Origin of the sequence: Thioclava sp. GXIMD4215 (genome assembly GCF_045291555.1) — a bacterium.
Classification (GTDB): domain Bacteria; phylum Pseudomonadota; class Alphaproteobacteria; order Rhodobacterales; family Rhodobacteraceae; genus Thioclava; species Thioclava litoralis.
Window position 1 is genome coordinate 1,358,138 of the sequence record NZ_CP149515.1, and the last position, 54,377, is coordinate 1,412,514.

The 54,377-nt window shown below is 61.1% G+C and carries 63 protein-coding genes and 1 tRNA gene (2 of these 64 running past the window's edge); 32 read left to right on the forward strand and 32 right to left on the reverse strand.

The window, feature by feature from the left end; all coding sequences use genetic code 11:
• A protein-coding gene (epmA, locus tag WDB86_RS06685; RefSeq protein ID WP_406737027.1) for an EF-P lysine aminoacylase EpmA crosses the window boundary here: on the forward strand, positions 1–162 show its final stretch. Its footprint begins 894 nt before the window's first position; 162 of the gene's 1,056 nt are visible here — the last part of the coding sequence; its start codon lies off the left edge, out of view; the stop codon is at positions 160–162.
• Here the strand turns inward: epmA and WDB86_RS06690 are convergent.
• From WDB86_RS06690 to WDB86_RS06710, 5 genes are all read right to left on the reverse strand, one after another.
• Positions 134–709, reverse strand: coding sequence for a hypothetical protein (locus tag WDB86_RS06690; protein ID WP_406736953.1), 576 nt, complete (start codon positions 707–709; stop codon positions 134–136). The two genes, epmA and WDB86_RS06690, sit on opposite strands and share 29 nt — an antisense overlap.
• Positions 710–729: 20 nt before the next feature.
• Positions 730–1,113, reverse strand: a complete 384-nt coding sequence (locus WDB86_RS06695; RefSeq protein WP_339109223.1) for a DUF2237 domain-containing protein — start codon at positions 1,111–1,113, stop codon at positions 730–732.
• 155 nt (positions 1,114–1,268) lie between these two features.
• Entirely contained in the window at positions 1,269–1,790 is a 522-nt protein-coding gene (locus tag WDB86_RS06700) for a MarR family winged helix-turn-helix transcriptional regulator (protein WP_406720398.1), read from the reverse strand.
• Positions 1,791–1,941: 151 nt separating this feature from the next.
• Positions 1,942–2,226, reverse strand: a complete 285-nt coding sequence (locus WDB86_RS06705) for a succinate dehydrogenase assembly factor 2 (RefSeq protein WP_339109222.1) — start codon at positions 2,224–2,226, stop codon at positions 1,942–1,944.
• Positions 2,223–2,603, reverse strand: a complete 381-nt coding sequence (locus WDB86_RS06710) for a multiprotein-bridging factor 1 family protein (protein WP_406720397.1) — start codon at positions 2,601–2,603, stop codon at positions 2,223–2,225. The genes WDB86_RS06705 and WDB86_RS06710 overlap by 4 nt, the downstream gene beginning before the upstream one ends.
• Before the next feature lie 81 nt (positions 2,604–2,684).
• On the opposite strand from WDB86_RS06710, the gene WDB86_RS06715 reads away from it, so the two are divergent.
• Positions 2,685–3,887 (forward strand): pyridoxal phosphate-dependent aminotransferase, encoded by a 1,203-nt coding sequence (locus WDB86_RS06715; RefSeq protein WP_406736954.1) that lies wholly within the window; start codon positions 2,685–2,687, stop codon positions 3,885–3,887.
• 99 nt (positions 3,888–3,986) lie between these two features.
• On the opposite strand, the gene WDB86_RS06720 is transcribed toward WDB86_RS06715, so the two are convergent.
• Positions 3,987–4,313: a VPLPA-CTERM sorting domain-containing protein gene (locus WDB86_RS06720; protein WP_339109219.1), complete on the reverse strand. Its 327-nt coding sequence runs from the start codon at positions 4,311–4,313 to the stop codon at positions 3,987–3,989.
• A 333-nt stretch (positions 4,314–4,646) separates the two neighbouring features.
• On the opposite strand from WDB86_RS06720, the gene WDB86_RS06725 reads away from it, so the two are divergent.
• A complete protein-coding gene (locus WDB86_RS06725; protein WP_339109218.1) occupies positions 4,647–5,069 on the forward strand; it encodes a hypothetical protein in 423 nt (140 codons plus the stop codon).
• Here the strand turns inward: WDB86_RS06725 and WDB86_RS06730 are convergent.
• The 3 genes from WDB86_RS06730 to WDB86_RS06740 all read right to left on the reverse strand — a co-directional run bounded on the left by WDB86_RS06730 (position 5,066) and on the right by WDB86_RS06740 (position 7,880).
• Positions 5,066–6,418, reverse strand: a complete 1,353-nt coding sequence (locus tag WDB86_RS06730; RefSeq protein ID WP_339109484.1) for an MATE family efflux transporter — start codon at positions 6,416–6,418, stop codon at positions 5,066–5,068. The genes WDB86_RS06725 and WDB86_RS06730 overlap by 4 nt on opposite strands.
• Before the next feature lie 143 nt (positions 6,419–6,561).
• Positions 6,562–7,194, reverse strand: a complete 633-nt coding sequence (locus WDB86_RS06735) for a cytochrome b/b6 domain-containing protein (protein ID WP_339109217.1) — start codon at positions 7,192–7,194, stop codon at positions 6,562–6,564.
• 89 nt (positions 7,195–7,283) lie between these two features.
• Positions 7,284–7,880 carry a class I SAM-dependent methyltransferase gene (locus tag WDB86_RS06740; RefSeq protein ID WP_339109216.1) on the reverse strand — a complete coding sequence of 199 codons (597 nt, stop codon included), beginning with the start codon at positions 7,878–7,880 and terminating at the stop codon, positions 7,284–7,286.
• Positions 7,881–8,166: 286 nt separating this feature from the next.
• On the opposite strand from WDB86_RS06740, the gene parE reads away from it, so the two are divergent.
• From parE to WDB86_RS06755, 3 genes are read left to right on the forward strand one after another with little or no spacing between them, the layout of a single operon-like run.
• The gene (gene parE, locus WDB86_RS06745; protein WP_339109215.1) at positions 8,167–10,125 is read left to right on the forward strand and encodes a DNA topoisomerase IV subunit B; all 1,959 of its coding nucleotides are present in this window, start codon (positions 8,167–8,169) and stop codon (positions 10,123–10,125) included.
• Entirely contained in the window at positions 10,126–10,668 is a 543-nt protein-coding gene (locus WDB86_RS06750; RefSeq protein WP_406736955.1) for a hypothetical protein, read from the forward strand.
• Positions 10,669–10,687: 19 nt separating this feature from the next.
• Complete coding sequence (locus WDB86_RS06755) at positions 10,688–11,539, forward strand: aldose 1-epimerase family protein (RefSeq protein WP_406736956.1); 852 nt, start codon at positions 10,688–10,690, stop codon at positions 11,537–11,539.
• A gap of 1 nt (position 11,540) precedes the next feature.
• Here WDB86_RS06755 and hypE read toward each other — a convergent pair whose 3' ends face one another.
• The 21 genes from hypE to WDB86_RS06860 form a co-directional block, all read right to left on the reverse strand.
• Positions 11,541–12,563 (reverse strand): hydrogenase expression/formation protein HypE, encoded by a 1,023-nt coding sequence (hypE, locus tag WDB86_RS06760; protein ID WP_406736957.1) that lies wholly within the window; start codon positions 12,561–12,563, stop codon positions 11,541–11,543.
• A 96-nt stretch (positions 12,564–12,659) separates the two neighbouring features.
• A complete protein-coding gene (gene hypD / locus WDB86_RS06765) occupies positions 12,660–13,796 on the reverse strand; it encodes a hydrogenase formation protein HypD (protein ID WP_406737028.1) in 1,137 nt (378 codons plus the stop codon).
• Between the two features lie 7 nt (positions 13,797–13,803).
• Positions 13,804–14,094, reverse strand: a complete 291-nt coding sequence (locus WDB86_RS06770; protein WP_339109211.1) for a HypC/HybG/HupF family hydrogenase formation chaperone — start codon at positions 14,092–14,094, stop codon at positions 13,804–13,806.
• Complete coding sequence (locus WDB86_RS06775) at positions 14,094–15,620, reverse strand: sigma-54-dependent transcriptional regulator (protein WP_406720391.1); 1,527 nt, start codon at positions 15,618–15,620, stop codon at positions 14,094–14,096. The genes WDB86_RS06770 and WDB86_RS06775 overlap by 1 nt, the downstream gene beginning before the upstream one ends.
• Positions 15,575–16,462 (reverse strand): hydrogenase nickel incorporation protein HypB, encoded by an 888-nt coding sequence (hypB, locus tag WDB86_RS06780; RefSeq protein ID WP_406720390.1) that lies wholly within the window; start codon positions 16,460–16,462, stop codon positions 15,575–15,577. Before hypB ends, WDB86_RS06775 begins: the two co-directional genes overlap by 46 nt.
• Positions 16,462–16,803, reverse strand: coding sequence for a hydrogenase maturation nickel metallochaperone HypA (hypA, locus tag WDB86_RS06785; RefSeq protein WP_339109210.1), 342 nt, complete (start codon positions 16,801–16,803; stop codon positions 16,462–16,464). The genes hypB and hypA overlap by 1 nt, the downstream gene beginning before the upstream one ends.
• Positions 16,796–17,680, reverse strand: a complete 885-nt coding sequence (locus WDB86_RS06790) for a hypothetical protein (protein ID WP_406736958.1) — start codon at positions 17,678–17,680, stop codon at positions 16,796–16,798. The genes hypA and WDB86_RS06790 overlap by 8 nt, the downstream gene beginning before the upstream one ends.
• Complete coding sequence (hybE, locus tag WDB86_RS06795) at positions 17,677–18,513, reverse strand: [NiFe]-hydrogenase assembly chaperone HybE (protein WP_339109480.1); 837 nt, start codon at positions 18,511–18,513, stop codon at positions 17,677–17,679. Before hybE ends, WDB86_RS06790 begins: the two co-directional genes overlap by 4 nt.
• A gap of 17 nt (positions 18,514–18,530) precedes the next feature.
• Positions 18,531–19,355: a hydrogenase expression/formation protein gene (locus WDB86_RS06800; protein WP_339109208.1), complete on the reverse strand. Its 825-nt coding sequence runs from the start codon at positions 19,353–19,355 to the stop codon at positions 18,531–18,533.
• 4 nt (positions 19,356–19,359) lie between these two features.
• A complete protein-coding gene (locus tag WDB86_RS06805; RefSeq protein WP_339109207.1) occupies positions 19,360–19,776 on the reverse strand; it encodes a hydrogenase accessory protein in 417 nt (138 codons plus the stop codon).
• Between the two features lie 10 nt (positions 19,777–19,786).
• The gene (locus WDB86_RS06810; RefSeq protein WP_339109206.1) at positions 19,787–20,107 is read right to left on the reverse strand and encodes a HypC/HybG/HupF family hydrogenase formation chaperone; all 321 of its coding nucleotides are present in this window, start codon (positions 20,105–20,107) and stop codon (positions 19,787–19,789) included.
• Complete coding sequence (locus WDB86_RS06815; protein ID WP_406720388.1) at positions 20,107–20,748, reverse strand: HyaD/HybD family hydrogenase maturation endopeptidase; 642 nt, start codon at positions 20,746–20,748, stop codon at positions 20,107–20,109. Before WDB86_RS06815 ends, WDB86_RS06810 begins: the two co-directional genes overlap by 1 nt.
• 250 nt (positions 20,749–20,998) lie before the next feature.
• Positions 20,999–22,501: an FAD-dependent oxidoreductase gene (locus WDB86_RS06820; RefSeq protein WP_406736959.1), complete on the reverse strand. Its 1,503-nt coding sequence runs from the start codon at positions 22,499–22,501 to the stop codon at positions 20,999–21,001.
• Positions 22,502–22,636: 135 nt separating this feature from the next.
• A complete protein-coding gene (gene cybH, locus WDB86_RS06825) occupies positions 22,637–23,416 on the reverse strand; it encodes a Ni/Fe-hydrogenase, b-type cytochrome subunit (protein WP_406736960.1) in 780 nt (259 codons plus the stop codon).
• 3 nt (positions 23,417–23,419) lie between these two features.
• Positions 23,420–23,614: a hypothetical protein gene (locus WDB86_RS06830; RefSeq protein ID WP_339109202.1), complete on the reverse strand. Its 195-nt coding sequence runs from the start codon at positions 23,612–23,614 to the stop codon at positions 23,420–23,422.
• 13 nt (positions 23,615–23,627) lie between these two features.
• The gene (locus tag WDB86_RS06835; RefSeq protein WP_339109201.1) at positions 23,628–25,424 is read right to left on the reverse strand and encodes a nickel-dependent hydrogenase large subunit; all 1,797 of its coding nucleotides are present in this window, start codon (positions 25,422–25,424) and stop codon (positions 23,628–23,630) included.
• 2 nt (positions 25,425–25,426) lie between these two features.
• Entirely contained in the window at positions 25,427–26,503 is a 1,077-nt protein-coding gene (locus WDB86_RS06840) for a hydrogenase small subunit (RefSeq protein WP_339109200.1), read from the reverse strand.
• A 210-nt stretch (positions 26,504–26,713) separates the two neighbouring features.
• Positions 26,714–28,975, reverse strand: coding sequence for a carbamoyltransferase HypF (gene hypF / locus WDB86_RS06845; protein ID WP_406736961.1), 2,262 nt, complete (start codon positions 28,973–28,975; stop codon positions 26,714–26,716).
• A 76-nt stretch (positions 28,976–29,051) separates the two neighbouring features.
• A complete protein-coding gene (locus WDB86_RS06850; protein WP_406736962.1) occupies positions 29,052–30,485 on the reverse strand; it encodes a nickel-dependent hydrogenase large subunit in 1,434 nt (477 codons plus the stop codon).
• The gene (locus WDB86_RS06855; protein WP_339109197.1) at positions 30,482–31,501 is read right to left on the reverse strand and encodes a HupU protein; all 1,020 of its coding nucleotides are present in this window, start codon (positions 31,499–31,501) and stop codon (positions 30,482–30,484) included. The genes WDB86_RS06850 and WDB86_RS06855 overlap by 4 nt, the downstream gene beginning before the upstream one ends.
• Positions 31,501–32,853: an ATP-binding protein gene (locus WDB86_RS06860; protein ID WP_406737029.1), complete on the reverse strand. Its 1,353-nt coding sequence runs from the start codon at positions 32,851–32,853 to the stop codon at positions 31,501–31,503. The genes WDB86_RS06855 and WDB86_RS06860 overlap by 1 nt, the downstream gene beginning before the upstream one ends.
• Before the next feature lie 334 nt (positions 32,854–33,187).
• On the opposite strand from WDB86_RS06860, the gene hemP reads away from it, so the two are divergent.
• Positions 33,188–33,337, forward strand: coding sequence for a hemin uptake protein HemP (hemP, locus tag WDB86_RS06865; RefSeq protein ID WP_339109196.1), 150 nt, complete (start codon positions 33,188–33,190; stop codon positions 33,335–33,337).
• A gap of 258 nt (positions 33,338–33,595) precedes the next feature.
• Entirely contained in the window at positions 33,596–34,501 is a 906-nt protein-coding gene (rlmF, locus tag WDB86_RS06870; RefSeq protein ID WP_406736963.1) for a 23S rRNA (adenine(1618)-N(6))-methyltransferase RlmF, read from the forward strand.
• Positions 34,502–34,638: 137 nt separating this feature from the next.
• On the opposite strand, the gene WDB86_RS06875 is transcribed toward rlmF, so the two are convergent.
• Positions 34,639–34,712: transfer RNA gene (locus tag WDB86_RS06875), tRNA-Gly, on the reverse strand.
• A gap of 173 nt (positions 34,713–34,885) precedes the next feature.
• On the opposite strand from WDB86_RS06875, the gene WDB86_RS06880 reads away from it, so the two are divergent.
• From WDB86_RS06880 to WDB86_RS06955, 16 genes are all read left to right on the forward strand, one after another.
• Positions 34,886–36,127: an Hsp70 family protein gene (locus tag WDB86_RS06880; RefSeq protein ID WP_339109194.1), complete on the forward strand. Its 1,242-nt coding sequence runs from the start codon at positions 34,886–34,888 to the stop codon at positions 36,125–36,127.
• A gap of 151 nt (positions 36,128–36,278) precedes the next feature.
• A complete protein-coding gene (locus tag WDB86_RS06885; protein ID WP_339109193.1) occupies positions 36,279–36,722 on the forward strand; it encodes a MarR family transcriptional regulator in 444 nt (147 codons plus the stop codon).
• Complete coding sequence (locus WDB86_RS06890) at positions 36,715–38,367, forward strand: MFS transporter (protein WP_339109192.1); 1,653 nt, start codon at positions 36,715–36,717, stop codon at positions 38,365–38,367. The genes WDB86_RS06885 and WDB86_RS06890 overlap by 8 nt, the downstream gene beginning before the upstream one ends.
• Before the next feature lie 7 nt (positions 38,368–38,374).
• The gene (locus WDB86_RS06895; protein ID WP_339109191.1) at positions 38,375–39,406 is read left to right on the forward strand and encodes an HlyD family secretion protein; all 1,032 of its coding nucleotides are present in this window, start codon (positions 38,375–38,377) and stop codon (positions 39,404–39,406) included.
• Between the two features lie 159 nt (positions 39,407–39,565).
• Positions 39,566–41,212, forward strand: a complete 1,647-nt coding sequence (locus WDB86_RS06900) for a BCCT family transporter (protein WP_339109190.1) — start codon at positions 39,566–39,568, stop codon at positions 41,210–41,212.
• A gap of 223 nt (positions 41,213–41,435) precedes the next feature.
• Positions 41,436–42,686 carry an amidase family protein gene (locus WDB86_RS06905; RefSeq protein ID WP_406736964.1) on the forward strand — a complete coding sequence of 417 codons (1,251 nt, stop codon included), beginning with the start codon at positions 41,436–41,438 and terminating at the stop codon, positions 42,684–42,686.
• A gap of 114 nt (positions 42,687–42,800) precedes the next feature.
• Positions 42,801–43,364, forward strand: coding sequence for an alkyl hydroperoxide reductase subunit C (gene ahpC / locus WDB86_RS06910; RefSeq protein WP_339109188.1), 564 nt, complete (start codon positions 42,801–42,803; stop codon positions 43,362–43,364).
• 134 nt (positions 43,365–43,498) lie between these two features.
• Complete coding sequence (ahpF, locus tag WDB86_RS06915; protein WP_406736965.1) at positions 43,499–45,088, forward strand: alkyl hydroperoxide reductase subunit F; 1,590 nt, start codon at positions 43,499–43,501, stop codon at positions 45,086–45,088.
• A gap of 112 nt (positions 45,089–45,200) precedes the next feature.
• Positions 45,201–46,124, forward strand: a complete 924-nt coding sequence (locus WDB86_RS06920; RefSeq protein ID WP_339109186.1) for a LysR substrate-binding domain-containing protein — start codon at positions 45,201–45,203, stop codon at positions 46,122–46,124.
• A 263-nt stretch (positions 46,125–46,387) separates the two neighbouring features.
• Positions 46,388–46,897, forward strand: coding sequence for a hypothetical protein (locus tag WDB86_RS06925; RefSeq protein WP_406736966.1), 510 nt, complete (start codon positions 46,388–46,390; stop codon positions 46,895–46,897).
• Positions 46,894–48,264, forward strand: coding sequence for an AAA family ATPase (locus WDB86_RS06930; protein WP_406736967.1), 1,371 nt, complete (start codon positions 46,894–46,896; stop codon positions 48,262–48,264). The genes WDB86_RS06925 and WDB86_RS06930 overlap by 4 nt, the downstream gene beginning before the upstream one ends.
• The gene (locus tag WDB86_RS06935; protein WP_406736968.1) at positions 48,257–48,490 is read left to right on the forward strand and encodes a hypothetical protein; all 234 of its coding nucleotides are present in this window, start codon (positions 48,257–48,259) and stop codon (positions 48,488–48,490) included. The genes WDB86_RS06930 and WDB86_RS06935 overlap by 8 nt, the downstream gene beginning before the upstream one ends.
• 15 nt (positions 48,491–48,505) lie before the next feature.
• Positions 48,506–48,742: a DNA-binding protein gene (locus WDB86_RS06940; RefSeq protein ID WP_406736969.1), complete on the forward strand. Its 237-nt coding sequence runs from the start codon at positions 48,506–48,508 to the stop codon at positions 48,740–48,742.
• A 99-nt stretch (positions 48,743–48,841) separates the two neighbouring features.
• Entirely contained in the window at positions 48,842–49,183 is a 342-nt protein-coding gene (locus WDB86_RS06945) for a DUF4258 domain-containing protein (protein WP_406736970.1), read from the forward strand.
• Positions 49,180–49,680, forward strand: coding sequence for a helix-turn-helix domain-containing protein (locus WDB86_RS06950; RefSeq protein WP_406736971.1), 501 nt, complete (start codon positions 49,180–49,182; stop codon positions 49,678–49,680). Before WDB86_RS06945 ends, WDB86_RS06950 begins: the two co-directional genes overlap by 4 nt.
• Positions 49,681–49,927: 247 nt before the next feature.
• The gene (locus tag WDB86_RS06955; protein ID WP_406736972.1) at positions 49,928–51,157 is read left to right on the forward strand and encodes a phage portal protein; all 1,230 of its coding nucleotides are present in this window, start codon (positions 49,928–49,930) and stop codon (positions 51,155–51,157) included.
• Between the two features lie 59 nt (positions 51,158–51,216).
• Here the strand turns inward: WDB86_RS06955 and WDB86_RS06960 are convergent, their stop codons facing one another.
• The gene (locus WDB86_RS06960) at positions 51,217–51,411 is read right to left on the reverse strand and encodes a hypothetical protein (protein ID WP_406736973.1); all 195 of its coding nucleotides are present in this window, start codon (positions 51,409–51,411) and stop codon (positions 51,217–51,219) included.
• Positions 51,412–51,660: 249 nt separating this feature from the next.
• On the opposite strand from WDB86_RS06960, the gene WDB86_RS06965 reads away from it, so the two are divergent.
• The 8 genes in view from WDB86_RS06965 to WDB86_RS07000 are tightly spaced (at most 3 nt apart) and all read left to right on the forward strand, a layout consistent with a single transcriptional unit that may run on beyond the window.
• Positions 51,661–51,846: an HNH endonuclease gene (locus WDB86_RS06965; protein WP_406736974.1), complete on the forward strand. Its 186-nt coding sequence runs from the start codon at positions 51,661–51,663 to the stop codon at positions 51,844–51,846.
• 2 nt (positions 51,847–51,848) lie between these two features.
• Positions 51,849–52,328, forward strand: a complete 480-nt coding sequence (locus tag WDB86_RS06970; protein WP_406736975.1) for a hypothetical protein — start codon at positions 51,849–51,851, stop codon at positions 52,326–52,328.
• A 3-nt stretch (positions 52,329–52,331) separates the two neighbouring features.
• A complete protein-coding gene (locus tag WDB86_RS06975; RefSeq protein ID WP_406736976.1) occupies positions 52,332–52,541 on the forward strand; it encodes a hypothetical protein in 210 nt (69 codons plus the stop codon).
• Position 52,542: 1 nt separating this feature from the next.
• A complete protein-coding gene (locus tag WDB86_RS06980; RefSeq protein ID WP_406736977.1) occupies positions 52,543–52,854 on the forward strand; it encodes a head-tail connector protein in 312 nt (103 codons plus the stop codon).
• Positions 52,854–53,288 (forward strand): HK97-gp10 family putative phage morphogenesis protein, encoded by a 435-nt coding sequence (locus tag WDB86_RS06985; protein ID WP_406736978.1) that lies wholly within the window; start codon positions 52,854–52,856, stop codon positions 53,286–53,288. The genes WDB86_RS06980 and WDB86_RS06985 overlap by 1 nt, the downstream gene beginning before the upstream one ends.
• Positions 53,285–53,698 (forward strand): DUF3168 domain-containing protein, encoded by a 414-nt coding sequence (locus WDB86_RS06990; RefSeq protein ID WP_406736979.1) that lies wholly within the window; start codon positions 53,285–53,287, stop codon positions 53,696–53,698. Before WDB86_RS06985 ends, WDB86_RS06990 begins: the two co-directional genes overlap by 4 nt.
• Positions 53,695–54,021, forward strand: coding sequence for a phage head closure protein (locus WDB86_RS06995; protein ID WP_406736980.1), 327 nt, complete (start codon positions 53,695–53,697; stop codon positions 54,019–54,021). Before WDB86_RS06990 ends, WDB86_RS06995 begins: the two co-directional genes overlap by 4 nt.
• Positions 54,008–54,377 carry the 5' portion of a phage terminase small subunit P27 family gene (locus WDB86_RS07000; protein ID WP_406736981.1) on the forward strand. Its footprint extends 29 nt past the window's final position, so 370 of the gene's 399 nt are visible here — the first part of the coding sequence; the start codon lies at positions 54,008–54,010; its stop codon lies off the right edge, out of view. Before WDB86_RS06995 ends, WDB86_RS07000 begins: the two co-directional genes overlap by 14 nt.

Genomic DNA, 54,377 nt, shown 5'->3' on the forward strand with positions numbered 1-54,377 from the left:
CGCTACCCGCTGGACGAAGATTTCCTTGCCGCGCTGGAACTGATGCCGGAGGCCTCCGGCATCGCGCTTGGCTTTGACCGTCTGGTGATGCTGGCCACGGGCGCGCCGCGCATCGACGACATCCTCTGGAGCCCTATCGCACGGCCCAGAAGCCCGCGATAAGATCATCGCAGACCTTGGGGCTGTAGTCGCTGGGCAGCCCCAGCAGATCGGGGGCGCGCTCATCCGTGGTGATGCGCGTTTCCGGCATATCCGGGTCGCGGGACACATCGGCTTGGCCCGTCAGAAGATTGACATCGCAGAGCACCGATTCAGCGCTTAATCTGTCCGATTGCACGATAGTCACCCCCGCCACGATATACCGCCCCTCGCGGAAGGCCACATGCCATTGCAAACTGCTCCCGTTGCGCCCGCAGGTATCGCAGCCCATCGCAATGGTAAAACGGCCCGGCTTTGTTGAGGTAACCAAGTCTAACATAGTGAGGTTCGCCCAAAGAGGGCCAATCACAACTGGCGGCTCGGCTGTATCCTTCGAGATAACAAGCACCCGATCAAGATCGCGCGTGGTAAGCTCGGTGATCAGATCCTCTGTGCCATCGCCATCCGCGTCAAAGTGATACTCCTCAACGACCGGCCCCTCGACGATGGGCTGGGACAGGGCGGCTGAAGCGGCAAGGCAGAAGGATGCGGATAGAAAGAAGAACTTCATCAGAAACAGGGTCGAACCCCCTATTGAAAAGGCGACAAATGCCGATGCAGCCGTAGGACCTCGATCGGGACCACATCAAGCGTGCGCTGATGGGTCGCCTCCAGCACGATCTCGGGCGCGCAGCCCTCGTCATGCGCTTCCAGAAACCGCCCCGCGCACAGGCACCAGCGATCTCCGGGTTTGAGGCCCTCGAATCCGTATTCGGGACGCGGGGTCGAGAGGTCATTGCCGATATAGGCCGACCACGCGAGAAACTCTTTGGTCATGATCGCGCAAACCGTATGGGCGCCATGATCCTCGGCGCAGGTATTACAATGGCCATCGCGAAAGAACCCGGTCAGAGGCACCAGCGAACAAGGCTCCAACGGGCCACCCAAGACATTGACCGGCAGATCCTTATCCATCCTATCCCCCGCATGGCATCCGGATCACGATAATCCGGCAACCGAAGCCTGCCCCCGAACGGGATATCCGTCAAGACAGGCGTGCCCTTAGGCGGACAGGCGGCGGGGCCTTTCCCCAAAAAGGGCAGCGCCCCACGCTGCCCTTTTTCTGAAACTCAGTAGATATACCGGATCTGGTCCATCCAGTAACGTTCCATACGTTTGAGGGTCCGGTTCATTTCGTCCATCTGTTCGAAATCGATCACGCCACGCGTGCCCATCCCGTCAGCATGGCGCTCGAACAGTTCGCGCACCGCATCATGCAGCTTGCGCCCCTTATCCGTCAGCTTGACCCGCACCGAGCGGCGGTCCACATCACAGCGCTGGTGGTGCATATAGCCGTTTTCCACCAGTTTTTTCAGGTTATAGCTGACGTTCGAGCCCTGATAATAGCCACGGCTCTTCAATTCGCCTGCCGTGACCTCGTTATCGCCGACATTGAACAGCAAAAGGGCCTGAACCGGATTGATCTCGATGATCGCCAGACGTTCGAATTCGTCCTTGATCACATCCAGCAGCAATCTGTGCAGCCGTTCCACAAGGGCCAGCGTGTCCAGATACCCGGTCATGAGCCCCTGCTGCATGGCGCGGTCCGCGACCACGCCGCCCATCTGGCCCATAGGGGGTTCTATACTCATCTCATTCTCCGCATCATCTATGCCCCGAAAGACACCATGCGGGAAAATGCCAAAATTTCGGTTAAGCGAATTAAATCTATCGCAAATCTGACAATAATTTTCAGACAACATGGCGGAAGCAAGGCAATTTGCCCCTTCCGCCATAATTGAATCATGCAACCGAATGACGTTTTTTCGCAAAGGCCGCAATCACTTGCAGCAGTTGAAGATACTCCGGCGGGCAGGGTTTCGCCCCCGACACCCACAGATAGAGATCCTGATCATATTCTTCCAGCAGCGCGTCATAGAGGTCCAAGGTGGCCGGATCCATCTTTGCCAGCTCGCTATCGGCAAAGGGGCCAAGCACCATGTCCATCTCTTTCATCCCGCGCCGCCAGCTGCGCATCACCATCCGCTTCAACCGTGCTTCCGGCGTTTCCTGAACCTGTCCGGTCATTGGCTCTCTCCCGCTTTGACCCTGCGCTCCAGCCGTTCCAGCCGCGCATCGAGGTCTTTGATCACCGCACGGGCCTCGCGTATCTCGCGCAAGATCTCCCGCTCTCGTTCTGCCTCATCTACCCCTTGCGGCGGCCCGTCAAGTCCGGCGCCCTCGCCATTGAGCAGCCACATCAGCGAAACATTCAACATACCCGCCACCATCTGCAACTTGTTGGCACGCGGGTCGGCCATATCCTCTTCCCATGACTGCAGCGTCTCCAGCCGCACGCCCAGCTTTGCGGCCAGTTCGGTCTGGCTCAGCCCTGCGGCCTCGCGCGCCCCCTCCAGCCTGTCGCCAAAGGTCGCGGCATCCCCGCCATACCAGTCATCCGCCATGGGGCCTCCTCTTGATCGCCATTTGACCCGAGCGTAAGACATGACCACGCAAGTTACAAACCCATCCGAACGGAGCCCCTCATGGCCTTTCTCTCCGACAGCCTCGCCCGTGTGAAACCCTCGCCCACCGTGGCCATGACTGGCAAGGCGGCAGAGCTGAAGGCCGCAGGGCGCGACATCATCAGCCTTTCGGCGGGCGAGCCCGATTTCGACACGCCGCAGAACATCAAGGAGGCGGGCGCCCGCGCCATTACTGAGGGCCGCACCAAATATACCACCGTTGACGGGATCGCCGAGCTGAAACAGGCGATCTGCGATAAATTCGCCCGCGAGAACGGGCTGAGCTATACGCAAGCGCAGATCAGCGTGTCCTCGGGCGGCAAGCAGGTGCTGTTCAACGCTTTCATGGCCACCCTGAACCCGGGTGACGAGGTGATCATCCCCACGCCCTATTGGGTCAGCTACCCCGATATGGTGCTGATCGGGGGCGGCACGCCGGTCTTCGTGCAGGGCAATCCCGAGATGGGCTACAAGATCACGCCCGAGGCTTTGGAGGCCGCGATCACGCCGCAAACCAAATGGTTCCTCTTCAACTCGCCCTCCAACCCCTCGGGGGCGGGCTATACGCGGGCAGAACTCAAGGCGCTGACCGATGTGCTGATGCGCCACCCCCATGTCTGGGTGATGACCGACGACATGTACGAACACCTCGTCTTTGACGGCTTCGAATTCTGCACCCCCGCCGAGGTGGAACCCGCGCTTTATGACCGCACGCTGACGGTGAACGGCGTGTCCAAAGCCTATGCGATGACCGGCTGGCGGATCGGTTATGCCGGTGGTCCGGTGGAGCTGATCACCGCGATGCGTAAGATGCAGTCGCAATCCACCTCGAACCCCTGCACCATCAGCCAATGGGCCGCTGTCGAGGCGCTGAACGGGCCGCAGGATTATATCCGTGACAGCCGCGAGGCCTTCCACCGCCGCCGCGATCTGGTGGTTGCGGGGCTCAACGCCTGCCCCGGCATCACCTGCCCCACGCCCGAAGGGGCCTTCTATGTCTACCCGTCCATCAAGGACTGCATCGGCAAAACTTCGGCCCAAGGCACCAAGATCACCGATGACGAGACCTTCTGCACGGCGCTTCTGGAAGAAACCGGCGTGGCCACGGTGTTCGGCGCAGCCTTCGGCCTCAGCCCCAACTTCCGCATCAGCTACGCCACCTCGGACACCGTGCTGACGGAGGCTTGCAACCGGATCAAACGCTTCTGCGAAGGCCTCAGGTAAGCCACATCGCGAAGGTCGCGCCACCCTGCGGCCAGCCGATTACGAGACGTCTGGAACAAAAAGAAAAGCCGCTCGGTCGAGCGGCTTTTCCCGTTTAACTCAGGCCGCTTTCACGCCCGATTTACGACGACGCAGCGCTGCAAAGCCACCCAGCGCGCCAAGCAGCAAAATGCCACCCGCCGGAAGCGGCACGGGGCTGACCTGCTCATCGCCACCACCGTGACCGCCGTGGCCACCATGACCACCCTGCCCGTCATGACCGAAATCGGCCGAGCAGCCACAATGCGGTTTGGTCGCCTCGGCATAATCAGGGGTATCCCCCCACTTATGGTCGTCTTGGTCTTTCCAGTCCTTGTCAGACCCGAACCAATCCCCATGCCCCTCGGATTTGAAGTCGCTGGAATAGCCATAATCCTTGCTATCCATGGACTTAGAGTCCGCTTGGTATGTCGATGCGAATACCGAGCTTCCCCACACGCAAATCGTCGCAACAGTTGCGATTTTCTTAATCATAAAAAAACATCCTTATAGGCTGTCAAAAGTGTGCCCCACCCACCACAGGTCGAGTCACGTAAGGTAAACATGTTTCTCCACCCGAGAATTGCAATGAGGATTTTCTTCAATCGGCGGAAGATCGCATAACATGCCGTTATCAAGCCGGAAGAGCCATATTTTATTGACCCCTCGCGCAAGCGGTCAGTTGATCCCCCACCGCAGTTGTCGTTAAGGATGGTGCATCAACAGTCTGGAAGCTGCCCCATGAGCCTCGATCTGCCCGAATATTACTTCCGAATCCGCGAGAATGGCGCGGCCGTATTTCGGGTAGACACCCAGAACCGCCAGCGCCGGATCGAGATGGATCAGATCGCCGTGGTCAATATCCGCAATGGAGACATCAAACCGCAGGGCGGGCGCGAGCTGACCGATGCGGATATGCGCCAGATCACCCAATGGATGGCCGATCGCAGTGCCCTGCTGGCGCAGCGCGACATCGACGACATCCACCGCGCCGTCGATTACCTGAACCTGACCACGCAATGGGTGCAGTCAAAAGCCACCGATGCACAGCTCGAGCATGTCACAGACGCGCTGTTGCTGGCCATGCATGATCTGCGCAGCGTTCTTGTGCGCAAGAAGGCCGAGCGGCTGATGGGACAGCAGGCCGAGACCCGCGACGATTAGGCCATAGGGCGCCGCCCGCCGCCGCGCACGACCCAGAAGCGATACATCAGCAGCGACGAGGCCGTCGCAAGCCCTGCGGCCAGCCCCAGCCAGACCCCGTGCGATTGCAGCCCTACATGGAAGGCCAGCACATAGCCCGTGGGAATCCCGACCAGCCAATAGCTGGCCAGCGCGATCCACATCGGCACGCGCGTATCCTGCAGGCCGCGCAGCAACCCCATTGCCAGCACCTGCATGGCATCGAACAGCTGGAACAGGCCCGCCAGCGCCAGCAGGCCGCTTGCCAGCAGCAGGATCTGCGCGGAATCCCCGCCCGGCTTCAGGAACAGGCTGACAATCTTTTCCGGAATGCCCAGAAATGCGGTCACCGTGACCGCCACGATGACCAGTGACATGCAGATCACCGTGATGGCCCCGCGCCGCAGATGTTCGGGGGCACCGGCCCCATAGGCGCGCCCTGCCCGCACGGTCGCGGCATTGGCCAGCCCCATATGCAGCATGAAGGCCAGAACACTGGTTTCCATGACAATGCCATTGGCCGCCAGCTCGATTGTGCCAAGCCATCCCATCATCAGCGCGGCCATCTGGAACATGGACGCCTCGGCCAGAATGGTCAGCCCGATCGGAATCCCCATCCGCGCCACGGCCCCGAACGCAGACCAGTCAGGGCGCCAGAACCGCTGCCACAGCGCCACATGCGACAGCCCGCGCGCACGATGGGCATAGACCATCAGCACCAGCATCGACACCGTCTGCACCAGCACCGAGGAAAGCGCCGCGCCGCGCACGCCCATTTCGGGAAAGCCCATCTCGCCAAAGATCAGAAGCCAGTTGCAGACGATATTCAGCCCCACCGCAGAAAGCGTGACCCAAAGCACGATCTGTGTCCGCTCGAACGCCGAAAGATAGCTGCGCAGCACCGCCACCACCAGCATGGGCACGATGCCAAGCCCCGCGATGCGCAGATAGTCCTGTGCCAGCCTCGCGGTTTCGGGGGCCTGCCCCAATGCCTGTAGCACCGCAGCGGAATGCCACATACAGGGAATCGAGACCAGCCCCGTCAGCACCGACAGCCACAGCGCCATACGGGTATCGCGCCGTGCCTGCGTTTCGTCATTGGCCCCCAGCGCCATCGAGACGCGCCCGATGATCGCATTGGCAAAGCCCGTGCCGAAGAGAAAGAAGAAGAACAGGTAATTCGTGCCCAGAACCACAGCGGCCAGTTCCGGCACCCCGTACCAGCCCATCATGATCGTATCGGTCACACCAAGCCCTGCTGCCGCAAGGTTCGACCCTACCAGCGGCAAGCCCAGCGTAAGAATGGCGCGCATATGGCCAAACGCCCCCATCGAGGTGTCGAGGGGTTTGTCGGTCTGGGTCATCACGGGGCTGGCCATTTCGCATTCCTGATCGAGTGGTCAATAATCAGCCCGTGCCACGCCCCCATGAACCCGTCAAGCCTTAGTAAGCATCGCTAGGATTGCGCGCGGCGTTACTTTTGCGTCATCGGGGCGCGCCGGGGAAGGCGGGCGCGGCCTGTAATCATCGGCGTCACAAGGTTCTCGCGCTTCCAGAAGCGATACCAGAAAATCGCCAGCACATGTATGATGACCAGCGCCAGCAGCAGATTGGCGAGGGTCTCGTGCAGATCAACCGCCCGCACGGCGTTCTCGTACCCCACCCAATCCGCAAAGGGGCCGACATTGATATAATCATCCGGATCGGACACCAGACCCGTGCCGACCTGCGCCGCCAAGAGCCCCAAGATCAGCACAACCGATAACGCGCCCACAGGATTATGCCCGCGCGTGTAGGACGGCTTGCGCGACACCAGCGTGCGACCATAGCGCGCAATCGCGCCGGGCCCTTTTACAAAGCTGGCAAACCGCGCCGTTTGCGGGCCGAAAAACCCCCAGAAGACGCGGGCCACGACCAGCGCGCCGATGCCGTAGCCCAGCCAGAAATGCAGGCTCATGTCAACGGGCCCCCATTTTCCAAGCCCCCATGCACCACAGACCAGCACCACCAGCGCCCAATGGAACGCGCGCACGAAAGGATCCCAGACCGGCACTGTCTCGAAGCGGCTGTCGGTGTCGGAGGGATCCGATTGAAATCGATGCGTCATGACAAATCCTTTTTCAAAACCCTGCCCGCCGAGTGTCGCGCAAGGTCGCTCTGATGTCATGCAGTAAATCGGTCAGGACGGGGCAGCGGTCAGGATGGACGCTGCATCACGAAATCGATCAGCGCGGCACGGCCCGAATGCCCCTCTCCCTCGCTCAGATCGGCATCGTAATCGGCCTGATGCAGGATTTTCCAGCGCGGAAACGCCTCGCGCAGCAGATCCAGATCATAGAGCTGTTCCACATTGCTCGGCCCGCCTGTGCCATAGCGCGGCTGACGACGGGCAAAGCCGTGGATCATCACCACCCCTCCCGGCGCGACCGCACGCCGCATGCCGTCGAAAATATCCTCGCGGAAGGCCGGATCGGCAAACTGGATGAAACAGGCCAAAAGCGCGTCATATTCGGCCACGGGCCAATCCCAGCCGCGCAGATCCTGCGATAGCATGGTGATCGTCACCCCCCGCGACGCCGCCAGCCGCTGGGCTTTCTCACGCGCCGGAGCCGAAAGCTCGACCCCCGTCACCTCCAGGCCCTGCTCGGCCAGAAACACGGCATTGCGCCCTTCGCCCTCGGCCAGCGACAGCACGCGCATACCCGGTGTCAGCCGCCCTGCCTGACGGCGCACGAACTCTGCCGGAGCGGTTCCGAAAACATAGTCCGAATGGGCATAGCGTTGATCCCACATTCTCCTCCTCCTTTATATCTTTTGACTCAAAATGGCATTCGCACCCTATGTAACAAGATGACGTAGTCTCTTGCCCTCAAAGGGAAAACCCCTCAGGCACAAACCAGCCTGCCAATGGGCCGTTTTCCACCCATGACGCCCGCAAAACAGGCAGGCGGCAAACCGGCGGCCCCGATCCGGCCAACCGGACGTGAAACTTCCTGTGGACGGTTTCGGCAGGGCGCTTGCCGATTTTGCCCCAAATGATGTATGGCTCAAGGCCAACCCCACCAAAGAAAGCGAGCAGATGTCCGACGATCTTCTCTCCACCCAGTCCGAGTCCGAATATGACGCCTCCTCTATCGAGGTGCTGGAAGGGCTGGAACCTGTTCGCAAACGCCCCGGCATGTATATCGGCGGCACCGATGAGCGCGCGCTGCACCATATGCTGGCCGAGATCCTCGACAACTCGATGGACGAAGCCGTGGCAGGCCATGCCAGCCGCATCGAGGTCGAGCTGAACGCGGATTACTCGATCACCGTGCGCGACAATGGCCGCGGCATCCCGATCGACCCGCACCCGAAATTTCCGGGCAAATCGGCGCTGGAGGTGATCCTGTGCACGCTGCATGCGGGCGGCAAATTCTCGGGCGATGCCTATGCAACCTCGGGCGGCCTTCACGGGGTGGGCGCGTCGGTGGTGAATGCGCTGTCGGATCTGATGGTGGTGCAGGTTGCCAAGAACAAGAAGCTCTACGAACAGCGCTTCTCGCGCGGCATCCCGCAGGGGCCGGTGGCGGAAATCGGTGCCGCCCCCAACCGTCGCGGCACTATGGTCACCTTCCATGCCGACGAGCAGATCTTCGGCCATCACCGCTTCAAACCGGCGCGGCTGATCAAGATGGTGCGCTCGAAGGCCTATCTGTTCTCGGGCGTTGAAATCCGCTGGAAATCCGCGATTGACGATGGCGAGACGCCCACCGAGGCCACCTTCCACTTCCCCGGCGGTCTGGCCGACTACCTGATGGAAACGCTGGGCAAGGCGATGACCTATGCCGACCGCCCCTTCTCGGGCAAGGTCGAGTTCCGCGAGAAATTCAACGTCCCCGGTTCGGTCGAATGGGCGATCAACTGGACCCCCTCGCGTGATGGCTACATCCAGTCCTATTGTAACACCGTTCCCACCCCCGAGGGCGGCACCCATGAAGCGGGCTTCTGGTCAGCGATCCTCAAGGGCATCCGCGCCTATGGCGAGCTGATCAACAACAAGAAAGCGTCGAACATCACCCGCGACGACCTGATCACGGGCGGCTGCGCGCTGGTGTCCTGCTTTATCCGCGAGCCGGAATTCGTCGGCCAGACCAAGGACCGTCTGGCCACCGTCGAGGCGCATCGTCTGGTCGAGGGCGCCGTCCGCGACCATTTCGACAACTGGCTGGCCTCGGATACGAAATCCGCCGGCGCGATCCTTGATTTCCTTGTGCTGCGCGCCGAAGAGCGTCTGCGCCGCCGTCAGGAAAAGGAAACCGCCCGTAAATCGGCCACCAAAAAGCTGCGCCTCCCGGGCAAGCTGACCGATTGCACCGCGAAAAACCGCGCCAATACCGAGCTGTTCATCGTCGAGGGCGACTCGGCAGGTGGCTCGGCCAAAGGCGCGCGCAAACGCGAAACGCAGGCTCTGCTGCCGCTGAAGGGTAAAATCCTGAACGTCCTCGGCGCGGCCTCTTCGAAACTGGGCACCAATGCCGAGATCAGCGATATCTGCGAGGCGTTGGGTGTGGGCCTTGGCACCAAGTTCAACGTCGAGGACCTGCGCTATGACAAGATCATCATCATGACCGATGCCGATGTTGACGGTGCGCATATCGCGTCGCTTCTGATGACCTTCTTCTTCACCCAGATGCGCCCGCTGATCGACCAAGGCCACCTTTACCTCGCCTGCCCGCCGCTCTACCGCCTGACCCAAGGCGCCAAGCGCATGTATGTGGCCTCCGACGCCGAGAAAGAGGAATGGCTAGCCAAGGGATTGGGCGGCAAGGGTAAAATCGACGTGCAGCGCTTCAAGGGCTTGGGCGAGATGGATGCCAAGGACCTGAAAGAAACCACGATGGACCCCGCCACCCGCAAACTGATCCGCGTCACCATCGACGATGATCTGGGCGGAGAGACGGCCGATCTGGTGGAGCGCCTGATGGGCAAGAAACCCGAGCTACGCTTCCAGTATATCACCGAGAACGCCCAATTCGTTGAGGAACTGGATGTGTGATTGATGGGGCTCCGAAATTACATACCCGACTTGGATGTCTTAACTGGCTCAAGAATGCTCCTGATAACAGCCAGTATTCTCACTTTTGTTCTATCGGCAATTTCACAGGAAGACCCTATATTAGCGCTTAAGGATATCGCGCTTCTAAATGCTCTGTCGCTTCCTCAAATCGCCCATCTCTGCAAACTCACGACGATAGCAGCCCTAATAGTATTCTGGCTTCAGAGTCTGTTTGTGCTTCCTGTTGAATGGGAAAAAAGAGGCTACAAACAAATATGGAGCATGCTAGAAAGCCAAGAGGATTACGAAAATTGGCTGATCAGACATTTCGAACGTCGTGAAAAATTAGCAAACCAGGGCGTACCGGCTTCGCTAAAAATAGACGAAATCAACGAGTTAACACAAATTCTGCGCACCCAACAAAAGTCTATCCTTTCATCTGAGACAAAAGGGCATTTTGTCGAGAGTGTTATCGTAAAGTATTTGCTTCCATCTGCCATCGCAGTCCTAAGCTTAAAATACCCTAGCTTATTAGCCAACTAACCCGCAGAAGAGTGCCTTCATGACCACCATCACCTCCCCCGACCTCACCGTGACCGTCTCCGAGATGGGCGCAGAGATGCAGTCGCTTGTCTTCCGCGGGCAGGAATTCCTCTGGGACGGCGATGCCGCGTGGTGGACGGGGCGCTCGCCGATCCTGTTTCCCATCGTGGGCCGTGCGCCCGACGATAGGATCGAGATCCGTGGCGAGAGCTTCGATATGCCCCAGCACGGGATCGCCCGCCGCCTGCCCTTTACGGTGGTGGCGCAGGACGAATCCCATGTGACACATGAGCTGACCGCATCAGAGGCGACCGCAAGCTACCCCTACAAGTTCCGCCTGCAGTTGACCCATCGCGTGACCGGCCCGACGCTTGAGGTCGCCGCCACCGTGACCAATGAAGACACCGCCCCGATGCCCTTCGGGCTCGGCTTCCATCCGGCCTTCCGCTGGCCGCTGCCCAATGCCACCGGCGCGCATAAAGTCGAGCTGGCCAATGGCGCCGAGCCCGCGATGAACCGCGTGGTCGATGGGTTGATCTCGCGCGAAACCGAGGCCTCGCCCTTCCATCAGGGCAGCCTGACGCTCAGCCATGAGCTATTCGCCAAGAACGCCGCGATCTTCCCCGAAGGCACGGGCGAGGCGCTCCGGTATCAGGGTGAAACCGGCCCGAGCCTCGATTTCCGCTTTGCCAATCTGCCGAACCTCGCGCTCTGGCAGCCGCCCGGCGCGCCGTTCCTGTGCATCGAGCCGTGGCACGGGATGGCGGCTTGGCATGGGGCGGGGGCAAAAATCGAGGACCGCCCCTATACGCTAAGCCTAGGCGCGGGCGAGACCGCCCGCTTTGCGTGGTTCGTGACGATCCGCGAGTAACCTAACAGATGCGGGGAAGTTGTTCCCCCACCAGCATATCGACGATGCGGGTGCCGCCGAATGCGGTGCGCATCCGCACTTGGCCCGCATGGTCTGCCACGGCCCGCCCGATGATCGCGGCACCTTTGCCTTCGGGCAGGGTTTGCATAGCGGCAAGCGCGGCCTCGGCTTGTTCTTCCGGCACAAAGAGCACCAGACGCCCCTCATTGGCGAGGTAAAGGGGATCGAGGCCCAAGATCTCGCACATGCCGACGACCTCGGCGCGCAGCGGAAGGGATTCTTCCTCGATCACAATGCCACAGCCCGCCTCTTCGGCGATTTCATTGAGGGCAGAGGCAAGCCCGCCTCGGGTCAGGTCGCGGGCAGCACGGGCCTCTGGCGCGGCATTCAGGGCGGCCTCCATCAGGTGACCGAGGGCTGCGCAATCGCTCTCGATGGCCGAGGAAAGCGCCAGATCGCCGCGGGCCGCGAGGATGGTCGCGCCGTGATCGCCCAGCACCCCGTTGACGATAGCCACATCGCCCGCGCGGACATGGGAGGCCGCCATATCGCGGGAGGCGGGGATCACGCCGATGCCGGAGGTGGTGATGAAGACGCCATCGCAGGCACCGCGTTCGACGACCTTGGTATCGCCTGTCACGATGCGCACGCCCGCGGCCTCGGCCTCGCGCGTCATAGTGGCCACGATGCGGCGCAGAAGGGCGAATTCGGTGCCTTCCTCGATGACGAACCCCGCCGAGAGCCAGAGCGGTTTTGCCCCGCCGACAGCGAGGTCATTGACCGTGCCGCAGATGGCGAGCTTGCCGATATCACCGCCCGGAAACTCCAAGGGGGTGACGACGAAGCCATCGGTGGTGAAGGCAAGGCGCGCGCCCGGTTCGCGCAGGGTCTCGGTCATCAGGCGGGCCTGATCCTCCATGCCGGGGGGGGCGAAGGCGGAGGTAAAGATTTCCTCGATCAGGTCGCGCATTGCGCGGCCACCGCCGCCATGTGCCAAGGTGACGCGTTCGCCTCTTAGTGCCATAAGTCTTGTCCTTTGAGGGGGGCTGCGGCGCAACGGGGCATCGAGCCCCGCTTGCGCCGCCGGAGGCCTTGCCTCCGATGCCGCCTATGATTTCGGTTATTCTGCCGCTGTGCGGGCGCCGCCATATTGCCAATAGGCTGCGCAGGCGCCTTCCGAGCTGACCATCAGCGCGCCAAGGGCTGTTTCCGGTGTACAGCCCTTGCCGAATTGCGGGCATTGGGTCGGTTTGATCCGGCCCGTCATGACCTGACCACAGGCGCAGCCCTCGACTTCCGGCACCTCTCGGCGACCCACCGCATAGCCGATGCCGAATTTCTCTTCGGCGTCATAGGCGCGATAGGTTTCGCGGATACGCAGGCCCGAGGCGTCGATTTCGCCCAAGCCGCGCCATTCAAACGAGGGGCGTTTTTCATAGACATCCTCGATGGCCGCCAGCGAGACCGGATTGCCATTTTCGGGCACCACGCGACCATATTGGTTTTCTACGCGCGGTTGGCCTTGTTCGATCTGGGTCAGCACCATCAGCACCGATTGCAGAAGATCGGTGGGTTCAAAGCCTGCCACCACGATCGGTTTGCCATAGTCTTGCGCAATAAAATCATAGGGGTGGATGCCGATCACCATCGACACATGGCCCGGCCCGATAAAGCCGTCGAGCATCATATAGGGGTCATCGAGCAGCGCCTTGATGGGTTCGGGCACGGTGATATGGTTGCAGAAGACGGTGAAGTTTTTAAGCCCCTCACGCGCCGCCTGCTGGATCGCCAGCGCGGTGGACGGCGTGGTTGTCTCGAACCCCAGCCCGAAAAACACCACCTCGCGGTCGGGATTGCGCCGCGCCAGTTCCAGCGCATCAAGGGGGCTATAGACCATACGGATATCGGCCCCATCGGCCTTGGCCTGAATGAGCGACTTCGTCGAGCCAGGCACCCGCATCGCATCGCCGAAGGTGGTGAAGATCACCTCGGGGCGCTCGGCCAGTTCGATACATTCATCGACCCGCGCACGCGGTAGAACACAGACCGGACAGCCCGGACCATGAATGAACTCGATGCCCTCATGGATCAGCTTGTCCAGCCCGTAGCGAAAGATCGAATGCGTATGCCCGCCGCAGATCTCCATGATATGCACGGGCTTTTCGCGGGTGGCACCTATCGCATCGGCTTTCTCGGCAATCGCCGTCAAAAGGGCGCGCGCCAGTTTCGGGTCGCGGAATTCGGAAGCAAATTTCAGCGCCATCTTACACCCGCCCTTCCAGCGCCGCGTCACCGGCTGCCATCTGTTCCAGCGCCTCCTGCGTCTCGCCCAGCTCATGCAGGGCGGCCAAAGTCTGCGCGGCCTCGTCCTCATCGATCTTCGCCATAGCGAAGCCCACATGGATCAGCGCCCATTCCCCGATCAGCCCCTGCAAAGGACCATCGGCAATACAGGCCACATTGACCGCACGCCGCACCCCCGACACTTCGGCCAGCGCCATCATACGCGCCTCATCGGTGATCTCGACGATCTGTCCCGGAATGCCCAGACACATCAGTCTTCCTCCTCATCCATACGGGCTGACGGCCCCATTATTCCGTAACGGTCGAGCTTGGCCCGCAGACCCACACGGCTCAGGCCCAGCTCGGAGGCCGCACGGCTTTTGTTCCAGCGATGGCGGGTCAGCGTCTCGCGCAGGATCCGCATCTCCATCAATTCGATCCGGTCTTTCAACTGCCCGCTGGCCTGTAGCGCGTCTTCTTCCGCCGCGCGATCCGCCCCCTCATCCGAAGGCACAGCCTGCAGGATATGGCGCGAGATCAGCTCGGCCCCCAGCACGTTTTCCTGCGCAAAGATCAGCATACGCGTGACCTCGTTGGTCAGTTCGCGCAGATTCCCCGGCCAGTCGTAGTTTTCCAGAAATTCCAGCGCCGCCGCGTCAAAGCCCATGACGGGCTTGGAATGGGTCGAGGCCGCCTCGGCCAGAAGATGCTGCGCCAGCATGGCCACATCGCCACGTCGCGCCCGCAACGGCAAAAGCCCGATCTCGCCTACTGACAGCGCATAGTAAAGATCGGTGCGGAACCCGCCCTCGGCCACACGCGAACGCAGATCCACACCCGCACCACAGATCAGCCGCAGATTGGTGCCCACCGTTTCCTGCCCGCCCACCGGCGTGATGGACCCTTCGGACAGCACACGCAGCAAGGCCAGTTGCATCGCAGGCGAGGCTTCCTCGATCCCCGAAAGGTAGAGCGTGCCGCGATCCGCTTTCTGCATGAGCCCGATGCGGTTCACCCCGCCCGGCAAGACACCGCGCTTGGCCCCGAAAAGTTCCACCATGGCCAGATCTTCCGGCAGGCCCGCCAGATTGAATTCATAAAACGGCTTTTCCGACCGCAGGCTGCCATAATGCATCGCGCGGGCCAGTTGCGCCTTGCCAGTGCCCGCCTCGCCCGTCAGCAGAACCGGAATGTCGAAACTGGCATATTGGCGCGCAATCGCCACCGCATCATTCATCGCGGAATTGGGGCTGCGCAGGATGGTTTCAAAGCCCATCCCTTCGCGCAGGGCACGGCGACGCTTTTCCAGACGGCTTTCGGATGTGCTGGACAGAAAGCGCATCTCGAGCTGCATCCGCTCGTTGTCACGCGCAAGATGGAACAGCTTCACCGCATTGCGCACCGCCATCAAAAGCTGTTCGGGATGCCACGGTTTGGCAATGAACTGATGCACGCCCGCATCATTGATCGCCGCCACCATCGAATTGCTGTCGGTATAGCCGGTGATCATCATCCGCACGGTTTCGGGCCAACGCTCGCGCACCTCGGTCAGGAAATCCACCCCCGTCCGCCCCGGCATGCGCTGGTCACATAAAATCGCCTGAATCCATTCGTTTTCCAGCACGTCCAGCGCGACCGACGCATCCGGAGCGGTGAAAATCTCGAACTCGTCCTCAAGCGCAAGTTTCATCGCCGTCAGCGAATGCGGCTCGTCATCGACCAGCAGAATGGAGGGCAAAGGGGCGCGCGCCATCAGCGCGCCTTGCGGGCCAATCCCGCCTTCAGCCAGTCCAGCCATGCCGCCATTCCCTCGCCCGTGCGGGCCGAAACGCGCAGAATGATCAGGTCGGGATTCACACGGCGCAGATTGGCCTCGTAAAGATCCAGATCGACATCACAATGGGGGGCCAGATCCACCTTATTCAGAAGCGCGATCTTGGCAGCTGTGAACATATCGGGGTATTTCAGAGGCTTGTCCTCACCCTCGGTGACCGAAAGAATGGCCACTTTGGCATCCTCGCCCAGATCAAAGGCCGCAGGACAGACCAGATTGCCGACATTCTCGATAAACAGAAGCGCGTTTTCGGCAAGCGCAAGCCGCCCCAGCGCGGTGTCGACCATCTTACCATCCAGATGGCAGCCTTTGCCGGTATTGACCTGAATCGCCTGCGCGCCAGTGGCGCGGATACGGTCGGCATCATTGGTGGTCTGCTGGTCACCTTCGATCACCGCCAGAGGCTGGTCACCCAACATCTCGATCGTGCGACACAAAAGCGTGGTTTTCCCCGAACCCGGCGACGAAACCAGATTTGTCGCAAAAATGCCATTCTGCGCCAGATATGCACGGTTTTTCGCGGCAAAATCATTGTTTTTGGACAATATGTCCGTCTCGATTTCAATCAGGCGCGCCTGCGAGAAGCCCGGCACCTCAACGCCCGCGGCACCATGTCCGCAATGGATATCAAGGCCGTCGCTGACCACCTGACGCGCAGCTTGCGGCTGCGCCATAGGTCTGGTGGGCACCCCTTTCGGCAGATCGAACGGCAGTTGCCCCCTGGCCAGTTGCTGGCCCTGCTTTGCCAGATGCGCCTTGAATTCATCCTCGACCGAATGGCCGCTACAACCGCACACCGTGCACATCACGCCACCTCCATATCTTTAATCCGCATCTCGTCGCCCCCCTGCGGCATCAACTTGCCGCCCCCGCAGCGCGGGCATGGGTCCAGACGATCCATAATCTCCACCTCTTCCATACAATCGTAGCACATCGCCCGACCGGGAAGATCAATGATTTCAAGTACCGCACCCTCGGCAGGGCTGCCACGCATAACCACGTCGAACGCAAATTCCAGTGCGTGCTTTTCCACCCCGGCAAAGCGCCCGATCTCAAGGCGTAGCTTGGTGATCTGTGTCACCCCATTGGCACGGGCGGCGTCTTCCACCACGGAGCGGATTCCTTCGGCAATCGACATCTCATGCATGCGACACCCCCTCGATCTCGACCGCCACGCAAGGGTCCAGAATATCCACAACCAAAGCGGCAAGCCCAGCTTTCCGCCAAGGCAATGTGGCCAGCGACAGCTCGAGCGCACCGCCCGGAGCGAGCAGGTGATCGGTGGGCGTCACACGCTCCACCGCGCTCACCACGCCGCCCGAAAGCTGTCCGCGCAGCGCATAAACCCCGCGCGCGGCCTCGACCAGCGCTGTATTATCGGGGCGCAGCACCGGTGCCGCAGGGCGGGTCACGACCCGCGTCAGATCCACAAGCCGCCCCAGCGCCCGCCACAAAGGACCGCGCCCCCGCGTCTCTTCTGCCTGTTTCATCAGCGGATGGAACGCCACACGACCGGCGGGCGAATTTTCCTGCGCCATCTTCAGCATCGGGTCGAACAGATCAGCCACCCGCGCCTCGGCCTCATGCGGGGCAAATGCCGCATCGATCCCCGCCATCAGGGGCGACACCCCCTGCCCCGAGACAAGCCAAGCCGCCAGATCGGTAATTTCGCCACGGCCCCACAGATGGTGCAGCAATGCAGGCCCGCCCTGTGCCCACCCATCGGGCAGGGCTTGCGGCGCGTGCCCCAATGCCTTGGGCCAGAACAGAAAAAGCTTTGCAAGGTGGTCGCGCAGGATCTCGTGTCGGGTGTCTGACATATCGGCCGACAGCCCCAAAGACAGCCGCACCGCCTGCGACTGCGCCGCCCCGCACAGATTGAACAGCCGCCCCATCATCTGGGCTGCGGCCTCGGGGTCGCGCCCCCGCATCATGGCCCCCACAGAGATGGGCGCAGGCAGACGCAAACGCGGGGCAATCATCTCGCCGCGTCGCTCCAGACCTATGCCCAAAACCTGTTTCATTCCGTCTCCTTAGCGGGCTCCGATGCAAGCCCCCCCGAGATCAACTGACGCCGCGATGGTGTGGCCAGTTCGGCGACGCCGTCTTCGGAGAGCTGCGCGAATTCCGCGCCGCCGGTCTCGGCTTCTGCCTCTTTCTCTGCCAGCTCGGCCTCGCGGGTCGCGCGGATCTCTGACTTGCGGTCCGTCTCCGCGCGGTTCTCTTCCTTGAACAACTCCGCCATGATGGCCTGTGCCACCTCGCGCGCCTGCATCTGGGTCTGGAATTCCTCCATCGGAGAGAACAGCGAACAGGCTTTATAGCCCCCCGTCAGGTCCCGCTTGTTATGGATGAACTCATAGCAGCCGGACGGAAATTCCACCATTTCTTTGGCCCCGGGAACCAGATCGGACCAATCCTCGCCTGCGCCCGGCAGAAGGATCAGGTTCATGAACCACGGGCTGAACAGCACCCCCAAAGCGCGTCCTTCATAGGGGCGGAACCCCACGGCCTCGACCGAAAGCGCCTTATTCGACAGCGGCACGTCGCGCATGGTCGAATTCCAGATCTCGCGAAAATCGGCTGTCAGATTTCGAACATGCTCGTCGATCCGGCGCTGCTCGATCATCAGCGGCGCGCCGGGGTCCTCGCGGACCATGAACTGGGCTTTGGGCGCATCGCAATTCGGACATTTCCAGTCTTCTGGCAGCGCATTGAACGGCGTTCCGGGCAAAACCTGCCGGAAATCATCGCCGATTGCCGGATCATAGGTTGACCAGCAGATCTTGCATTCCATCAACGCCTGATCGGAAATCCGGTCATGCGCGCCCATATAACTGCCTTCAAACCCTGTCATTTGTGCAACATCCGCACTCATCTGATCGCCTCCAGCACTTCGCGGATACGGTCGGCGCTGTCTTCCAGATCTTCCGGTGCGGCAAGAGCCACTTCGGGCATATCGGTCACCTCGAACGTGTCCAGAATAAGCGTGTCCATCGAGTTGAAAAACTGCACACGCCAGACATGGCGCAAGGCTGTGGCGGTAATCCGGCAATTTCCGTAGCCCCGCGACAGAATGGTAACCGCCCCTTCGCCCAGCACCCGATCCAGCCAGAGCAGATCCTCTTCGGTATGCGGCAGCAGCGTCAGATTGACGACATGCGGCATACCGCCCTTATAGCTTTCGGATTTGTCGTAAAGCTCGGCCACCAGAGCGGGCGCGTTGACCACACCATTCGGGCGCTGTGCCTGCGGCCCCTGCCCTTCGCGGAACGGCTCGAACGCACGGGTCATCGACACCGACGGCACCGGCCCGATCTCGATCCGGTCCACACCCGATCCGGCCACGGACCAGACCCCCGCAAAGACACTTTCCTGCACCATCAGGGCGGGGATGCCACGGATTTTCATGGCCACTTCCCCCTGCCCCATCGTCTCGGCGATCAGCGCACGGTTGGCCGCATCCAGCCCCGACAGGTCAAAGCTGGCCATCCCCCCCTTGGCGCAGGCCTCGACGGCTGTGGCAATATCGGCCAGCGTCTTCAAGGCAGGGCTCATCGCGGAAGGATCATCGACCTCGGGCATATGCGCGGAATAGGTGCGCATGCCCGAGGGCAGCTCCATATATTCCAGCTCCTCGCCGGTTTCCTGTGACCCGGGACCGAAGCCCATCGGCGGCAGATGGAAATTGTTCACCATGAGATCAGCCTTTCAGATCAAGGATATGCGAGGTGCGGGCAATATAGTCATCCCAGTCGCGGATTTTCTCGATAGCCCCCAGATAGACACCATCGCGATAGAACAAAAAGCCCGGCGTCTTCAGCGCGCGGGTCTGTTGGCGCAGCTCGGCCTCGATGGCATCATCGATCACCGCACAGTCGAACAGGTTCTGGAACGCCATACGCAATTCGGGCAGCACAACCGCCGCATCTGGCGTTTCCAGATTGCGCTTGGAATCCCCCGGCACAAAGAGGCAATGCACCCCCTCCTGCGCGGTAAAATCGGCCACCGCTTCCAGAGTGGCCAGACGGGGATAAGAGAACTCGTTACTCAAACGCTGCACCAGAGGATGGATTTCCCCCGAGGGCTTCGCGTCACTAGGCATTACAAAATCGTGCATTATCGGTCCTTCAGGCGGTTTTGCGGCCCTGCGCGGCAGCGGCAGCCAGATGCGGGGGAAGTTCGGGGCTGCGGGCTTCGAGATCGGCAAAAGCCGCGCCCAGATCGCCGCCCGCCATCAAGGCGCGCAACCCCTCGAGCGCCGCGGCGATCTTGGCGGCCTCATCGGCAGAGATCACCTCGCGCGCGGCCCCCAGAAACACCAGCAACCAGTCACCGGGCTGTGCTTCGGGGGTCAGCGACAGGTCGATCACCTGCGGCTGCCCTTCCTCGATCACATCACCGCGGATGCCTTCGCGCGCGATCAACTGCAGCGGAATACCGACGCACATCAGGCGCGCACCTTGGCCGCCGAGGGAAAGAAGCGGTGATCGCCGATACGGCAGGCCTCGTCCTCATCGGGACGTCCGTTCTCATAGGCACCGCGCTGGATCGAGACATCGGCCAGATCCTCGCTATCGGTCCGGCCGGGCACGACCGCAATATCCCAGCGTTGCAATTCGCGAATGCATTCAGCGATAGCGGGCTGGATCTGGTCGGACACCACCTGCCGCAGACCGCCGCCGTAATCCTCGATCTCTTCGGGCTGACAGCCGATCAAAGTCAGATATGCGGGCGCGTAGCCCATCAGCTCGGCGGTCGCCAGTACATCCTGAAAACCGGTCTGGTGCAGACTCATCTTTTTCGCCCCCATAAAGGCGGGCACGTCCTTGTCGCGCAGGGTCACCATCATGCCGGGTTCCAGCCCGAAATCAACGGCATCAAACACGATCAGCGCATCACATTCCTCAAGGAACGGCAGCAGATACAGCCCCTGCGTTCCGCCATCCATCAAACGGACATTCGCCGGAACGGAATAGGTCTGGGCCATGGTTTCGACGCAGCGCACGCCAAATCCTTCATCCGCCCAGAGCACATTCCCGATGCCCAATACCAGAATATTCTGCGGGACCTTGGTTTTATCGGCTTGCATGGCGTGCTCCTTTCGCCTGCTGGCAAGAGGCCTTTCGCCTCCGGTCATAGAATGACCATAGACAAGCGATGATCAAAAACAGAGCACTTCATGAAAAAAAGTATTCTTATAGCATATGACTGAATTTAATAGATAATATAGAATATAATACAAAAAGGATGCATGAATAATGGAAGCCACCTATCCACTTCAAGCGACAGTAAGGACAGGTGGCTTCCATAGCATAAGAGGCCAATTCACCCGAAAAGAGTCACGCCTCCCAGTCGCGTTCCGTTTGCAGGGCCTCCATATCACGGTTGCAGGTCAAAAGCGCGCCATGCAGGAAACTGCCGCGAATATGGGCTGCGAAATCTTTCTCGGCCAGATCGCCATCCACCCGCACGCCCTGCGACGGCACCCCATGCCCGACATAGCGCAACTGCGCATCGCCCTGCTTGGTCCAGAAAAACGGGATACGGTCGAAAGGCTGATCGGTCTGGCCCATGAGATAGGCGGCAAGATGCGCGCCCTGATCCGCCGCATGGGCCCAATGCTCGATCCGCAACCGCCCCGACCCATCACATGCCGGATAATTCGCGATGTCACCGATTGCGAAAATGGCCGGATCGGAGCTGCGGAACTGCGCATCCACCAGAACGCCGTTCTCCTTCTCCGCCAGATCCAGCCCTGCTTCTTTGGCAAGCGTCAGATCGGGGGCAACGCCGATGCCCAAAATCACCAGATCGGCCTCGAGCCGATGGCCGTTTTCCAGCGTCACCTGCGCCCCGTCGAAACCGGTCAGCGTGGTGCCCAGATGAAACGCGACCCCGTCACTCTCATGCTGGCGCTGCACGAAGTGTCCGATTTCGCGCCCCAGCGTTTTTTCCATAGGCACCTGATCCCGGGTCACCACATGGATTTTACGCCCCTCTGCGGCCAGCGCCCCTGCCGCCTCCAACCCGATGAAAGACGAGCCAAGCACCACGACCGAGCGCGCCGTCTCCGCCCGCGCCATGATCGCGCGGGCATCCGACAGGGTGCGCAGCGTGAAGACCGCGGCATGATCCGCCCCCTCAAAATCCGGACGGACAGGCACCGCCCCCGTGGCCAGCACGAGACTGTCATATTCAAGGATCTGACCATCGGACAGATGCACCTGTCTGGCCTGCCTGTCGATCTTGCGGGCGCTGATCCCCCGGAGCAGCACGGGTTGCGGATTGTGCGGATGGGCAAAAGGCAGCGCCGCCGCCTCGGGCGCCTTCATTCCTGACAGAACCTGCTTGGACACGAAGGTGCGATCATAAGGGGCCTCGGCATCCTCGGAGATCAGTGTCACCTTCGCCCCCTGCCCCGCCGTCACGAAGCGGTCGGCCAGAGCATGCCCTGCGGCGCCCGCGCCGATAATGACGATCTTCTCCTTCGGGGCCGCGCCCTGCGGCTCTGCGGCGGGCGCACGCTTTCCTGTCACCCGCAGGAGGCCATCAGTAATTTCGACCTGAAAGCAGCCAAGCGGCGTGATCGCCGGAGCACCTGTCGCCTCGCCGGTCCGAAGATCGAAACGGGCATGGTGGAACGGACAGCGGATTTCGCCCTCGGCAACAAGCCCCGTGCCCAGATCGGCCCCAAGATGGGTGCAACGGGCGGAGACGGCATAGGCCTGCTGCCCCTGACGCACCACCGTCACCTCCTGATTACCGAAACTCCCCGTAAGCGGCTGGTTCTCTTCAAGCGTGTCAAAACGGATGCCTGCCTTGAAATCGGGTTGGTCTTCCATGATGCTCCTCCTGAAATACGTTTCTCCCTCAACGCGAAGCGGCCGCCCACGTTCCCGCAGCGGCCCTCACAACAATGAAAGGCGCCGGAGCACCACCTCCAACGCCTTTCAACATAATGAAATTATTTATTTAAATTACTCTACCTCGTCATCCTTGAAGGTCCGGTGCCCCGAAATCATGGTCGAGACCATAGACTGGCGCGACATGATGTCTTCGCGGATCGCGACATAGATATGGATGATCATGAAAATGATGATCGCCCACATGCCAAGGTGATGCAGCGTGTGCAGACGCTGGCTGTTCTGCACAAGGCCAAGCACCCAGCCCATCAGCGTGTCAGGCAGCGATCCCTGACCAGCGCCTTCGGCATAAAGCGCCCAGCCGGTGACCAGCATGAAGGTCAGCCCGATGGTAATGAAGAAAAACATCGCAAGCTGCGCCAAGGGGTTATGGCCCACATATTTCTTCGGCTTGTTTTCAAGGAACAGATACCAGCGGATCTCGAACATGACCTCTTTCCAGAAATGCATGTTGAGGATCGGGACATAGAACATCTGTCTGGCATGGTGATTGCCCACCATTGCCCAGTAGAGCCGTCCGAAAAAACCGACCGTCAAGATCATGGCCGCCGCGAAATGCGCGAAACGGATATAGCCCATGACGAACTGGTTATAGGCCTCGTCGATCTGCATCGAAGGCAGCGGCGCGCCGATGAAATAGCCCGTGACGCAGAGAACGATGATGCAGGCCGCATTGGTCCAGTGCCACAGGCGCACCGGCGCCTCGTAGACATAGACCGAATTCTGCCGACGGATCGATTCAAGATCCGCCGCCGTCGCATCACCGGTCAGCCGTGCGCCGGGCATGATCTCCGACGCATCGACCGCAGGCTGGTGGATATGCTTGTCGGCCATGACTCAGTCCTCCTTGGACTTGCCAAAGACCTTCCGCACAGCTTCCAGCACCAGATAGACCGCCCCTACAGCAACCGCCGCCATCAGAAGATGCGCGATTTCATGCCCAAAGGGGCCGGGGGCCGTCGGGTGGCCCGGATGGGCCAGTGCCGGTGTCGCGGTCGCTGCAAATGCAGCCAGAATTGCCAGACGTTTCATAATGATCCCTCCCTTAGCGCACTTTGACCGTGGTCAGCTCTTGCCCGTCATTCGACATCACATGGGTCGAACAGGCGAGGCAGGGGTCGAAGGAATGCAGCGTGCGCAGCAATTCGACCGGCTCCTCGGGGCGTTCCATCGGGGTGTTCATCAGCGAGGCCTCGAACGCGCCGATATTCCCCTTGCTGTCACGGGGCGAACCGTTCCAGGTGGTGGGCACCACGCATTGATAGTTCTCGATGCGGCCATCCTTGATCTTGATCCAGTGGCCAAGCGCGCCGCGCGGGGCCTCGGTCATGCCCACACCCTTGGCCTCTTTCGGCCAGGTGCTCGGGTCCCATTTCTCGATATTGGCGGTCGACTGGTCGCCCGATTTGATGCGGTTGATCAGCTTGTCATAGAAATGCAGCTGCAAACGCGAGCAGTATTCGGATTCCAGCGCCCGTGCCGCAGTCCGGCCCAGCGTCGAGAAGACCGCATCAAACGGCAGATCCATCTTGGACAGCAGGCCATCGACCTGCCCCTTGATGTCCTCATGCCCTTTGGCATAACCGATGATGTAGCGCGCAAGCGGCCCCACCTCCATCGCATGGCCCTTCCAGCGCGGAGCCTTGATCCAGCTGTATTTGGCGCCCTCATCCAGCTCTTCGATATTGGTCTTGGTGCCTTTGGCATTGGGACCGAGTTCGAATTTCGGATTGGTCTCGCCATCCCAAGGATGCAGACCCTTGCCCGGCTCGCCATATTCATACCACGAGTGGTCAACGAATTCCTGCACCTGCTCGGGATCGCGCGGATCGACATCCAGCACTTCGTTCAGATTGCCATTGATGATCGCGCCGCGCGGTAGATGCAGCTGCTCGGGCGAGAAATCATTCGGATGCTCGGGAATATCGCCATAGGCCAGACAGGATTGCGACGACAGGCCGCCCCCGTAGAGCCAGTTCTTGTAGAAGCCGCCAATCGCGATCACATCGGGGATGTAGACATTGCGGTTGAATTCCAGCCCCTTGTCGATGATCGATTTCACAAGGTTGAGGCGTTCCATGTTGATCGCCCCCACCGAGCCCACGCCATCGATATTGATCGGGCACGGCACGCCGCCCACCAGCCAGTTGGGATGCGGGTTCTTGCCACCGAAGATGGTGTGCAGCTTCACCACCTCTTTCTGAAGATCCAGCGCCTCCAGATAGTGGGTGGTCGCCATCAGATCCGCCTCGGGCGGCAGTTTATAGGCGGGATTGTCCCAATAGCCGTTCTTGAACAGCCCAAGCTGTCCGCTTTCGACAAATTTCTTCAGCCGGTTCTGAACGTCGCGGAAATAGCCGGGAGATGACAGCGGATGGCTGGGAGACACCATCTGCTGCAGCTCCGACGTCGCCTTCGGATCGGCCTTGAGCGCATTGACGGGGTTGACCCAATCCAGCGCATGCAGGTGATAGAAATGCACGATATGGTCGTGGATCTGCAATGCCAGCTGCATCAGGTTGCGGATGGAGTTGGCGTTATCGGGGATCTGGATCCCCAGCGCATCTTCCACCGCGCGGCAGGAGGTCAGCGCATGGGTGCCGGTGCAGACACCACAGATGCGCTCGGTGAAGGCCCATGCATCCCGCGGGTCACGCCCCTTCAGGATCACTTCCAGACCGCGCCACATGGTGCCGGTCGAGACAGCGTTCCGGATGACGCCATTCTCGTCCACGTTCACTTCGCAGCGCATATGGCCTTCGATACGGGTGACGGGGTCCACAACAATCCGCTTGCCCGAATTGTCCATGGCATAGCCGTTGGGAGTATTGAGAACGCTCATGCTCAGACTTCCTCGTTTTTCTTCTGGGCGCGCTTGAGCGCGGAGACGGCGGCATGCACGGCCACGCTGGCACCGACAACGCCTGCGGCCACACCACCGACCTTATCGGCATTGGCCTCGATCCCGAATTGCTTGATATTGGTCAGCCGGTCATAGAAAGACCCCTGATCCCAGAACCCGTCTTCCGAACAGCCGATACAGCCGTGGCCCGACTGGATCGGGAAGCTCACGCCATCATTCCAGCGCACGGTGGAACAGGCGTTATAGGTCGTCGGGCCCTTACAGCCCATCTTGTAGAGGCAATAGCCTTTGCGGGCGTTCTCGTCGTCCCAATGTTCGACGAACTGCCCTGCGTCAAAATGCGGCCGGCGATAGCACTTGTCATGGATACGCTGCGAATAAAACATCGCCGGCCGCCCCTGACGATCCAGCTCGGGGAGCCGGTCGAAAGTAAGCATATAGGTGATAACACCGGTCATGACCTCGGCGATGGGCGGGCAGCCCGGAACCTTGATAATCGGCTTGTCGGTGATGACCTTGTGCACGGGGGTCGCACGGGTCGGGTTGGGGGCGGCGGCCTGCACACAGCCATAGGAGGCACAGGCCCCCCAGCTGATGATCGCCTTGGCATGCTGGGCGGCATGTTTGAGCTGCTCGGTGAAGGGCTTGCCGCCGATGATGCAATACATCCCGTCTTCATTCAGCGGCGGGTTCCCCTCGACCGCGAGGATGTAGTTGCCTTTGTATTTCTCGATCGTATCCTGCAGGGCGGCTTCGGCGGCATGACCTGCGGCCGCCATCAGCGTGTCGTCATAATCGAGCGAGATCATCGACAGCACGACATCCTTGGCCAGCGGGTGCGCCGAGCGGATGAAGCTTTCCGAACAGCAGGTGCATTCCAGCCCGTGCACCCAGATCACCGGCGTCCGCGGTTTGGTTTCCATCGCATGGGCGATCTTGGGCACGAAAGACGGCCCCAGCCCCAAAGCCGCTGCGGTGAGCGAGCAGTATTTCATGAAACTGCGCCGGGTGATCCCCTGACGGCGCATAACGTCGTAGAATGTCTCGATCGAGGACAAGACCTTCCCTCCCTGGTGCCTGGCTGCGGGATGGGGCCAAAGCCCGCACCGCGCGTGGTATGCCATTGGATGCCACAGGCGGACGGGCCAAGGCCCGCGGAAAATGACAAAATGTCACAGGTCCGTTTTATGATTTGTTTTCATACAGTTGGTCAAAAATATCCATATAGGACGCAGGATTGATCGGTCACTTGGCTACCAACTCCCCGCCTATCTGGCAGCTTGGCTTTCACCCATTGCCCGCGCCATGCCAATCACCGCCTGCCCCAAGGCCAATCCGCCGTCATTGGCCGGAACCTTATGATGCAGCAAAACCGGCACGCCCGCCAAGGCGGCCACAAGCTCGTCCTGCAACACGGTGTTTTGCAAACAGCCCCCCGACAGCGCGACCGCCTGCGCCCGTCCCGCGCGCACCAGATCGCCGGCCCGCTGCGCGAAGGCCTGCGCCAATCCGCGATGGAACCGGAGCGCCATGATCTCGGGCGGCACGGCACGGGCGCGGTCTTGGGCCCATGCCTGCCAGAGAGGGCGCGTATCTATCTCTTCGCCCGCTCCGAACGGATAGCCGTCGCAGGCCCCTCCGTCCTGCAGCGCCTTGCGCGCCAAAGCCTCCAGCCCCATCGCGGCCTCGCCTTCAAAGCTCTGCGAGCCCGCAAATCCCAAAGCGGCCGCGAACGCATCGAACAGCCGTCCGGCAGACGAGCTGGACGGCGCATTCAGCCCTTTCGCCATCGCCTGCCGCAACAGGGCCAAAGGCTGCCCCGACAGCAGCAGATCCGCCAGCGCGCCCAGCCCCGCATGGTCCAGCTGGGCCAGAAGATTGCGCCAAGGGTCGCGGCTGGCCCGATCCCCACCGGGCAGCGGCACCTGCGACAGATGTGCCACCCGCTGACAGGTGGCATACTCGCCCAGCAAAATCTCGCCGCCCCAGATATGGCCATCCTCGCCCAGCCCCAACCCGTCAAGCACGATCCCCGCCACAGGCCCCGCCAGCCGCGCCCAGCCGTTTTCCGCCAGACAAGCCGCCAGATGCGCATGATGATGCTGCACGCGGACCAGCCCCACCCCCTCCGCCTGCGCCCGCGCCTCGCCATACCGTGTCGCACGAAACTCCGGATGCAGATCGACCGCCACCAGATCGGGGGAATGCTCGAACAAGGCGCGATAATCCCGATCCGCCGCTTCGAACGCCGCGATATTGAGGGCATTGTCCAGATCTCCCAGATGGTGCCCCAAAAGCGCCTGCCCCTCGCGCACCAGACAGATCGCGCCTTTCATCTGCCCGCCATAGGCAATCACCTGCGGCCCCTCCCGGAACCCTTCGGGCAGATCCATCACATCGGGCACCCGCCCGCGCGCCCGACGCAGCACCATCCGCCCCTGCGGGGTCATCCGCTCGACAGAATCATCCAGACGGCGCGCAATGGCACGGTCATGCAGCACAAAACCATCCACAATCCCGCCCAGTTTGGCCAAAGCCTCCTCATTGCCAATCACCTGCGGCTCTCCCGAAGGATTGCCCGAGGTCATCACCAAAGGACGACCGGTTGCCGCCACCAGCAGATGATGAAGCGGCGTATAGGGCAACATCCAGCCCAGACAGCCCTGCCCCGGCGCCAGTTCGCGGGCCGCCACACCCGTAGCCCCGGCCCGCAGGGACAACACCACAATCGGCGCGGCAGGATCGCGCAACAAGGCACGCTCGGGGTCTCTCACATGACAGGCCGCCTCGATCATGGCCGGATCCCCCATCACGGCCAGAGGCTTGGCAGGCCGGTGCTTGCGGGCCCGCAACCGTGCAATCGCCTGCGGATTGCCCGCATCACACGCAATATGGAACCCGCCCAACCCCTTGATCGCCAGAATCTCGCCCGCACGCAACCGCGCCGCCGCCGCCAGCCAGTCTCCGGCTTCGGGCACACACCAGACCTTGGGGCCGCAGATAGGGCAGGCGATCGGCTGCGCATGGAAGCGCCGGTCGGCAGGGTCGCGATATTCCTCCGCGCAATCGGCACAAAGCGCGAAAGCTGCCATGGTCGTCTGCGCCCGATCATAGGGCAGCCCCGTCACAATCGAGAATCGCGGGCCACAATGGGTACAATTGGTAAAAGCATAGCCCGCCCGACGCCCCGTTCCGGCCACCTCCGCCAGACAGTCCGGACAGCTGGCCGCATCGGGGGTCACCCGCGTCCGCACAGCCCCCGCCTCCGAAGCCAGAATAACGAACCCCTCGGCCAACGCACCCAGCCAGCGCGAAACCTCCACCTGATCGACCCGCGCCAGCACAGGAGCCTCACCCCGCAACCGCGCAACCAGAGCCTCCACCGCCGCACCACGCACACGGATCACCACCCCGCCCGCATCATTCAGAACATGCCCCGACAGCCCCAGCTCTTGTGCAAGACGCCAGACAAAGGGCCGGAACCCGACACCCTGAACCTGCCCCCGCACGCGAATCTCGACTGTTTCCATGTTCCAGCTGCCCTAAATATCCCGGGGTGAATTGGGGCCGCCAAGGCCCCAAGAGGGGCAGAGCCCCTAGCGATGCTCAATGCACGGTGCAGGCCATACAGGGGTCGAAACTGCGCACGATATGCTGCACCGAAACCGGCACCTCCTCGCCCTCCTGCACCGGTGCCCCGACCAGCGCCGCCTCCAGCGCACCGGGCACCCCCTGCGCATCGCGCGGGCTGAAATTCCATGTCGTCGGCGCAATGATCTGATAGCTGGCAATGACACCACGTTCGATGCGCAGCCAATGCCCGAGCGCCCCACGCGCCGCCTCGACCAGACCGACGCCCACGCCCTCTTTCGGCATCTTGCCCTGCTGCATGAACTGCGCTGCAGGATCAATCGCCTCGGCCCAGCGCTCCATCAGCATCTGGGTCCGTGCAAGCTCCAGCAACCGCCCGCCGATCCGGCCCAGAACACCGGCCCCACGCATCGCATGGGCCAGCGGATGGCCATCCAGGACCTGCCGCGCCAAAGCGCCGGTTTCAAACACGCGCCCGTCCAGACGCGGGGCCTTGCACCAGCTATAGGCGCTCTCGCGCATCATCTCGTCGGGACGGGTCTCGCCATATGCGGGATGCCTGGCCTCGCCGAGCATCCACGCGTGCGACGGATCTTCCACCAGCCCCCGCAAATCCAGCGGCCGCGCCTCCCCTTCCCAGATGCCGGCGGCAAAGCCATAAGAGGGCGCGCCCCCATCAGAATGCAGCGGATAGGCACCGAAGCTCAGATACCGGTCCCCCCCCTGCCCCAGCTGGGCCAGACCGAGCGTCTCGGCGATCTCGAAAAACAGTCCGGCATCGCCACTGCGCCACGCCAGAAGATCCCCAAGGCCCGCCAGCGCGACAAACTCTTCCAGCGGTGCCCCAAAGACCACTTCTTCCAGATAGCGCCGGAACCCGCGCAGAACCGAACGTATCCGCAGCCGCTCGCTTGGCCCCGGCGCCCGCGTCACTCCCCCCGGCTGGAGTGCCAGAGTATGCGGCCATTTCCCCGCCATCAGGCCCAGAATATGCATCAATTCCGCGCGGGCTGCGACGCAGGCACGCTGCGCCGAGCCCTCCATCGGGGTAAACCGCTGTAGCGCGCGGCCATGCCACGACCGTCCCGCATAGACCGGTCGTGTGAAATCGGGCATGAAGAACAGATTGAAATGCGTCAGATGGTCGGACACATTCTCGACCGCATGGATCAACGCGGCCATCATCACACCTTGCGGCGTGGGGGAAAGCCCCATTGCCGCCCCCAAGGCCCGCGCTGCAGCCGCCGACTGGCTGATCGAACAGATCCCGCAGATACGCGGCGTAATGGTCAGCGCATCGCGCGGATCCTTGCCCACCAGCATGCGTTCGAACCCGCGATAAAGCGGCGCATTCACATGGGCCTGCGCGACTGCGCCCCCTGCAATCTCCAGCCGTACCTCCAGATCCCCTTCGACCCGATTGAACGGCCCGACCACCAGCTTTGTCATTTGCGCCCCTTCGTCTGCGCCGCACCCGCGGTTTTGCCCCGTAGGCTTGGCGGCACATCCACACGGTCGGCCACGGCATTCCGGGCCAGACGCTCGGGGGTGGCCGCCTTGGACAGCGATGCCAGCGCCATGAACCATGCTTTCGGCATATCGGTGGGCAGCCCCACCGGAATGCCCGCGATTTTCGGGGTCTCGGTAAAACTGTGACGCGGTTCCTCGAATTCGGGAGCGGTGCAGTTGATACAGGGGTAATTGCCGCGCGTGCACGACCCCGACCCGTTCCACGGGCGGATATTGCAATCCCCCATCGCCTGCGTCCCGATACAGCCCAGATTTTCCATCATGCAGCCGATATCGGACAGTTTCACAGCCGAGGCCTTGTATTCGTAGAACTCGTTTTTCGGACAGCCGTGATGCACAAGATGGCGGGTATAGAAAAGCGGTCGCGCCAGCGCATCCAGATCCTGGGCACCCAGCCGGTCTTCCGCCAGCAGCATCAGGGTCTCGCTGACCCAATCGGGATGGGTCGGACACCCTGCCACATTGATCACCGGCAAACCACCCGCCGCACGGAAACTGGCGGGAAAGATGCCGCCACTATGCGCGCCCTCATATTGCAGCCCGCACGCATCCGAGGGATTCTCGCCCGCCGAGGTTACCCCGCCAAAGGCGGCACAAGTGCCCACCGCCACCACATGGCGCGCCTTGGCGGCAAGGCTTCTGACCCAGTCCAGCATGGACCGGCCCGTGCCGCCCAGCATCTGGAACCGCCCCGTGCCGCGCGGACCACGCGCGATTGCGCCCTCGACACATAACACATCAAGCGCGATCTCTCCGGCCTCGACCCGTGCCAGAAGGGCGCGGGCCTCGGCCCCTGTCTCGAGGCTCAGGGAAGGATGCCAGAGCAGGTTGATCCCCGCATCGGCCAGCCGGTCGAACAGGATCGGCCCTTCGGCGCATAACAGCGACATCGTACAACCGCCGCAGCCCGAGGATTGCAGCCAGAGAACATTCATTAAACCTTGGACCCCATCTGTTTAGTCTGTGGCAATTCCAACAGGAAACAGGCCCCGCCCGCCGCATTGGCCCGATAGGATAGCCGCCCGCCATGATCGGTGGCAATGCGGTGGCTGATGGCCAGCCCCAGCCCCGTGCCCTGCCCCACTTCCTTGGTGGTGAAAAACGGATCGAAAATCGAGCGCGCCACTTCTTCGGAAATACCCGGCCCGTTATCGCAGATCAAAAGGCGGGCCATACCGGCCTCTTCGGATGCCGTGATCGTCAGATGCGGCGCAGGCTCTGCCACCATTGCATCCAGCGCGTTCTGCACAAGATTCATGATGATCTGCTGGATATGGCCTGCGCGCCCCATCGCCTGCAGCACAGCCAGCCCGTCAAACACAATGGCGACCTCCCGATCCGACCCGCGCGCGACCCAATGTGCCGCAGTCCGCGCCACTGTCACCAGATCGAAAGCGACGCTCTCGCCGGAACCATCCGAGGACAGGCGACGCAGATCCTCGACAATATCCCGCACCCGCTCGGCCCCGTCCCTTGCACCGGCAATGGCTTCGCGCAGGTTGCGCACCTCGCGATCCAGCCGCAATTCCTCGCGCAGAGCCATCAGCTTTTCCCGCGAAGCACCGTCTTGCACCTCGTTGAAATAGGTTTCGAATTTGGTCGCATAGCGCTCCATAGCATGGGTATTGGCATAGACGAAGCTGATCGGATTGTTCAGCTCATGCGCGACACCGGCCAGAAGCCGCCCCAGCGAGGCCAGCTTTTCATTCTGCACCAGAAGGGATTGCGCGGATTTCAAGGCGTCATGGCTGGCCGCCAGTTCGGAATAGGCGCGCCGCAATTCCCCCACAGGCCGCCCTGTCAGCACATGCCCGCTCAGCCGCCCGCGTTCGTCAAAGCGCGCATTGATCGACATCTCCAGCAAGATCTCCCCCTCCGGCCCGCTCAGGCTGAGCTCGCAGGTCACAGTGGCGCGGCGGTCGGTGCATTCGGAAAGCGCCGCAATCAGGTGGTCGCGGCTGGAGGGGGCGACAATATCGAGGATATCCAGACCCGACAGATCCCCCGCCGAACAGCCGGTCATCTGCGCCACAGAGCTGGAGGTCTCTTCCACACGCCCCTGACGCGAGACAACGATCAATGCATCCGACACCGAAGACATGATCGAGTTCAGATAGGAGCGCATATCCTCGAGCGCATGATTCTGGTCTTCCAGCTGCGCCTGATAATCGACGAGATTCGCATAGGTCTTGTCCATCGCGGACAAAACATCGACCCAAGCGGCCTCCTCTACCGCCAGAGGCGGGGCAGCAGCAGGGCTGTCATAGGGCGTGTGATCGTGTTCCATGCTCATATATCAACCCTAATCGCTTGCGCCGGCTTTGTCTGCATTGCTTTGTGGCAGGATCTTGCAGAAATAATACCTGACTATAATAATCAGACTTTACAAACCTGATTTTTTCACTCAGATTAAGCCCCACGATGCCAGTTGATCTCGACCAGCCGCTTGCCGAAAGGATGATGGATATGCGCCTACGCCCCGCCCACCGGCCTGCAAAACAGGCAAAATCGGGCTCGACCACACCGATTACACTCGCAGACCTCGTACAAGCCCTGTGCGACGGCTTCAGCCCGCGCACGAATGCAATCGACACCATGCTAGACAGAATTGAGAGAACCAGATGACCATTTCCCCTAGCTTCACCCAAGCCCTTCCCGCGCATGATGCAGAAGATCTGACCAATGGCGGCAATCAGGCCAATATCCTTCTCAACGGTCAGGTCTATACGCTGCGCATCACCCGCGCCGGCAAGCTGATCCTGACCAAGTGAAGCGTATTCCGCAGGGTCCAGATTTCATTTTTATCATTATCCCAAGGGAGCGCCTCACGAGCCGCTCCCTTTTTTGTGCCCCACAGGCCGGAGGCTTCGGAACAGGCCGCGCCCACCTGTGTCACACGCAGCCACCGCCCCCGCCTTCCAGTCCGGCCCAAAGCCATAGGGCGCTAAATCCGGTTCGGGTATTCCGTCGCCGCGCATGACCCTTTAGACTGCCCGCATCGCCCGCCCCCCCTGAATGGAAGCTTTCCCGTGACGACCAAACCCATGTTGCATCCCCGAAACCAGCATCGGGAAGGGTATGATTTTGCGCGTCTGGTGGCGCAGACCCCCGAGCTTGAGGCCTTCACCCTGAAAAATCCTCTGGGCGGGACGACAATAGATTTCAAGGAAGCCGCGGCTGTCCGGATGCTGAACCGTGCGCTTCTGAAGACCCATTACGGCATCGGGTTCTGGGATATTCCGGCCCGCTATCTCTGCCCACCGATTCCCGGACGGGTCGATTACATCCATTATCTGGCCGATCTTCTGGCAGAAAGTAACCACCGTGCCATTCCGCGCGGCCCGCAGATCAGGGCACTGGATATCGGCACCGGCGCGAATCTGGTCTATCCGCTGACAGGTCAAAGCGAATATGGCTGGAGCTTCACCGGCGTCGATATCGACCCCGAAGCGATCCGGTCGGCGCAGGATATCTGCCGCGCCAACGCGCTTGACATCACGCTCAGATACCAGCCCCGGCGCGAGGATATCTTCAAAGGGGTGATCACGCCCGATGACCTGTTCCATGTCACCTTATGCAACCCGCCCTTCCATGCCTCGCCCGAACAGGCGCAAAAAGGCACCCGACGCAAATGGCGCAACCTTGGCAAGACGCCTTCCACGCAACTCAATTTCGGTGGACAAAATGCCGAGCTGTGGTGCCCCGGTGGCGAAATCGGCTTCATCGCGACCATGATCGAACAAAGCATGGATGTCGCCGAGCAATGTTTGTGGTTCAGCTGTCTGGTCTCGAAAAAAGACAATCTCGATCCGCTATACCGGCTGTTGAAACGGGCAAGGGTCGCCGAATACCGGACCGTTGACATGGCACAGGGGCAGAAAACCAGCCGTTTTCTTGCCTGGACCTACTACCCCGAAAGACAGCGCAGCCTGTAACGGAACCCCACGCGCCCTGCGGCCCCCACCGATCCGGCCTGACCGGATGACGCTATACACATGTGACCCACGGCCCGGTTGAGCACGGGACGAAACAGTCGCAACCGTTTGCAGATACAGGATGATGTCGGGGAGTTTGGAGCGGGCGGCGGGAATCGAACCCGCGTCATTAGCTTGGAAGGCTAAGGTCTTACCACTACACAACGCCCGCGTAGTGGGAGAGTGGATATAGAAGCGACAGCCGCGATGCAAGCCCCTTTCCGATCTGCGTCAGGGGAAGTTTTGTATCTCTCTCGCGGCCTCTTGCCAGAGCGCGATGAACTCATTAGCTGGCATGTTCCGCCGCTTTGAACAGTGGCGCGCACCTGCCTGAAAGAGACGCCCATGCCCTGCCTTGCCATCGACTTCGGAACCTCCAATAGCGCCCTTGCCGTCTTGGAGACTGACGGCATCCGCCGCCTGACCGTGGAAGACGGGCAGGACACCCTGCCCACGGCGGTGTTCTTTCCCGAAGACGGCAGCGAGATGCGGATCGGGCGCGCGGCAGGCGAGGCGCTGATCGAAGGAGATGCCGGACGCTATATGCGGGCGCTCAAAAGCGTTCTGGGCACGGAACTTCTGCACGAGGAACGGCGCATTGGCCGCAAACGGCAAAGCCTTGCCCAGATCATCACGATTTTCCTGATCCGCCTGCGCGAGGAAGCAGAAGCCCAGACGGGGGTGCGTTTCACCGAGGTTCTCTCGGGCCGCCCCGTGGCCTTCCACGACGACCCCCAACGCCATGCCCGCGCCGAAGCCGATCTGCGCGCCTGCTATCTGGCGGCGGGTTTCGAGACGGTGCGGTTCCTGCCCGAGCCCGAAGCGGCCGCCTTGGCGGCAGGCCATTCCGAACGCGCCAGCGAGACCGGACTGATCATCGATATCGGCGGCGGCACCTCGGATTTCTCGGTCTACCGTCGCGAGGGAAAAGAGATCCGCATCCTCGCCAGCCACGGCATCCGGCTGGGCGGCACCGATTTCGACCATGCGCTTTCGCTGGCCCGCGCGATGCCCGAACTCGGTCTGGGCGGCACGTTGAAACGCGAGATGGGCGACGGCACCCTGCCCGTGCCGCGCGGGATCTATGTCGATCTGTCGCGCTGGGAGAAGATCCCCTTTGTCTACACGCCGGAAACCCGTCGCCTCGTGGCCGATATGGCGCGCAACGCGCTGGACCCGCTGCGCATCGGGCGTCTGGCGCGGGTGGTGGACGAACAGCTTGGCCATGAACTGGCCTTTGCCGTTGAAAGCGGCAAGATCGCAGCAAATTCGAACGCCGCACAGGCCGCCATCCGAATGGGCATGATCGAACCCAAGCTCGAGGTCCGCCTGACCCGTGGCATGCTCAACGCCGCGCTCAGCCAGCATCAGGAAGCACTGCGCAATGCGATCTACCAGACGCTGATGCAGGCACAACTGGCCCCGCAAATGCTGGATGCGGTGGTGCTGGTAGGCGGCTCCAGCCTGATGGCGCTTGTCGCCGAAGAGGCACAATCGATCTGCCCCAACGCCCAATTACGCAAGGCCGAAGCGTTCACTGCCGTGATCGACGGGCTGGCGCTGGCCACGGCCAATTTCACACCCTGACCATTTTTGCAGCATTGTGCCTTGCGCGCGCAATGCGTCTGCATAAGTGCACCGTTTTTCCCGAAGTTTGGCATTGGAAAAACACGCAAAAGATATACACCTTCCTTAAATAAGCTTGCTAATAGTTAGAATGCTAACCCAGAGGAGCGCCATGACCCGCCTTGATGACCGTATGGTCTTGAACAGTATGGTTTTTTTAAACCGCCGCTTGCGTAAGGCCTTTGACGCCCGTGCCAGCGCGTTGGGTCTGACCTTTGCCCGCGCACAAGCATTGCTACAAATCGCCCGCAATGAGGGCAGCAGCCAGACCGAGCTTGCCGAGGCCCTGCGCATCGAAACCCCGACCCTGAACCGCACGCTGGACAGTCTGGAACAGACCGGTTTCATCGAACGGCGCGCTGTCGAGGGCGACCGGCGTGTGCGGCGCGTGTTCCTGACCGATCTGTCGAAAGATAAGGCCGCCGATATCCTGCAATACACGAATACGCTGCGGCACGACCTGTTCCACAACCTGTCCGACGAGGAATTCGCCCAGCTTTACGAGCTGGTGCAACGTCTGCACGTCAATCTGGACGATATGGCAAAAAATGTCTGAGACACCGCATCTACATATCCCGGGTGTGAACCCGAACCCGCGCGACCCCTCGCCCAAAGAGCAGCGCCCGCCGCCGCCCTTCGAGCCGAAGCCGCGCCTGCATGTTCTGGGATATGTGACGGCGTCCATCTGCGTGGCCATCGCCATGTCGCTCAGCCAGGGGTTCGTAACGGCCAATTCGCAACGCATTGCCGGTGACCTCGGAGCCAGCCAGACCGAGGCCCTATGGCTGACGGCGGCCTATATGATCCCCCGCGCCTCGCTGTCGCTGATGCTGGTCAAACTGCGCACCCAATACGGCCTGCGCAATTTCGCCATTCTATCGGTGGCCTGTTTTGCGCTGATCAACTTCGCGACCCTCTGGGTGGACGGGTTGCATAGCGCCATCGTGGTCGAATTCTTCGCAGGCTGCGCCTCGGCCCCGCTGGCCTCGGTTGCGGTGCTCTACATGCTGGAGATCATGCCCCTGCCCAAGAAAACCACCTTGGGCCTGCCACTGGTCATGACCTTCATTCTGGTCGGCACTCCGCTGGCCTATGCAATTTCGCCCAGCCTCTATCATCATTTCAACTTCCTCTCGCTCCGGCAGATGGAATTCGGACTTTCGCTGCTGATGATCGCGCTGATCTACATCCTGCCGCTGTCCCCCATGCCGCGCGCACCGGTTATTTCGGTGATGGATGTGCTGACCTTCGGGTTGCTGGCCATCGGCTTCGGGTCGATCGTGGTGCTGTTTTTCTGGGGCACCACCGTATGGTGGACCGATGCGACATGGCTGGGCGGCGTCGCCGCGCTGGCTGTCACCTGCCTCACCGCCTTCGTGGCCATAGAGCTCAAACGCGAGCGCCCGCTGATCGATCTGCGCTGGCTGGCCTCCTGGCCGATCCTGCGGCTTGCTGCGGCACTGTTTCTGATGCGGATGCTGCTGAGCGAACAGACCGTTGGCATTCCACGCCTTTTGAACACGCTGGGCTACAGCAATGACCAAGAGCAGCTTCTGTTCCTGATCGTGACCATCGCCACCATCTCGGGGGGGATCGTCTGCGCCCTGACCTTCAAGATGGAGCGCATGCCCGAAATGCACATGGCCGCGCTGGCGATGATGGCGGTCGGGCTGGCAATGGATACACGCGTGACAGCACAATACGGCCCGCAGCAGTTCTTCCTCAGTCAGGCCATGCTGGGCTTTGCCTCGACGATCTTCCTACCGACGGCTATGGCCAACGGGGTGATGAGCGCCTTCAAGCGCAGCCCGAACTACCTGCTCAGTTTCATTGCCGTCTTTCTGGCCAGCCAGAGCCTTGGCGCGGTGATCGGATCGGGGGTCTTCCGCTCGATGGTCCAGCTGCGCACCAATCTGCATACGCAACTGCTGAACGAGCAACTGAGGGATGGTGCCCCCATCGTCACCAGCACGATGACCCAGCTCAAGGCCCTTTACGCCACCACCTCGGCGGACCCCACCATCATCAAGGCCGAGGCCCTGACGGCCCTGTCCAACAGTGTCAGCGTGCAAGCCAGTGTGCTGGCCTATGCCGATGCATTCCGCGCCCTCAATTATCTGGCTCTGGCCACGCTGGCCTGCCTGATCCTCCACTATCTCTGGACCAAACGCCAAGAGCGTCTCCAGACGCAAACCGCATGAGTCCCCAATGTCCGTAAAACGTTACCTTCCCTCGCTTATCGCTCTTGCTTTCGGACTGATCGGCCTGTCGATCATCCTCTATGCATGGCAGATCCCCCCCTTCCGCAGTTCTGTCGCACAGACGAATGATGCCTATATCCGCGGTCGCCTGACCTCGATCGCCCCGCAGCTTTCGGGCTTCATCACCGACGTTCCGGTGCAGGATTTCCAAGTGGTGAAAAAAGGCGATGTGCTGGCCAAGATCGATGACCGGCAATATGTGCAGGCCCTCAATCAGGCGCAGGCCAATCTGGATTCCGCCAAAGCCGCGCTGGCCAACAACACCCAAGACATCCGTTCGGCCGAGGCCACGATTGAATCCCGCAAGGCCTCGCAGGATTCCGCGCAGGCCTCGGTGGCCACCACCGAGCGCGAATGGCAGCGCGCCTCGCGCCTGAAAGACAAGAGCTACCTCTCGCAATCGGATGCCGATGACGCGCAGCTTGCCCTGCAACAGGCCAAAGCCTCGCTGGAAGAGGCCATTGCCGCCCGCCATGTTGCGGAAGAGGATCTGAAATCGGTCAAGATGGACACCCAGACCCTGCAAGCCAGCGTCGAAAGCGCACAAGCCGCCTTGGAGCTGGCGCGGATCAACCTTGAACACACCACCATCACCGCCCCGATAGACGGTCGGCTGGGCCAGATCGGGGTGCGCGGCGGGCAATATGTGGCGGCAGGCACCACGTTGATGAGCCTCGTGGGCACGGATGTCTGGGTCATTGCCAATTTCAAGGAAACCAAGCTGCAGGGCATGGCGCTGGGGCAGCCGGTGCGTTTCACGGTCGATGCGCTTGGCGGCAAAGCCTTTACCGGCCATCTGGAAGGGTTCTCGCCCGCCACCGGATCGGAATTCTCGGTCCTTTCAAGCTCGAACGCCACCGGCAATTTCACCAAGATCGCCCAACGCGTGCCCGTGCGGATCACGATTGATGCGGGACAGGACGGGGCCGAAAAGCTGGTGCCCGGTCTGTCGGTGGTGGTCGATATCTCCCGCGAGTAAGACCGCCCGCCACGCCGCGCCCTCACATGGCGGTGAGGGTTTGTGAGCTTTTTGCGGAACCCAACCTGCCCCCGTTTGTTGCCCTGTCTGGAGCGCCGCGTCCCGAGCGGCGCGCAGACACGCCAAAACAACAAGCGAAAACAAAGGGACAGGCCAGATATGGCAGATAATCTCCAGCAGGAACGCCTGCTGTTCTTTCCAAAGGTTCATAAACGCGTCTTTTCGGTCTCGGCGATTCTGATCGTCGGCTTCATCATCTATGGCGCGCTGTTTAACGATCAGGCAAATGCCCTTTTCGGCGGTTTGCAGACATGGTTCGCCACCAATCTCGGCTGGGCGATCATTATCGAGATGAATCTCTTCGTCATCGCCGCGATCTATCTGGCGTTTGGACGCTTCGGCGATATCCGGCTTGGACGGATGAATGAAAAACCTGCCTACGGGCTGTTCAGCTGGACCGCCATGCTGTTTTCGGCAGGCATCGGCATCGGGCTGATCTACTGGGGGGTTGCAGAGCCGCTTTACCACTATTTCGCACCGCCGGTCGGCACGCCCGAAACCGAAGAGGCCGCCAAACAGGCGATGGTCATCTCGTTCCTGCATTGGGGCATCCACGGCTGGGCGATTTATGCCGTGATCGGGCTTGCACTGGCCTATTTCCATTTCCGCAAGGGGCTGCCGCTGACCATCCGCTCGGCGCTCTATCCCATTCTGGGCGAGCGCATCTTCGGCAAATGGGGCGATGCGGTGGATATCCTTGCCGTTTTCGGCACCATGTTCGGCATCGTGACCTCGCTGGGCCTCGGGGCAATGCAGATCAATTCGGGTCTGGGCGATCTGTTCGGCTGGGAACAGTCGATCCTGACACAGGTCATCATCATCGCCCTGATCACGCTCGCGGCGACCATCTCGGTCGTGGCGGGGCTTGATGCGGGGATCAAACGGCTCTCGAACCTCAATATCGGCCTCTCGATGGTCTTCTTGCTGTTCATGCTGATCGTCGGCCCCACCATCTTCATCTTCGATCTCTATGTGCAGAGCTATGGCGATTACATCTCGCACTTCATCAGCTGGGCCACGTGGACCGAAGCCTATAATGAAAAAAGCACATGGCAGAACAGCTGGACGATCTTCTACTGGGCGTGGTGGGTCAGCTGGTCGCCCTTTGTGGGGGTTTTCATCGCACGGATCTCACGCGGGCGCACCATCCGCGAATTCGTGCTGGGGGTGATGCTGCTGCCAAGCTCGATCATGTTTTTCTGGTTCTGCGCCTTTGGCGGCACCGCGCTGAATATCTCGCTGGGCGGGGATAACACGCTGGTCGAGGCCACCAGACAGGCTTACGGGCAGGCCATGTTCGCCCTTCTGGACTATTTCCCGATGTCGAACCTCACCTCCGGTTTCGCGATGATCCTGATCGTGATGTGGTTCGTCACCTCCTCGGATTCGGGCTCCTTCGTGATCGACATGCTGACCGCAGGCGGCGACCCGAACCCGCCCAAGATCCAGCGGATCTTCTGGGCCGTGACCGAAGGCTGCGTGGCGGCGGTGCTCCTGATCGCGGGCGGGCTGAACGCGCTACAGGCGGCGGCAGTGGTCGCGGGCTTCCCCTTCGCGGTGGTGTGCTTCCTGATCCTGATCGGGCTTCTGAAGGCGCTGCGTTGGGACACGCTGATGATCTACCGCCACAACCAGATCTATCGCAATGACGACGAGGCCGACCATGCCATGCCGCCCGAACTGCCCGGCGATCTTTATGGCGCGGACCCGACCCCACCGCCCGAGATGGCACCGGCAAAAGACTGACCGACGCAAAGGGCAGGTCCGCAGACCTGCCCTTTGACCTTTCTGCGCTCGGCCATGCTTTATTCGGGCCACCTCTTACTCGGGCCACCTCTTACTCGGGCCTGTCTGTGCACAAGGCGGGAGGGCTGGACTTCACAGGAAAGCTGGCTCACAAATCGGGGCAGATTTCTCTGGCAGATCCGGTCCGCACCGATCAGCTCTGCCGACAGCCGAAAGTGCCGCTATGACCTCCGATCCGCTGACCCTCGCCCGCGCCCGTGCCAAAGCGCCCGATTTCACTCAGGTCTTCACAGGCCCCGTGCCCGGGCCATCGGACGGGCCGCTGGACGGTCTGACCGTGGCGGTCAAGGACCTCTTTGATGTGCAAGGCTACCAGACGCGCGCGGGCTCCAAAGCCCGTGACACCCGCCCGCTGGCGGCAAAAGATGCCCTTGCCGTCGCGCGAATGCGTGCGGCAGGCGCGGGGCTTGTCGGCCACACCAATATGACGGAATTCGCCTATTCCGGCCTCGGGCAGAACCCGCATTACGGCACCCCTTTGACACCGTTGATCGCGGGTGCGATTGCCGGAGGGTCGACCTCGGGCGGGGCGTCCGCTGTGGCGCGTGGCGTGGCCGATATCGCGCTTGGCACGGATACAGGCGGCTCGCTGCGCATTCCTGCTGCGTTTTGCGGGATTATCGGCTTCAAACCCACCGCTGACGATGTGCCCCGCGACGGTGCCGTAGCGCTGTCACATACACTGGATAGCGTTGGGGTGATGGCACGCGATGCGCTGACCCTCCATGCCGCGATGGAAGTGCTGCGCGATGCCCCCTATGACGAGGCCGAACTGCCGCAAGAGCTGATCCTGCCGCGCAGCTTTGGCCGCGATGCGCTGGACCCGCAGGTGGCAGAGGCCTTCGAGGATGCGCGGGAGGTGCTGACGGAGGCGGGCTACCGCATCATCGAAATGGACCTACCGTTCCTCGACCTCTATCGCCAGCTCGAGATCTGGCATTTCTCGGCGGTCGAATCGCGGCTCCATCACGCAAGCGAATATGCCGAACACCATGACCGTATTGATTCACGTGTCACAAAACGCATGGCGCGCGCCGATGAGGTCACCGCGCCCGATTACGCCCGTAGCCTGCTCTTGCGCGAAACGATCGCCCGCAGCGCCAAGCGCGAGCTTCTGGGCCGCGCGATCGTGCTGCCGACCACGCCGATCCTGCCGCCGCAGCTTTCGGCGCTGGAGGACGAAGAGGCGTTCAACCGCCTCAACCAGCTGGCGCTGCACAACACGTCGCTGGCCAATGTGATCGACGGTTGTGCGATATCCCTGCCGCTGCCCCATGCCGGCGTCGGGCTGATGCTGGTGGCGGCGCGGCACGAGGATGCCAAGCTGATCCATGCCGCGCATAAACTGGCTCCCTTGCTGGCCGCCTGCGCCGTGCCGAAGGAAGGCACGATAGATAAAAGCTATCAAAACTAGCAGAACAATCAATTTCATATAATCTGCGGAACGTGACAATGTGCGTCCAAGGGTTAAATCCCGAACCGGATCGTAAAGAACCGGCCTCCCAAACCGAAAGACGAGGACACGACAATGGCTCTCATCAATACCAAGATCAAACCGTTCGCCGCCAAAGCCTTCAAGCAAGGCAAATTCATCGACGTAACCGACGCCGATATCGCGGGCAAATGGGCAGTGTTCTTCTTCTACCCTGCCGATTTCACCTTCGTTTGCCCGACCGAACTGGGCGACGTGGCCGACCATTATGCCGAGCTGCAGAAAATGGGCGTGGAAGTGTTCTCGGTCTCGACCGACACCCACTTCACCCATAAAGCATGGCACGAATCCTCCGATACCATCGTGAAGATCCAATATGCGATGATCGGCGACCCGACCGGCGCGATCACCCGCAATTTCGAAGTGATGCGCGAAGATGAAGGTCTGGCAGATCGTGGCACCTTCATCGTGGACCCCGATGGTGTGATCCAGGCGATGGAAATTACCGCAGAAGGGATCGGCCGTGATGCCTCCGACCTCGTGCGCAAGATCAAGGCTGCACAATATGTGCGCGCGCATCCGGGCGAAGTCTGCCCCGCCAAATGGAAAGAAGGCGAGAAAACCCTCGCACCGTCGCTCGAACTCGTCGGCAAAATCTGATCCGTCCGGATCACGAACATCGCCTCTGCGCCCCTTGCGCAGAGGTTCCCCCGCCAAAGCTCGATGCCGATCGCTGCGCCGCAAGGACGCAGAGCGCACGTTTTGGTCCTCCCCCAGACATTCGGAGTTCTCCCATGCTCGACAGCACGCTCAAGACCCAACTTTCCGCCTATCTCGAACGGCTGGTGCGTCCGGTCGTTCTGACCGCCTCGACCAATGACACGGCCCGCTCTGCCGAAATGGTCGAGCTGCTGACCGAGATCGCGGAACTCAATGACAAAGTGTCGGTCGCCGTTGATGGCACCGATACCCGCAAGCCCTCCTTCAGCCTGACCTCGCCGGGGGTCGATATTTCGCTGACTTTCGCAGGCCTGCCGATGGGCCATGAATTCACCTCGCTGGTGCTGGCGCTTTTGCAGGTGGGGGGCTATCCGCCGAAAGTCGAACAGGAGCTGATCGACCAGATCAAAGAGATCGACGGCCAGTTCACCTTCGAAACCTATTTCTCGCAAAGCTGCCAGAACTGCCCCGATGTGGTGCAGGCGCTGAACCTGATGGCCGTACTGAACCCCAATGTGAAACATGTGGCCATTGACGGTTCGGACTTTCAGGACGAGGTCAACACCCGCGAGGTGATGAGCGTGCCAACCGTCTACCTGAACGGCGAGGTCTTCGGACAGGGCCGGATGGAACTGGGCGAGATCGTCGCGAAAATCGATACCGGATCGGCAGACAAGGCCGCCGCCAGGATCAATGCCAAGGACGCGTTCGACGTGCTCGTGGTCGGTGGTGGCCCCGCCGGTGCCGCTGCCGCCGTCTATGCCGCCCGCAAAGGTATCCGCACCGGTGTGGCCGCCCAGCGTTTCGGCGGTCAGGTGCTGGATACCATGTCCATCGAGAACCTGATTTCGGTGCCGCATACCGAAGGCCCGAAACTGGCCACGGCGCTGGAACAGCACGTCAAGGAATATGACGTGGACATCATGAACCTGCAAACCGCAACCGGCCTTGCCCGCAAGGGGGATCTGGTTGAGGTCACGCTGGAAAGCGGCGCCGTTCTGAAGTCCAAATCGGTGATCCTCTCGACCGGTGCCCGCTGGCGCCAGATGAATGTGCCCGGCGAGAACGAATACAAAAACAAGGGCGTGGCCTATTGCCCCCATTGTGACGGCCCGCTGTTCAAGGGCAAGCGCACGGCGGTGATCGGCGGCGGCAATTCGGGCGTCGAGGCGGCAATCGACCTTGCGGGCATCGTGGCGCATGTGACGCTGATCGAGTTCGACACCAAGCTGCGTGCCGATCAGGTGCTGCAGGACAAACTGCGCAGCCTGCCGAATGTCACGATCATCATGAACGCCCTAACCACCGAAGTCACCGGCGACGGCACCAAAGTGAACGGTCTGGCCTATCGCGACCGCACCACCGGCGAGGACCACCATGTCGCGCTCGAAGGCATCTTCGTGCAGATCGGCCTGCTGCCGAATACCGACTTCCTCAAAGGCACCGTCGATCTGAGCCCGCGTGGCGAGATTATCATCGATGCGCATGGCGCAACCTCGATGGATGGCGTCTTTGCTGCCGGTGACTGCACCACCACGCCCTATAAGCAGATCGTCATTGCGATGGGGCTCGGGGCAACGGCGGCCTTGGGCGCCTTCGACCACCTGATCCGCACGTCTGTTCCGGCAGAAACCGCCGCGAAAAAAGAAGAGGTCGCCGCGTAATCGTGCACCACTCACGGTAAAGGCCGCGGTTCTGCCCGTCAGGACCGCGGTTTTTTATGCGCCTTGTTCTGGCCTCTTTACTTGCGCCGGTAAATGTCACAGGTCTTTGCCCATGACATTGCGCGAACTCCAATATCTGGTCGAACTGGCCCGCCTGCGGAATTTCCGTCGTGCGGCAGAGATGTGCAATGTCAGCCAGCCCACTCTCTCGACCCAGCTGCGCAAGCTCGAAGAAAGCCTTGGCGTCCAGTTGATCGAGCGGAGCAAACGGCAGGTGTTGCTGACCTCGGTGGGCGAGGAAATCGTGGCCCGTGCGCAGAAGATGCTGGACGAGGCCCGCGATATCCGCGCCATCGCCGAACGCAACCGCGCCCCCGATACGGGCCGCCTGCGGCTTGGGGCATTCCCGACGCTTGGCCCCTATCTTCTTCCGGCCCTGCTGCCCGAAATCGCGCGCAAATTCCCCAAGCTGCAGTTGCAGCTCTTTGAAGAGAAAAGCGAAACGCTTCTGGGGCTATTGCGCAGTGGTGATCTGGATGCCGCCCTTCTGGCACTGCCGATCGAGGATCCGACCCTCCAGACCCAGCCACTTTTCGAGGAACCCTTCCTGCTGGCTGTGCCGCAAGGCCATCGGCTGGCGCATAGCGGGCCGCTATATCTCGCCGATCTGGGGGCCGAGGAAATGATGCTGCTGGAAGATGGCCACTGCCTGCGCGATCAGGCGGTCAGCCTGTGCAACCGCTGGGGCCTTGACGAGATCGAAGGCTTCCGCGCCACCAGCCTCGAGACCCTGCGCCAGATGGTGGCAGCGGGCATGGGAATTACACTGCTGCCCAAGCTCGCCACCGAAGGCCCGATGGCCGCCAGCGCCGTCATGAGCCTGATCCCCCTCGCCGACACCCCCGAACCGGGACGGCAGATCGGTATGATCTGGCGGCGCAGCTCCTATATGGTACCGCTTCTCCGCCAGATCGCGAAGATCACCGCACAGGTCGCCAAGACACGGCTTGGCCAGCAAAGCAAAAGCACCACATAAACAGCGATATCAAACGCCGTGCAAAGCTGACCTCTCAAGACCGTTTTGCCGGAACCTTCCGAAAGGCCGGCGCCGCGCACGATCACCCTCTGCGCCCGACAAACGGCCGCGATCAATGCCTCGGTTCAAACCGCCTTGGCGCTCGCCAAACGCAGCAGCGCAACGATTCAGGCCTATCAAGAAGCGATCGAGCGCAGGACCAGCACTGCCAGACCCCGATAAAGCATCAGGCCTTACAGAACAGAGCATCCAACAATTTCAGGGTGAAAAAGTGGTGCCCGGAGGCGGATTCGAACCATCGACACGCGGATTTTCAAGCCGACGCTAAACCCTCAATATCAAGTAGTTACCAAGAAGAGGCTCGTCAAACGCACGACGGAACATCAATAGCTTATCCGCCAATTGTCAAACTCAGCGATAAGCACAAAACTGAAGAAAAGAAAAATCCCGGAGCGCTGGCGGGCGCTACCGGGACAAGACATTTTAGTACTTTCAAGGACGAATATTACCAGAAACGAGCGGATGCGGCAACGGCCTTGGCGCTTGCTATTGCAGATTGTCACCCCATTGATGCCGCCAAGCTGATGGAGGCGGCCCTTGCCGATCTGCGGCAGGGTGCTCCCGGTCCCGCCCTTCTCGGGATCATGGAAGAGGCCAACTTCTGGGCGGGCTATGCGACCCGCGAAGAACTGAAGGCCTATGCCCTCGTCGCCTTCCGTGCGCTGGGCCGAGCTGACCAGAAAGCATTCCTCAAACATGTGCGGGGTGCATGATGGGCTACAGCTTCCGTGACATTGACGGCATGGCCGACCCGCGCGACATGCCCGAGCCCGCCCCGAAGGCCCGCGCCCAAGCTATCTGGAATGCGATGCAGCCTTTCAGCGCAATCAAGCCAGTTCTGACCTCGCGATACATGGTGAAGGGCTGGCTCGACCGTGAAGCCCTTTCTGTCGTTTATGGCGAGAGCAATGTGGGCAAGACGTTCTTCGCGCTCGATATGGCCCTGCATGTGGCCGCCGGTGAGCCGTGGTATGGCGCCAAGGTTCAAGGGGGCCTCGTGGTCTACATCGCAGCCGAAGGTGGATCTGGCCTTGCCTCCCGTATCGACGCCTTCAAGCGCGAGAAGTCCGATCTCGCCAAGCGCATCGCAGAAGAGGGCAATTTTGAACTCCTGTCCCTGACGATGGACTTCTGCGCCCCTGGTGACGGCGAAGCCTTGGCCGATGTGATTTCGAGCCGTCGCCCCCGCCTCATCATAGTGGACACGCTGGCCCGATCGATGGGTAATGGCGACGAGAACACCGCGCAGGATATGGGCCGGTTTGTGAAGAATATGGATTTCATCAGAGCAGAGACCGGCGCTCATGTCATGGTGATCCATCACAGCGGCAAGGATGCATCAAAAGGCGCTCGGGGTAGCGGCGCTTTGCGGGCTGCGGTCGATACCGAGATCGAGCTGACGCGCGACGAGATGATCATCACCGCTGAAGCCAAAAAGCAGCGCGACATGGCTACAGGGCAGACCTTCAGCTACATGCTCGAACCGGTCTTCCTCGGGAAGGACGAAGACGGGGATGCCGTCACATCCTGCATTGTGACGCCTTGTGACGCACCGGCGAAGAGCCGGAAGCCCAAGCTCGCAGGCAAACAGAAGATCGCCATGCAGGCGCTTCAGGACGCAATGTCTCAGCACGGCGAGGTGAAACAGGGCGACATGTTCCCCGCCTCCCGCACATGCGTCTCGGTGGATCTCTGGCGCGACTACTGCCAGCGGCACAGTCTCAGCGATGGCGATACCGCTGCATCCTTCCGCATGGCGTTTAAGAGAGCCAAGGAGAGCCTGCACGACAAGGAACGGATCCGCGTCGTCGATGGCTATGTCTGGATCTGCGACGAGGAAGATGTTCCCAGCGTTCTCGAGCGTTCCAAAGAACATTCGGAACGCGGTGCAGATGGGGCGGAAACCCAAGGCGAACAGCGTAACAATGCGTCACATGTTACGCCCCGTGACGGACGTGACGGCGGTCAATCCAGCGTAACGAACGTAACACCCCCCTATAAGGGGTGTTACGGCGTTACGGTGACCCAGCCCGATGCTGACGAAGACCCGGACGCATGGCGGGGACAGATCGATGACTGAGCGAACCTACACCATTGACGAACAGACCGTGCAGGAGCTCAGGGCCGCGCTGGAATATATGCGCATCTTCGGTGTGCTCCTCGAACACCTCGTCGAGGTCCATCTGTCGAACACACCCTTTGAGGATGATCCAACGTTTCAGGATCTGCTTCAGATGTGCGACGATGCCTTCGATCGGCTATCATTCATCGTGCAATACCCCGTGACCTGCACGACCATCCAATAGGCAGGAGGCCCAGCGATGAAGATGAAACACAATTTCCCCGAAGCGCCGCCCCTGACCGCCGAGGCATTCGACCACCTGTTCAAGCGGCGTGACATGATCTGGGGTCTGACCACGATCGCGGGCGTGTTCGGCGTCTCTGTGGACAAGGTGCGGAAGTGGCACCGCGAGACCGACGCGCCGATCTTCTGCCCCGATGGCAGCTATTGGTGCTCGCGTTCGGAGATGGTGGCGTGGTTGCGGCGGAAAAGTTAATAAAAAAATAATACAGCTGGTAACGAATTTTTAGGCTGGAAATGCGAACCATTGGTGGATAACTATCAGACTGATAGGTTGACACGAGGCCGATTCAGTATGGTTCAAGCATCTGAAAGCGAACTTGGAGCGGGGAACCCACCTCGCCCAGAATTGTTAATGAGTCAAATCAGGTTTCTGGCGGCCGAATCTTCTCAGGTGATCATCACGCATCATGCTGAGGAAAGAATGGATGAACGGGGCATCACTTCGAAGGTAATGTTTGATGTCCTCAAGAAAGGGATGATTTCTGGACCGATAAGATCTGGGAAGAAGCCATCGGATTGGGTTGTCAAATTGACACTTCAAATGCCGACACGAAGACAAGTGGGTGTGGTCACCGTCGTTCAGCAGGGGGATAAGCTGATCATCGTGACCGTTGAGTGGGAAGACTGGAAATGAAACGCGAATTCATCATCGACGGGGAAGACAAGGCAAAAGAGCCTTTTATCTACCGTATGTCTGGCTTGGATGACGTGGTCTTGCTGAATGGTTTCACTCGACATGAGACCGACTATGGCGAGGGCGTCTCGATCGATAACATCGATAGCCTGCACGACGCGATCGCTATTCACATTATCACAACAAAGAAAAACCTCACTCCGAAAGAGTTTCGCTTTTTGCGAAGTGAGCTCGAGATGACGCAAGATCAACTAGGCGGTTATCTGAAAATAAGTGGTCAAACGGTTGCACGCTATGAAAAAGGCGAAACCGAAATCTCTGGCCCTGCCGATCAGTTAATCAGAGTGGCAATCATCTTGAAAATGATGCCTGCCGATAAGATTGCAGAGCTTTTTGAGGAAATTCAGGAAGCTGCCGCCAGTGATGAAATAACCACCGGCGCTCCGGTGCGCTTCAAGGAAGCGGCTGGCGTTTGGGAAGAGGTATGCTGCGCATAAAGGCGTACTGCCCATGAACCATTTAGAGGGCGAAGCCATGCTTCGCCCTTTTGTACATCTAAGCTATAGGGGGGTGGTCCTGAACTTTGGGCCTAAGGCGGGGACCGGCGCGGGGTCCATCGCGCGCGCTCCGATCTAATTGGGACTTTTTTCTGGGCCTTCTGGCGTCACGTTCTGCCACGAAAAGCTAGGTTTTGCCCCATTTCATCAGCTAACCAGAAGCGCCTGAGCCGCCGATATTGGTGGCATGAAATGGTTTAACCGCTCCACTCCCCCCGCGCCCGAGCGCACCGAGCCTCAGATCGAGGCCAAGGGTCTCGCTGAACCGAGCGACGACCTGTTCGAGGTCTTCGGCATCACCCCGACGAAATCGGGCGTCTTCGTCTCCAATTCGCAGGCGCTTCAGGTGCCCGCTGTGACAGCGGCCATGCGTATCATCTCGGAAGCGGCGGCAAGCCTCGACGTGGCGGTGAAGACCGTGGGCGAGGATGGCGCTGAAACGGCGCTGGCATGGCACCCTTCGGCGGCCTTTGTCTCGGGCGAGGCGAACAGCTGGACCTCGAGCTATGAGCTGATCCGCGATCTTGTCATCGACGCGCTGTCTGATGACCGTGGCGGGCTCGCCTTCGTCAACCGATCGGGCGACGGGCGCATCCTCGAAATCATCCGGCCCCGCGCGGGCGTGATGCAGGTGGCCTATGACCAGATCACGGGCGAACCCTCCTATCGGATGCAGGACAAGCCCGTTGACGCCTCGAACGTGATCCACCTGCGGGCACCCTTTGGTCGTGCGCCCCTGTCGCTGGCCCGTGAGGCGCTGTCTGTGGCCGTGGCGCTCAATGACCACGCCTCTACCCTCTTCGCCAATGGTGCGCGTCCCTCGGGCGTCCTGTCCTTCCCGAAAGGCATGGGCGAGGACAGCGTGAAGAAGGCCATCAAGGCATGGCGGGCGACCCATGAGAACGGCGCGGGCAGCGGCAAGACGGCCATCCTGCACGATGGCGCCGAATTCCTCCCGCTGGCCTTCTCTTCGACGGACAGTCAGTTTCTCGAGCATCGCAAGTTCGTCATCCTCGAAATCGCGCGTGCCTTCCGGGTGCCGCCAACGATGCTTTACGACCTCGACCGCGCCACATGGTCGAACGGCGAGCAACAGGGCTATGAGTTCCTATCCTACACGCTCGAGCCGTGGCTGAAGGCGCTCGAAGCGGCCTTCCGGCGGGCGATCTTCTCGGAAGACGAGCGGGCAACGCATGTGATCCGGTTCGATCGCGATGACCTGACCCGCGCCGATCTCGCGACCCGCGCGACCGCCATCAATTCGCTGATCGCAAGCCGCGTCCTGAACCCGAACGAGGGCCGCTCGTGGCTCGATATGCAGCCCTATCAGGGCGGCGAAACCTTCATCAATCCGAACATCACACAAGGCAACGAGCGCAATTCTGCGCCCGCTGGCGAGGGAGAACCCAATGAGTGAGCAATTCAAGGTGGGGGTTCTCTGATGGACCTGACCCGCATCCTCTCTAACACCGAAGATCAGGAGAAGGGCGCATGGCTCGACCTGCCCGACCCGATCACCCGCAAGCCGACCGGCATCCGCTTCCGGATCGCGGGCCCTGATAGCGAAACCCAGCGCAAAGCACGGCTGAAATCGGTGGACGAGTTCACCGACGCGGCCTCGCCCGAGGGCATCGTGAGCGCCGAAGACCGCGAGAAGATCCGCCTCAACATGCTGGCCCGCTGTGTTCTGGGCTGGGAAATCGAGGAAGACGGGCAGCCGGTGCCTTTCTCTCACGCCAATCCCCGCGCATCCCGACGCGCGTACGCGCCTGCGGCTGTAAGGCCCCCGCTGGCACCCTCTGCCCTTGCCAGATCAAGGCGCAGAAGGAGCGCAAGGCCCGTCACGACGCCAAGCGCCCAAACAGCACTCAGCGCGGCTATGGCTCGCGCTGGGAGGCCGACCGGAAGGCTTTCCTCTCGATGCACGAAAACCGGCGCTGCAAATGGCCCGGCTGCACGGCGGAAGCGACCCATGTCGATCACATCATCCCGCACAAGGGCGACCCGAAACTTCGGGACGATCCAAAGAACTGGCAGGGCCTGTGTGCCCATCACCACAACAGCGCCAAGCAACGGCTTGAACGGCGCATCAGCAAAGGGAAATAGCTATGGCTGTTTTTGCAACGAATGGCGCGAAGCTCTATATCGGCGGCGTCCTGAGCGACAAGGCGGCGGATTTCGTCGCAGCGGATTTCACCTCGCAAACGTGGACCGAGATCGGCGAGACCGAGAACCTCGGGAGCGTGGGCGATACCTCGAACGAGGTGACCTTCTCGAGCATCGCGGCCAACCGGCAGAAGCGCCTGAAGGGTGTCCGCAATGGCGGCTCGATGGAAGTGATCTGCGGCATCGACTATGACGATGCGGGCCAGCTTGCCCTTCTGGCAGCGGAAAAGACGATTCACGATTACGCCTTCCGTTTGGTCTTCAACGACGCGCCCGAAGGCGGCACCCCGTCCGAACGCATGTTCATCGCCAAGGTGGGCAGCGCATCCGAACAGCTCGACGCGGCTGATAACGTGATGAAGCTCAATGCCTCGCTTTGGGTGAACTCGAACGTGGTCCGCGTCAACGCGGCGGAGGCGTAACCGATGGCTGTTGATGTCGCAGCTCTGGGCGCTGAAGCGCGGTCGAAGGCCAGGGAGGAACTGGCCACCACGTTGAAAGCCTTCAATACCGCCTTGCGGGCCGCGCATCGCGCTGGCCTGAAGGTAGAGACGGAAGAGCATGATGCGGTTTCGGCGCTCATGGGCGCATCCGCGCCTCAGTTCCGCCTGTTCATCCGCAGTGAGGTGAAGTGAGGTGACAATCGCGACCCTCGAACAGCTCAAGGAGCAGCTTGGCTTTACAGATGACCTCGGTTCAGCCGATGACGACCTGATGACCCGCAAGCTCGAGGCGGCGCAGAACCACATTGAACGCCTCTTGGGGTTCAGGATCGCGACCAGCTTCGGCGGTGAGGGACAGGAGGCAATCCCTCCCTCTCTCGTCGAGGCGGTCCTGATGCTGGCGGCGTTCTGGTATGCCGAGCGCGAGGCGGCGACCAACAGCACCCGCGAGGTGCCTTTCGGGGTTCGGGAAATCATCCTCGAATATCGGGAGTGGTCTTTCTGATGGCGGATGATGGCGGCCTGTCGAAGTTTCAGCGGCGCATGAACGCAATCCCGAAGGACGTTCGGGAAGCGGTCAAGCCTGCCCTGATCCGGCAGGCCAACCAGATCGCGACCACGGCGCGGGCGCTCGCCCCCGAAGACAGTGGCGACCTGAAGGCCAGCATCGAAGTCACCGGACCCGGACAGCAGACACCAGCCTATTCGCAGCCCGGCGGATCTTCGACCGTGGGCAGCAATCAGGCGGCGGTGACAGCGGGCAATAGCGATGTGCGCTATGCCCATCTCGTCGAATACGGGCACGGCAACGGCTTCGGCGGCTCGACCGTTCCGGCCAAGCCGTTCTTCTGGCCCGCTGTCCGGATGCACCGGAAGAAGGCCGCACAATCGATCAAAAGCGCCATCAGCCGCGCCATCAAGAAGAGCAAGAAGCCATGAGCGCAGATCTCGAATTCCAGAAAGCTATCCGGGCAAGGATGATCGCAAGCGCCGATGTGCTGGCCCTTGTGCCGGCCGCGTCCATCATCGACCGGAACCAGCGCCCTAACCCTGTCCCGTCCATCATCCTGGGCGAGACGCAGGAGGTCGATGAAGGCGGCATCAACCGCTCGCGCACCCGCATCTATCACACCCTGCACATCTGGCAGAAAGAGCCTTCCCTTGCCGGTGCCAAAGCTATCGCGCAGGCCGTCCGCATGGCCTTCAGGGGGCCTCGCCTGTCCATGCCCGCCCCTTACACCTGCGGCGACCTTCTCTTGGCTTCTGTGCGCTTCCTGCGCGACCCTGACGGGGAGCACTCGCACGGCGTCATGGTGATCGAGGGGCTTATCTCGGAGGATCTGGCATGAAGATAGGGCGCATGATCCACACCATCACCATCGAACGCGGCACGACCGTCACCGACGATTACGGGACACCTGTCTTCGATTGGGTGCCGGTGGCCATCCTGCGGGCCGAAGTGGTCGAGCGGTCCACAACCGAGTTCTTCCGGGATACAGGGGCCGCCGACGAAGAGGCCATCGTTTTCCGGACATGGTTCAAGGAAGGCGTGACCAATGAAGACCGCGTGTCATGGCAGGGTCGCATTTACGATCTAAAGCAGGTGACACCGATCGGCATGAATAAGGGTCTTGAGCTGAGATGCACGGGAGGTTCCGGTGAAGGGAGCTAAACCTGAAATCAGCATTGACCTCGAAGCCATTACCGACCTCGACCCGCCCGAATGGTTCTCGGAGGAAGAGGCGAAGGAATGGCGGCGCGTCATGCCAATCCTGTCCGAACGCCGCATCCTGACCGTGGCCGACCTCGGGCAGCTCGAGAATTATTGCATCGCCATCGGGGAAGTGCGGGACATGTCCGCACTGATCCGCTCGAAAGGCGCGATCTTCTATACTGACGCCATGCCGAAGCGGCACCCTGCGGCGGCCATACGGGCCGATGCGATGAACCGCTCGCGGCAGCTGGCGGCGGAGCTGGGCCTTACGCCGGTGTCCCGCTCGCGCCCGACTGTTCGGGATGCAGGTGACG

What these genes read in the sequence shown, in the direction of transcription:
- WDB86_RS06935 (WP_406736968.1), top strand. Translation starts at nt 48,257, where the DNA reads ATGACTGAGCGAACCTACACCATTGACGAACAGACCGTGCAGGAGCTC.
- WDB86_RS06775 (WP_406720391.1), bottom strand. Translation starts at nt 15,620, where the DNA reads ATGGCTGGACTGGCTGAAGGCGGGATTGGCCCGCAAGGCGCGCTGATG.
- WDB86_RS06990 (WP_406736979.1), top strand. Translation starts at nt 53,285, where the DNA reads ATGAGCGCAGATCTCGAATTCCAGAAAGCTATCCGGGCAAGGATGATC.
- cybH (WP_406736960.1), bottom strand. Translation starts at nt 23,416, where the DNA reads ATGGCCGACAAGCATATCCACCAGCCTGCGGTCGATGCGTCGGAGATC.
- WDB86_RS06715 (WP_406736954.1), top strand. Translation starts at nt 2,685, where the DNA reads ATGGCCTTTCTCTCCGACAGCCTCGCCCGTGTGAAACCCTCGCCCACC.
- WDB86_RS06800 (WP_339109208.1), bottom strand. Translation starts at nt 19,355, where the DNA reads ATGGTGAACAATTTCCATCTGCCGCCGATGGGCTTCGGTCCCGGGTCA.
- hemP (WP_339109196.1), top strand. Translation starts at nt 33,188, where the DNA reads ATGACCATTTCCCCTAGCTTCACCCAAGCCCTTCCCGCGCATGATGCA.
- WDB86_RS06985 (WP_406736978.1), top strand. Translation starts at nt 52,854, where the DNA reads ATGGCGGATGATGGCGGCCTGTCGAAGTTTCAGCGGCGCATGAACGCA.
- hypB (WP_406720390.1), bottom strand. Translation starts at nt 16,462, where the DNA reads ATGTGCACGGTGTGCGGTTGTAGCGGCCATTCGGTCGAGGATGAATTC.
- WDB86_RS06820 (WP_406736959.1), bottom strand. Translation starts at nt 22,501, where the DNA reads ATGGAAGACCAACCCGATTTCAAGGCAGGCATCCGTTTTGACACGCTT.
- WDB86_RS06700 (WP_406720398.1), bottom strand. Translation starts at nt 1,790, where the DNA reads ATGAGTATAGAACCCCCTATGGGCCAGATGGGCGGCGTGGTCGCGGAC.
- WDB86_RS06945 (WP_406736970.1), top strand. Translation starts at nt 48,842, where the DNA reads ATGGTTCAAGCATCTGAAAGCGAACTTGGAGCGGGGAACCCACCTCGC.
- WDB86_RS06950 (WP_406736971.1), top strand. Translation starts at nt 49,180, where the DNA reads ATGAAACGCGAATTCATCATCGACGGGGAAGACAAGGCAAAAGAGCCT.
- WDB86_RS06855 (WP_339109197.1), bottom strand. Translation starts at nt 31,501, where the DNA reads ATGAATGTTCTCTGGCTGCAATCCTCGGGCTGCGGCGGTTGTACGATG.
- WDB86_RS06815 (WP_406720388.1), bottom strand. Translation starts at nt 20,748, where the DNA reads ATGCAAGCCGATAAAACCAAGGTCCCGCAGAATATTCTGGTATTGGGC.
- WDB86_RS06730 (WP_339109484.1), bottom strand. Translation starts at nt 6,418, where the DNA reads ATGGGGGCGTTTGGCCATATGCGCGCCATTCTTACGCTGGGCTTGCCG.
- WDB86_RS06885 (WP_339109193.1), top strand. Translation starts at nt 36,279, where the DNA reads ATGACCCGCCTTGATGACCGTATGGTCTTGAACAGTATGGTTTTTTTA.
- WDB86_RS06880 (WP_339109194.1), top strand. Translation starts at nt 34,886, where the DNA reads ATGCCCTGCCTTGCCATCGACTTCGGAACCTCCAATAGCGCCCTTGCC.
- hypA (WP_339109210.1), bottom strand. Translation starts at nt 16,803, where the DNA reads ATGCATGAGATGTCGATTGCCGAAGGAATCCGCTCCGTGGTGGAAGAC.
- ahpF (WP_406736965.1), top strand. Translation starts at nt 43,499, where the DNA reads ATGCTCGACAGCACGCTCAAGACCCAACTTTCCGCCTATCTCGAACGG.
- WDB86_RS06995 (WP_406736980.1), top strand. Translation starts at nt 53,695, where the DNA reads ATGAAGATAGGGCGCATGATCCACACCATCACCATCGAACGCGGCACG.
- hypE (WP_406736957.1), bottom strand. Translation starts at nt 12,563, where the DNA reads ATGGCACTAAGAGGCGAACGCGTCACCTTGGCACATGGCGGCGGTGGC.
- WDB86_RS06810 (WP_339109206.1), bottom strand. Translation starts at nt 20,107, where the DNA reads ATGTGCGTCGGTATTCCGCTGCAGTTGATCGCGCGCGAAGGCATCCGC.
- WDB86_RS06770 (WP_339109211.1), bottom strand. Translation starts at nt 14,094, where the DNA reads ATGTGTCTGGGCATTCCGGGACAGATCGTCGAGATCACCGATGAGGCG.
- parE (WP_339109215.1), top strand. Translation starts at nt 8,167, where the DNA reads ATGTCCGACGATCTTCTCTCCACCCAGTCCGAGTCCGAATATGACGCC.
- WDB86_RS06850 (WP_406736962.1), bottom strand. Translation starts at nt 30,485, where the DNA reads ATGACAAAGCTGGTGGTCGGGCCGTTCAATCGGGTCGAAGGGGATCTG.
- WDB86_RS06975 (WP_406736976.1), top strand. Translation starts at nt 52,332, where the DNA reads ATGGCTGTTGATGTCGCAGCTCTGGGCGCTGAAGCGCGGTCGAAGGCC.
- WDB86_RS06720 (WP_339109219.1), bottom strand. Translation starts at nt 4,313, where the DNA reads ATGGATAGCAAGGATTATGGCTATTCCAGCGACTTCAAATCCGAGGGG.
- WDB86_RS06970 (WP_406736975.1), top strand. Translation starts at nt 51,849, where the DNA reads ATGGCTGTTTTTGCAACGAATGGCGCGAAGCTCTATATCGGCGGCGTC.
- WDB86_RS06710 (WP_406720397.1), bottom strand. Translation starts at nt 2,603, where the DNA reads ATGGCGGATGACTGGTATGGCGGGGATGCCGCGACCTTTGGCGACAGG.
- hybE (WP_339109480.1), bottom strand. Translation starts at nt 18,513, where the DNA reads ATGACAGGGTTTGAAGGCAGTTATATGGGCGCGCATGACCGGATTTCC.
- WDB86_RS06890 (WP_339109192.1), top strand. Translation starts at nt 36,715, where the DNA reads ATGTCTGAGACACCGCATCTACATATCCCGGGTGTGAACCCGAACCCG.
- WDB86_RS06965 (WP_406736974.1), top strand. Translation starts at nt 51,661, where the DNA reads ATGCACGAAAACCGGCGCTGCAAATGGCCCGGCTGCACGGCGGAAGCG.
- WDB86_RS06895 (WP_339109191.1), top strand. Translation starts at nt 38,375, where the DNA reads ATGTCCGTAAAACGTTACCTTCCCTCGCTTATCGCTCTTGCTTTCGGA.
- WDB86_RS06905 (WP_406736964.1), top strand. Translation starts at nt 41,436, where the DNA reads ATGACCTCCGATCCGCTGACCCTCGCCCGCGCCCGTGCCAAAGCGCCC.
- WDB86_RS06955 (WP_406736972.1), top strand. Translation starts at nt 49,928, where the DNA reads ATGAAATGGTTTAACCGCTCCACTCCCCCCGCGCCCGAGCGCACCGAG.
- WDB86_RS06900 (WP_339109190.1), top strand. Translation starts at nt 39,566, where the DNA reads ATGGCAGATAATCTCCAGCAGGAACGCCTGCTGTTCTTTCCAAAGGTT.
- WDB86_RS06830 (WP_339109202.1), bottom strand. Translation starts at nt 23,614, where the DNA reads ATGAAACGTCTGGCAATTCTGGCTGCATTTGCAGCGACCGCGACACCG.
- WDB86_RS06860 (WP_406737029.1), bottom strand. Translation starts at nt 32,853, where the DNA reads ATGGAACACGATCACACGCCCTATGACAGCCCTGCTGCTGCCCCGCCT.
- WDB86_RS06960 (WP_406736973.1), bottom strand. Translation starts at nt 51,411, where the DNA reads ATGTTGAGGCGGATCTTCTCGCGGTCTTCGGCGCTCACGATGCCCTCG.
- WDB86_RS06690 (WP_406736953.1), bottom strand. Translation starts at nt 709, where the DNA reads ATGAAGTTCTTCTTTCTATCCGCATCCTTCTGCCTTGCCGCTTCAGCC.
- hypF (WP_406736961.1), bottom strand. Translation starts at nt 28,975, where the DNA reads ATGGAAACAGTCGAGATTCGCGTGCGGGGGCAGGTTCAGGGTGTCGGG.
- WDB86_RS06930 (WP_406736967.1), top strand. Translation starts at nt 46,894, where the DNA reads ATGATGGGCTACAGCTTCCGTGACATTGACGGCATGGCCGACCCGCGC.
- WDB86_RS06805 (WP_339109207.1), bottom strand. Translation starts at nt 19,776, where the DNA reads ATGCACGATTTTGTAATGCCTAGTGACGCGAAGCCCTCGGGGGAAATC.
- WDB86_RS06790 (WP_406736958.1), bottom strand. Translation starts at nt 17,680, where the DNA reads ATGAAACAGGTTTTGGGCATAGGTCTGGAGCGACGCGGCGAGATGATT.
- WDB86_RS06835 (WP_339109201.1), bottom strand. Translation starts at nt 25,424, where the DNA reads ATGAGCGTTCTCAATACTCCCAACGGCTATGCCATGGACAATTCGGGC.
- WDB86_RS06735 (WP_339109217.1), bottom strand. Translation starts at nt 7,194, where the DNA reads ATGACGCATCGATTTCAATCGGATCCCTCCGACACCGACAGCCGCTTC.
- WDB86_RS06920 (WP_339109186.1), top strand. Translation starts at nt 45,201, where the DNA reads ATGACATTGCGCGAACTCCAATATCTGGTCGAACTGGCCCGCCTGCGG.
- WDB86_RS06740 (WP_339109216.1), bottom strand. Translation starts at nt 7,880, where the DNA reads ATGTGGGATCAACGCTATGCCCATTCGGACTATGTTTTCGGAACCGCT.
- WDB86_RS06755 (WP_406736956.1), top strand. Translation starts at nt 10,688, where the DNA reads ATGACCACCATCACCTCCCCCGACCTCACCGTGACCGTCTCCGAGATG.
- ahpC (WP_339109188.1), top strand. Translation starts at nt 42,801, where the DNA reads ATGGCTCTCATCAATACCAAGATCAAACCGTTCGCCGCCAAAGCCTTC.
- WDB86_RS06940 (WP_406736969.1), top strand. Translation starts at nt 48,506, where the DNA reads ATGAAGATGAAACACAATTTCCCCGAAGCGCCGCCCCTGACCGCCGAG.
- WDB86_RS06725 (WP_339109218.1), top strand. Translation starts at nt 4,647, where the DNA reads ATGAGCCTCGATCTGCCCGAATATTACTTCCGAATCCGCGAGAATGGC.
- WDB86_RS06695 (WP_339109223.1), bottom strand. Translation starts at nt 1,113, where the DNA reads ATGGATAAGGATCTGCCGGTCAATGTCTTGGGTGGCCCGTTGGAGCCT.
- WDB86_RS06705 (WP_339109222.1), bottom strand. Translation starts at nt 2,226, where the DNA reads ATGACCGGACAGGTTCAGGAAACGCCGGAAGCACGGTTGAAGCGGATG.